This is a genomic window from Dyadobacter ginsengisoli DSM 21015, from assembly GCF_059568735.1.
Genome location: NZ_JCANTY010000001.1, coordinates 374,331 through 432,001 on the forward strand (window position 1 = coordinate 374,331; position 57,671 = coordinate 432,001).

At 51.5% G+C, this 57,671-nt stretch carries 37 protein-coding genes (2 of these 37 cut by a window edge); 22 read left to right on the forward strand and 15 right to left on the reverse strand.

All coding sequences use genetic code 11. The features are described 5' to 3' along the window. The 4 genes from BP71_RS01210 to BP71_RS01225 all read left to right on the forward strand — a co-directional run. Window positions 1-277: the final stretch of a TonB-dependent receptor gene (locus BP71_RS01210; RefSeq protein ID WP_496375742.1), read on the forward strand. It extends 3,122 nt beyond the left edge of the window; only the last 277 of its 3,399 coding nucleotides appear in the window; its start codon lies off the left edge, out of view; its stop codon occupies window positions 275-277. A gap of 54 nt (window positions 278-331) precedes the next feature. Further along, complete coding sequence (locus BP71_RS01215) at window positions 332-2,044, forward strand: RagB/SusD family nutrient uptake outer membrane protein (RefSeq protein WP_496375744.1); 1,713 nt, start codon at window positions 332-334, stop codon at window positions 2,042-2,044. Between the two features lie 66 nt (window positions 2,045-2,110). After that, window positions 2,111-4,666, forward strand: a complete 2,556-nt coding sequence (locus tag BP71_RS01220) for an alpha-galactosidase (RefSeq protein ID WP_496375746.1) — start codon at window positions 2,111-2,113, stop codon at window positions 4,664-4,666. A gap of 105 nt (window positions 4,667-4,771) precedes the next feature. Next, a complete protein-coding gene (locus BP71_RS01225) occupies window positions 4,772-6,916 on the forward strand; it encodes an alpha-galactosidase (protein WP_496375748.1) in 2,145 nt (714 codons plus the stop codon). A 101-nt stretch (window positions 6,917-7,017) separates the two neighbouring features. Here the strand turns inward: BP71_RS01225 and BP71_RS01230 are convergent, their stop codons facing one another. Then, on the reverse strand, window positions 7,018-7,281 hold the full coding sequence (locus BP71_RS01230; RefSeq protein ID WP_496375750.1) for a hypothetical protein: 264 nt from the start codon (window positions 7,279-7,281) through the stop codon (window positions 7,018-7,020). A gap of 54 nt (window positions 7,282-7,335) precedes the next feature. Between BP71_RS01230 and BP71_RS01235 the strand changes: the two genes are divergently transcribed. Continuing rightward, window positions 7,336-7,566, forward strand: coding sequence for a thioredoxin family protein (locus BP71_RS01235; protein WP_496375752.1), 231 nt, complete (start codon window positions 7,336-7,338; stop codon window positions 7,564-7,566). 77 nt (window positions 7,567-7,643) lie between these two features. Here the strand turns inward: BP71_RS01235 and BP71_RS01240 are convergent, their stop codons facing one another. Both BP71_RS01240 and BP71_RS01245 read right to left on the reverse strand, forming a co-directional pair. Beyond that, entirely contained in the window at window positions 7,644-8,972 is a 1,329-nt protein-coding gene (locus BP71_RS01240; RefSeq protein ID WP_496375754.1) for a rhamnogalacturonidase, read from the reverse strand. 158 nt (window positions 8,973-9,130) lie between these two features. Then, window positions 9,131-9,730: a sigma-70 family RNA polymerase sigma factor gene (locus BP71_RS01245; RefSeq protein WP_496375756.1), complete on the reverse strand. Its 600-nt coding sequence runs from the start codon at window positions 9,728-9,730 to the stop codon at window positions 9,131-9,133. 145 nt (window positions 9,731-9,875) lie between these two features. On the opposite strand from BP71_RS01245, the gene BP71_RS01250 reads away from it, so the two are divergent. The 4 genes from BP71_RS01250 (at window position 9,876) to BP71_RS01265 (ending at window position 19,257) form a co-directional block, all read left to right on the forward strand. Continuing rightward, window positions 9,876-10,871, forward strand: coding sequence for a FecR family protein (locus BP71_RS01250; protein ID WP_496375758.1), 996 nt, complete (start codon window positions 9,876-9,878; stop codon window positions 10,869-10,871). Window positions 10,872-11,118: 247 nt separating this feature from the next. Then, on the forward strand, window positions 11,119-14,532 hold the full coding sequence (locus BP71_RS01255) for a SusC/RagA family TonB-linked outer membrane protein (protein ID WP_496375760.1): 3,414 nt from the start codon (window positions 11,119-11,121) through the stop codon (window positions 14,530-14,532). Window positions 14,533-14,544: 12 nt separating this feature from the next. Continuing rightward, window positions 14,545-16,203, forward strand: coding sequence for a RagB/SusD family nutrient uptake outer membrane protein (locus BP71_RS01260; protein WP_496375762.1), 1,659 nt, complete (start codon window positions 14,545-14,547; stop codon window positions 16,201-16,203). 42 nt (window positions 16,204-16,245) lie between these two features. Next, window positions 16,246-19,257: a T9SS type A sorting domain-containing protein gene (locus BP71_RS01265; protein ID WP_496375764.1), complete on the forward strand. Its 3,012-nt coding sequence runs from the start codon at window positions 16,246-16,248 to the stop codon at window positions 19,255-19,257. 83 nt (window positions 19,258-19,340) lie between these two features. On the opposite strand, the gene BP71_RS01270 is transcribed toward BP71_RS01265, so the two are convergent. After that, window positions 19,341-20,375, reverse strand: a complete 1,035-nt coding sequence (locus BP71_RS01270) for an esterase-like activity of phytase family protein (protein ID WP_496375766.1) — start codon at window positions 20,373-20,375, stop codon at window positions 19,341-19,343. Window positions 20,376-20,683: 308 nt separating this feature from the next. On the opposite strand from BP71_RS01270, the gene BP71_RS01275 reads away from it, so the two are divergent. Both BP71_RS01275 and BP71_RS01280 read left to right on the forward strand, forming a co-directional pair. After that, entirely contained in the window at window positions 20,684-23,701 is a 3,018-nt protein-coding gene (locus BP71_RS01275; RefSeq protein ID WP_496375768.1) for a hypothetical protein, read from the forward strand. Next, the gene (locus BP71_RS01280) at window positions 23,701-25,071 is read left to right on the forward strand and encodes a trypsin-like serine peptidase (RefSeq protein ID WP_496375770.1); all 1,371 of its coding nucleotides are present in this window, start codon (window positions 23,701-23,703) and stop codon (window positions 25,069-25,071) included. Before BP71_RS01275 ends, BP71_RS01280 begins: the two co-directional genes overlap by 1 nt. A gap of 72 nt (window positions 25,072-25,143) precedes the next feature. Here the strand turns inward: BP71_RS01280 and BP71_RS01285 are convergent, their stop codons facing one another. Beyond that, window positions 25,144-26,340, reverse strand: a complete 1,197-nt coding sequence (locus tag BP71_RS01285; protein ID WP_496375772.1) for an outer membrane protein assembly factor BamB family protein — start codon at window positions 26,338-26,340, stop codon at window positions 25,144-25,146. 136 nt (window positions 26,341-26,476) lie between these two features. Between BP71_RS01285 and BP71_RS01290 the strand changes: the two genes are divergently transcribed. Continuing rightward, window positions 26,477-27,586 (forward strand): helix-turn-helix domain-containing protein, encoded by a 1,110-nt coding sequence (locus BP71_RS01290; RefSeq protein WP_496375774.1) that lies wholly within the window; start codon window positions 26,477-26,479, stop codon window positions 27,584-27,586. 114 nt (window positions 27,587-27,700) lie between these two features. Continuing rightward, window positions 27,701-28,855: a DUF4932 domain-containing protein gene (locus BP71_RS01295; protein ID WP_496375776.1), complete on the forward strand. Its 1,155-nt coding sequence runs from the start codon at window positions 27,701-27,703 to the stop codon at window positions 28,853-28,855. On the opposite strand, the gene BP71_RS01300 is transcribed toward BP71_RS01295, so the two are convergent. After that, entirely contained in the window at window positions 28,845-29,018 is a 174-nt protein-coding gene (locus BP71_RS01300; protein WP_496375778.1) for a hypothetical protein, read from the reverse strand. The genes BP71_RS01295 and BP71_RS01300 overlap by 11 nt on opposite strands. 187 nt (window positions 29,019-29,205) lie before the next feature. Here BP71_RS01300 and adhP point away from each other — a divergent pair, with 187 nt between their 5' ends. Beyond that, on the forward strand, window positions 29,206-30,234 hold the full coding sequence (gene adhP, locus BP71_RS01305; protein WP_496375780.1) for an alcohol dehydrogenase AdhP: 1,029 nt from the start codon (window positions 29,206-29,208) through the stop codon (window positions 30,232-30,234). Between the two features lie 4 nt (window positions 30,235-30,238). Further along, the gene (locus tag BP71_RS01310) at window positions 30,239-31,069 is read left to right on the forward strand and encodes a universal stress protein (protein WP_496375782.1); all 831 of its coding nucleotides are present in this window, start codon (window positions 30,239-30,241) and stop codon (window positions 31,067-31,069) included. An 80-nt stretch (window positions 31,070-31,149) separates the two neighbouring features. Here BP71_RS01310 and BP71_RS01315 read toward each other — a convergent pair whose 3' ends face one another. The 3 genes from BP71_RS01315 to BP71_RS01325 all read right to left on the reverse strand — a co-directional run bounded on the left by BP71_RS01315 (window position 31,150) and on the right by BP71_RS01325 (window position 34,286). Next, window positions 31,150-32,043: an ATP-grasp domain-containing protein gene (locus BP71_RS01315; protein ID WP_496375784.1), complete on the reverse strand. Its 894-nt coding sequence runs from the start codon at window positions 32,041-32,043 to the stop codon at window positions 31,150-31,152. A 108-nt stretch (window positions 32,044-32,151) separates the two neighbouring features. Then, window positions 32,152-33,498: a DUF6055 domain-containing protein gene (locus BP71_RS01320; RefSeq protein WP_496375786.1), complete on the reverse strand. Its 1,347-nt coding sequence runs from the start codon at window positions 33,496-33,498 to the stop codon at window positions 32,152-32,154. A gap of 257 nt (window positions 33,499-33,755) precedes the next feature. After that, window positions 33,756-34,286: a hypothetical protein gene (locus BP71_RS01325; RefSeq protein WP_496375788.1), complete on the reverse strand. Its 531-nt coding sequence runs from the start codon at window positions 34,284-34,286 to the stop codon at window positions 33,756-33,758. A gap of 369 nt (window positions 34,287-34,655) precedes the next feature. On the opposite strand from BP71_RS01325, the gene BP71_RS01330 reads away from it, so the two are divergent. From BP71_RS01330 to BP71_RS01345, 4 genes are all read left to right on the forward strand, one after another. After that, the gene (locus BP71_RS01330) at window positions 34,656-35,231 is read left to right on the forward strand and encodes an RNA polymerase sigma-70 factor (protein WP_496375790.1); all 576 of its coding nucleotides are present in this window, start codon (window positions 34,656-34,658) and stop codon (window positions 35,229-35,231) included. A gap of 68 nt (window positions 35,232-35,299) precedes the next feature. After that, window positions 35,300-36,334: a FecR family protein gene (locus BP71_RS01335; RefSeq protein WP_496375792.1), complete on the forward strand. Its 1,035-nt coding sequence runs from the start codon at window positions 35,300-35,302 to the stop codon at window positions 36,332-36,334. A 49-nt stretch (window positions 36,335-36,383) separates the two neighbouring features. Further along, complete coding sequence (locus tag BP71_RS01340; protein WP_496375794.1) at window positions 36,384-39,965, forward strand: SusC/RagA family TonB-linked outer membrane protein; 3,582 nt, start codon at window positions 36,384-36,386, stop codon at window positions 39,963-39,965. Between the two features lie 11 nt (window positions 39,966-39,976). Then, window positions 39,977-41,728 (forward strand): SusD/RagB family nutrient-binding outer membrane lipoprotein, encoded by a 1,752-nt coding sequence (locus BP71_RS01345; RefSeq protein WP_496375796.1) that lies wholly within the window; start codon window positions 39,977-39,979, stop codon window positions 41,726-41,728. Between the two features lie 64 nt (window positions 41,729-41,792). Here the strand turns inward: BP71_RS01345 and BP71_RS01350 are convergent, their stop codons facing one another. Further along, on the reverse strand, window positions 41,793-42,986 hold the full coding sequence (locus BP71_RS01350; RefSeq protein ID WP_496375798.1) for an MFS transporter: 1,194 nt from the start codon (window positions 42,984-42,986) through the stop codon (window positions 41,793-41,795). Window positions 42,987-43,254: 268 nt separating this feature from the next. Between BP71_RS01350 and BP71_RS01355 the strand changes: the two genes are divergently transcribed. After that, entirely contained in the window at window positions 43,255-43,635 is a 381-nt protein-coding gene (locus tag BP71_RS01355; RefSeq protein ID WP_496375800.1) for a hypothetical protein, read from the forward strand. Window positions 43,636-43,882: 247 nt separating this feature from the next. Here the strand turns inward: BP71_RS01355 and BP71_RS01360 are convergent, their stop codons facing one another. Next, a complete protein-coding gene (locus tag BP71_RS01360) occupies window positions 43,883-44,587 on the reverse strand; it encodes a DKNYY domain-containing protein (protein WP_496375802.1) in 705 nt (234 codons plus the stop codon). A 349-nt stretch (window positions 44,588-44,936) separates the two neighbouring features. Between BP71_RS01360 and BP71_RS01365 the strand changes: the two genes are divergently transcribed. Next, a complete protein-coding gene (locus BP71_RS01365) occupies window positions 44,937-48,527 on the forward strand; it encodes a histidine kinase (RefSeq protein ID WP_496375804.1) in 3,591 nt (1,196 codons plus the stop codon). Between the two features lie 3 nt (window positions 48,528-48,530). Next, on the forward strand, window positions 48,531-49,295 hold the full coding sequence (locus tag BP71_RS01370; protein WP_496375806.1) for a LytR/AlgR family response regulator transcription factor: 765 nt from the start codon (window positions 48,531-48,533) through the stop codon (window positions 49,293-49,295). Between the two features lie 525 nt (window positions 49,296-49,820). Here BP71_RS01370 and BP71_RS01375 read toward each other — a convergent pair. The 4 genes in view from BP71_RS01375 to BP71_RS01390 are tightly spaced (at most 21 nt apart) and all read right to left on the reverse strand, a layout consistent with a single transcriptional unit that may run on beyond the window. Beyond that, window positions 49,821-51,512, reverse strand: a complete 1,692-nt coding sequence (locus BP71_RS01375; RefSeq protein WP_496375808.1) for a glycoside hydrolase family 43 protein — start codon at window positions 51,510-51,512, stop codon at window positions 49,821-49,823. Beyond that, window positions 51,499-53,211 (reverse strand): glycoside hydrolase family 28 protein, encoded by a 1,713-nt coding sequence (locus BP71_RS01380; RefSeq protein WP_496375810.1) that lies wholly within the window; start codon window positions 53,209-53,211, stop codon window positions 51,499-51,501. The genes BP71_RS01375 and BP71_RS01380 overlap by 14 nt, the downstream gene beginning before the upstream one ends. A gap of 10 nt (window positions 53,212-53,221) precedes the next feature. Further along, window positions 53,222-54,868: a RagB/SusD family nutrient uptake outer membrane protein gene (locus BP71_RS01385; protein WP_496375812.1), complete on the reverse strand. Its 1,647-nt coding sequence runs from the start codon at window positions 54,866-54,868 to the stop codon at window positions 53,222-53,224. A 21-nt stretch (window positions 54,869-54,889) separates the two neighbouring features. Then, window positions 54,890-57,671, reverse strand: partial view of a TonB-dependent receptor gene (locus BP71_RS01390; RefSeq protein ID WP_496375814.1) — the 3' portion only. The gene runs 518 nt beyond the window's last position; 2,782 of the gene's 3,300 nt are visible here — the last part of the coding sequence; its start codon lies off the right edge, out of view — the gene reads right to left on this strand; it ends in the stop codon at window positions 54,890-54,892.

Here is a 57,671-nt window from a genome sequence, read left to right on the forward strand (position 1 = left end):
AGCGAGCAGCTATGGTGCGAGCAGGGAGCCTTCCTCATTCTGGCTCATGAACGGCAATTACATCCGGTTGAAAAACATCGAGATCGGGTATTCATTGCCTAAGGTTTTGACCAACAAACTGGGGATCGGCGCATTACGTATATATGTGTCCGGTGCTAACTTAATTACGCTGGATAAAATTAAGGTCTCAGATCCCGAGGCGATAGAAGGAGTGAACGGGGTATACCAGTATCCGATCATGAAAAGCTACAATGCAGGATTGTCACTCAGGTTCTGATCCTGCCGAAAGGTTTGGAAAACAATGGTTTCAGTTGATCAAAGCATAGAAAAAATGAGAAGCAAAACATATAAATACCTGTGCGCCATGATGCTGGCGTGTTCACTGGGGCTGATGTCCTGCGAGGATGTGCTGGACAAAAAGAATTTGTCGGCCATCACAGAAAAAGATGTCTGGACCGACCCCGCGCTTGCAACGGCTTTTGTGAACAACATTTATCTGTCCGTGCCGTCGTGGGACGTGACAGTAGCCGACGCGACCGATGAGGCTTCGCGAAGTAATAGCTGGATTTCGGGTACGACGACCATCGACAACGTCATCGAAGGTGGCAGACCAGGCTATTGGCCCTATGCCGATATCCGCAAAATGAACTTGTTTCTGCAAGAGATCGATAAGCCGGCCAGTACCGTTGATCAGGCCACAAAAACGGCTCTCAAAGGTCAGGTACGGTTTATCCGGGCTTTTGTTTACTTCGAGATGGTCAAAAGATATGGTGGCGTGCCGCTGGTAACAGCCCCGCAGGAAAGGGAGGACGATCTGCTGGTGTCGCGTAATCCGACCAAGGAATGCTTCGAGTTTATCGTTTCGGAGCTGAATACAGCGGCAAATGAATTACCTGAATCGTACGCTGCCGCGGACCTGGGGAGGGTAACCAAGGGCGCTGCATTAGCCATGAAGGGCAGGGTGCTGCTCTTTCGTGCCAGCCCGCAGTTCAATCCGTCGAACAATGCCGCTGCATGGCAGGCTGCTTACGATGCAAACAAGGAGGCTGTTACTTACCTGAACGGGCGTGGCGCCGGCTTGGTGGATACTTACAGCAATGCCGCATTGTTCCTGTCGGAAATGAACAAAGAGGTGGTGTTCGCGATCCGTTACCTGAATCCTGGCGGACGCACCCAGAACAGGGACGCGGCGGTCAGGCCGATCGATTTCACCGCCAATGCTACCGGCGGTTGCCATCCTACCCAGGAACTCGTGGATGCATTTCCCCTGAAAAACGGCAAAAAGACGACCTGGAACGACGCGCAGTATGCAGGCGACGTGACCAAAAGCTGGCAAAACCGCGATAACCGTTTCTACGCCACGGTCGTGTACAATGGTGCGTCCTATCTGGGCAGAACGATGGAGCTGAATGCGGATGCATCTGGAAACGGCTATTCTTATGGGAAGCAGAACGGGACACTGACTGGATACTATTCCAGAAAAGCGATTGACGAAGCGCTTGATATCACCAATTCGCAGATTTCGGGAACGGACTACATCGATATGCGGTATGCCGAGGTGCTGATGAACTATGCTGAGGCGGCCATGGAACTGAATAAGTTGGCGGAAGCATTTGACGTCCTGAAACAGATCCGTAAGCGCGCAGGCATTAACGAAACTACGCCGGGAGATCCCGCACTGGCGGGCAAACTATATGGGCTGAACCCTTCCATGAGCCAGGCTGAAATGCGTCAGGCCATTCAGGATGAGCGATATGTGGAATTTGCATTTGAGCAGAAACGGCTGTGGGATTTGCGGAGATGGAGATTAATGCATACCAAAATGACGGGCAAGGACAAACGTCACGCGATGATCCTGAATAAAGATGCTTCGAAGCCCGGGGGTTTTACATATACGCTCTACGACAGGGATAACTCGCCGATGATTTACAATGAAAACATGTACTTTCTGCCGTTAAGTACAGCCACTATCCAGGGGAATGCGAAGTTGAAGCAAACCAAAGGTTGGGGGGATGGTACTTTCGATCCGCTGGAAGGCATGTAAACCACTGCGGTGTTTCGTCCGTTACGGAGCACCGCACCCTTTTTATCATCCATTTTTGACAGAATTATGAGAGGATTTTTTGCAGGGATTCTCCTTTGCATTGCCACCACCGCATTGGCACAGGAGATTGTCATTCAGAACGACCAGATCCGACGCATCCTTTCCTACGATGGGCAGGTATGGAGAACCACGCGGTTTGCGGATGCCTCCGGCCGTATCGAACTGGCTACCCAAAGCGAAGAGTTTCATATTTTACCGCTTGACGCAAGAGAGGGGTTCTCGGTTTCCGACTTCATCGCCGATGGGAAGCCGGTCAGTTCCCGTTCTGCGGACACCAGTTTTTTGAAAATAACCTATCGCCCTAAACCAGCGGTGAGCGGGAAACCGGCCGTGCCCCGGAAATTGGAAGTCATCTATTTCGCTGTGAAAGGACAGCAGCACATCCGTAAAGGGTTGTCGCTGGAATTTCAGACAGCCGCGACGATTGATCGTCTGGAAGTGGAGCGTTTTACCGTGGGCAAGCCAGCCTCGGGGGGAGGCAGGGGAGAGCCCGTAATGATCGACAACCGGTGGTTTACAGGGCTGGAATACCCGGCCGGTTATAGCCGCCATACCAACGGAAATACGCCTGCTGACTATGCGCGGCATTATGAGAAAGTAGGCAATTACAGTTTTATCGACCTGGACGGAAGAGATATCGAACCCGCCGGAACGAAGGGGATGATCAGGCTCATGCATTTTCCGGGCTATGCGGCTCCGGCAGATTCGGGACGATTCACAGTACGCAGCAAGACAGCCGTTTGCGGCTTTGCCAGGGCTGGATCTTCGGCAAACCGGGCATTCATGGAATATCTGGCAACGGTCTGGAAGGCCCCCAGGTCATTTCTGCATTACAATAACTGGTTCGAACCCAAAGCGAAAGATCTCAGCGGCAATGCCCTGGTCGATATCTATAGGGAGTTCACGGCAGCAACCGAACCATATGGCGTAAAACTCGATGCAATGGTGGTGGACAATGGCTGGCAGGATACGAAATCGGTTTGGCGGCCGCTGCCGAAGTTTTTTCCCAATGGCTGGACGGACGTCAAGGCGCTCACCAAGAAACTTAAAAATGAAGGTACCGACTTCGGGTTCTGGCTGTCGCTCAACGGTTACGTCAATGATATTAGCTGGGGAGTCAAAAACGGCTATCGCGAAGCCATTCCTAACCCATATTTCAAGCAGTTTGGTCGTTATTACAGCCTGTCATCCCCAAAGTACAAGCAGGAACTGCTGCGCCAGGTACCTTTTATCGTGAAGGAAACAGGAGCTGTTTATTACAAGCACGATTTCAACCAGCTGAGTGATACCGGCGAAGACAATGGACATCCTGCCACGGACCGGCACGGGCATGAGGCAAACCTGGATGCGGCGATCGAGGTACTGCTCGCAACCAGAAAGGTGAAACCGGATATTTTGCAAAATCTCACGAACTGGGTCTGGTTCTCGCCATGGTGGCTCATGTACAGCGACTATCTGTGGATGCTTGCCGGCGATGACGGGACCAACGGAAACTGGCCCGAGATTTCGACGCGCGCCATGGGCTCGACCGACCGTGATACGTTCATATGGCGTATGTGGGGAAATCCGGCGGACCGGCCGCTGGTTCCGATTTCCCGTTTAATGACCCACGGAATTATCAAAAGCTCTAATGGAAGAATGGAAAGCCGCGAAGATGATTTGCAGGACTGGCTGGAATATGTGTTGATGCATTACGGTCGGGGTACTTTGCCTAAAGAGTGGTACATCACACCTTCTGCGTTGAAACCCGACGAATGGAAAGCGCTTTGCACGGTTGATAACTGGGCGAAAGAAAACCGGGCGATGCTCAATAATACGGTTTACGTCGGCGGACGGCCCGACGAAGGCAATGCGTACGGCTATATCGGATGGCACCAGGAAAATGGCATACTGGTGGCCCGTAATCCGGGTGCCGATGCACAAAAGCTCGTGATCCCTTTCGATGAGCAGACCGGCTTTGTGCAGAAAGCCGGGGAAAGCTATTCGGCCCTGGTTCTTTTTCCCTATCGCGATGCCTACCCGGCTACTTTCAGATCGGGTGGAAAAATAGAAATCGAACTACCCGGTTATGCCACGATGGCCTTCTCATTCCAAAAGGGAAAACCGGGGCCGTCAGTAAAACCGGCCGGTAAAATTTTATGGAACAGTCTGGCGACATCAACGAACAAGGCGCAAACCATGCTGACAGTGCCCGGTGATACCGGTGGACGTTGTGATCTGTTGCTGATTGGTTATCCAAAGATTCCGGCGATTCAAATAGATGGAGCACCGGCTTTACCGCGGCGGGTTGCGAAGGCCAGTCTCAACAAATTTGCGAGTTATGCCAAAGCGGGGATGGTGAGCGAGAAGGCCCGGGATTGGAATATGCAGGCATTTGACCTGAGCCCCTATAAAGGCAGACGTATTACCATTTCCTATGATCAAAAGGAAGGTTTCGAAAGCCATATACTGGTCGAACGGACGGTTAAGCTGGCGCCTTCCCGCCCGACGGGCAAAAATTTGCTTTGGCCCATTACCAATGACACACGGAGGGAAACCGTGCGGCTTTATGGTGTCAAGTGACTATTATTGAATGTATTAGCAGATATATCAGTCCATTATTCCTAAACACCTTATCTTGTTTCGTCCGCAGGGACACGAATAGCTCATTACCAATCTGATTTAAATATGAAGTACCTTTTTTTAGCAGTCAGCCTGATCAGTTCTATTGCCCGGAGCCAAACCACCGCCGACTGGCTCGTCAAACCGGAATCCGCGAAAGCGCGCATCGGGCATTCTCAGGATGGCAGGGACATTGTGATGTCCAACGGCCTCGTGAAGAGAGTGTTCCGGCTCAAACCTGACCTAGCCTGTATCGAGTACAAAAACCTGACTACCGGACAACAGCTCCTGCGTGCCGTAAAACCGGAGGCCAGAGTGGTGCTCAACGGCACGGCCTACAATGTGGGAGGTTTGTACGGACAAACCGAAAACGCCTATTTGCTGCCGCAATGGCTTGATAAGATGAAAGTATCGGACAGCGCGTTTCACTACATAGATTTCAAAATCACTCCGATTGAACCTTATCTGAATTGGAAAACGGAGATGTGGGCCGGAACCAAAAAGAATGCTTCCGGTAATGAAGTTACTTTTCGGTTCCGGTCGTCGCTTCCTGCGCTCTCGGGCCTCGAAGTAGCAGTACATTATGCCATTTTTGATGGTATTCCGCTGATCTCCAAATGGGTAACGATCGGGAATCAGGGCAAGGCGGACGTGGTGGTGGACCAGGTAGTGAATGAAATCCTGGCCGTGACCGAAGAAGAGAGTGCCGTAGTGGGAAAGCCGGAAGAAATGGCCAAACCCAATGGCTTATACGTTGAAAACAATTTTGCATTCAACAATGCGATGCGCTACCCGCTGAGTAACCAGGCGACGCATTGGAAGGTTGATAAAAGCTATACGTCACAGGTGAATTATGATTACCAGACTCCCTGCCTCCTGGAAGTTCATCCGAAGATCAACATGGGCTTCCGTTTGAAAGCGGGCGCAAACCTGGAATCGATCCGGACCTACGAGCTTCTGATGGATAGCTATGACCGCGAGCGAAAAGGAATGACGATCCGGAAAATGTACCGGACCATCGCCCCCTGGACAACGGTCAACCCGATCTTCATGCATTTGGTAAGCAAAAATGACGAGCAGGTCCGTACAGCCATTGATCAATGCGCGGCAACGGGCTATGAGGCGTTGATCCTGAGTTTCGGCAGCCACTGCAATATGGAAGACATCAGCCCCGAAAACCTTTCGAAATGGAAACAGCTGGCTGATTATGCGCATAGCAAAAAGGTGCTGATCGGCAGCTACTCGCTTTTCAGTTCCAGGAAGATCAGTGATGAAGATGATGTGATCAATCCCAAAACAGGGAGGCCCGGCGGAGCTTTTTTTGGCAATGCGCCATGTTTGGGCAGTAAATGGGGGTTGGCGTATCTTGAAAAACTGAAAAAATTCATGACCTACACCGGGTTTAACATTTTTGAGAACGACGGGCCTTATCCGGGAGATGTCTGCGCATCGACATCGCATCCCGGCCACGAAGGACTGGCCGATTCGCAGTGGAGACAAATGGCGCTGCAAAAAGACCTGTATCACTGGTGCAATGAAAACGGAGTTTATGTAAACGCGCCCGACTGGTATTTCCTGGATGGAACCAATAAGATCGCCCTGGGTTACCGGGAAGTTAATTTTTCGCTCCCGCGCGAGCAGCAGAAAATACTGAACAGACAAAACATTTACGATGCCACCTGGAATGAAACGCCTGCTATGGTCTGGGGATTTGTACCGCTGACCAAGTACCAGGGTGGTGGGCCGGAAGCCGTTCTGGAACCATTGTCGGAGCATCTGGACGCTTACGAACAACTGATGATGCAATACTATGGAGCCGGCGTGCAGGCATGCTACCGCGGGCCGCGGTTGTACGACACCGAGGAGACCAGGCTCGCCGTCAGCCGGGTGATCAGCTGGTATAAGAAATACAGGGACATCCTTAACTCCGATATCATCCATTTGCGCCGTGCCGATGGGCGGGATTGGGACGGGATCATGCACGTGAACCCGGCGTTGCCCCAGAAAGGACTGGTCATGCTTTACAATCCGACCAGCGAAAATGTGGTCAGGAACATTAAACTGCCACTTTATTATACGGGAAATCATCAGTCTGTAAAGATCAGAGTGAAAGAAGGCGCTGCCCGGACATGCAAGGTCGACCGGAACTATGAGGTCGACTATCAGGTAGAGATTCCGGCGGAAGGATACACGTGGCTCGTGGTGGAATAAAGCGTAACTGGGAAGCGGGCAGGTGAGGAGGCCGCATTAGCGGAGCGAGACCTGCCCGCTTCAGAGTATAAATGTTCCGGGAGTATACTTCCATGTTGTGATCACGTAAAATCTATGTCGGCCAGACTTCCGTGGAAGTTTTTATCGACAACGGTTTGTACCCCTGCTCCATGGAAAGAAAGCCGGTTGCGAACTCCCGGGAAGACCTCCTTTTCTGGGGTAATCGCATTGAAGTCAGCAATCAGGAGCTGTATACGGCAAAGTCCGTCTGGAAATGATCCGCGGGTCCCGCTTTGTAAGCGCGCGAGATAAGAAACACCTGGACTACTTTCTTTTGTGAAAACTGCACCATGTAGCTGGTCCAAGTTGGCAATAATTTCGCTTTGCGATATCGCAAAAGATCATTAGAAACCAATATCATGAAAAAGGCGGTTTTTTATCATGCAGGATGTCCTGTTTGTATCAGTGCGGAACAAGACGTGCTGAATCTGATCCCCGGGGAACTGGTAGAAGTGGTGCATTTGGGTGAAGCGCATGCAAGGCTTGCCGACGCTGAAAAGGCGGGGGTGAAATCGGTACCTGCGCTCGTAACACCCAACGGAAATGTGTTACATATCAATTTCGGTGCTTCGATCGAAGACCTGAAATAAGCGATTCGGCAAGCCCGGATACCGGGCTTGCCGAATATCATGCGAGTGGTATAGCAGGAGGAGGCACATGCCGGACTTTACCGGATCAATTTCCCGTTGACCTGCACTTTCGAAAGCGTAAAGCCATCGACGACAGCTTTGTCAAATGCCGCATTTTTTGCATTGATATCCAGGTTTTCGAATGAGAACCTGGATAATTTATCATATTTGCCCGGGCTGACATCAAAGAAGACCTCGCATTTCAACCGGATATTTTTGAGCGTGATATGGTCGCAATAGGAAAGCGGCACATCCTTTCTGCCTTTCAGATCGAAAAACTGTGTCCAGGGTTTCACATAAATCAAACTATACGCGTTACCATCCACATTTTCAACACTGACGAACTCGTATTTCTGAGGTGTATCCGGTCGCATTTTCAGCCAGAGCACCCTCATGGCGTTTTCAATATGGCAGTCGCGCATCACGATGTTACGGTTATGGATGGCCTCGCTTCCGCAGGTGAGCGCAGCATGGCAGAACCCGAAGACGCAATCTTCGATGATGACATTGGTATTACCGCCATTACCGGGATCGGTATCGGCGTAGGGCCCTTTACCTCCTTTCAATGCAATGGCATCGTCGTTTACCGCGAGGTAGCAGCCTTTGATCAGCACGTTGCTGCACACGTCCAGGTCGATGGCGTCTGTGCTCGGTGCCTTGACCGGCTCATGCGGAGCGGTGATCCTGACATTCAGAATCTTAATATTATTGCACTGATAATAGTGGCTCGTCCAGAAACCCGAGTTCTGTAGGCGCACGTCCTGGACCTGCACATGGTTGCTTTTCCAGATGAATACCAGTCGGGGGCGGGACACTTCGAGGTTGGTGCAATTGGGGTTTTCCTTTCTTCTCTGCCAGAACGCCTTCCAATAATTCAGTCCATTGCCGTCAATGGTCCCTTCGCCTGAAATGGTAAAGCCGTTTACACCATATGCATTCACCAATGCAGGAAAATAATCGAGAGTTTGCCCTTCCATGCGGGACGGCATGATCGGGTAATCGGCAATGTTGTCAGATCCCTTCAGTACCGCACCTTTGGACATATACAAATGGGTATTGGGTTTGAAAAACAAAGCACCGCTCAGAAATGTACCTTTTGGAATCACGATAACCCCGCCGCCCTGCGCGTGCGCCTCATCGATGATTTTTTGAATAGCGGCTGTTTGTACCACGCTGCTGTCCGTCGACGCACCGTGACTGGTGATCACGAATTGCTTTCCCAAACTGGATATATTGACTTTTGAACTGTCTGAAAACCAGTCTGGTATTTTTGTCCCGTCCGGGAAGTCAACTGATTTACCCTCCTGGGCAAGCGCAGCAAAAGAAAGACAGACGAAATACAGCAGCAGCAGGCAGGATTTAGGCATGGCAAAAAAGACCGTTGATTAATGCGGCGACAATTTGCAACTATTTTTAATTTAATGCGCATTGAAAAAACCTGCAAGATCGTCGTGGCAGATTTTCAGCTGTAACCTGCCGGTAACAAATAGCCGTGTACGTAACGGGCTGCCCGGAGGCGGGGCATTCAGATTGCGTTGGCCAAAACCCAAACCAGTACGTTGACGACATAACCGAATTTGGCACGCAGCACCCGCAGGCATTTGCTGATGTGGAATTCGACGGTCTTTTCGGAAAGATCGAGCATTTGGGCGATTTCGCGGTTGGGGACGCCGCTCCGGCTCAATTCAAAAACGTGCTTGCTCTTTTCGGGAAGGCTGGCGAGCTCACGGGTGTAAATTTCCTGAACTTCTTTCACCGACAGCCATTCCTGCACCAGATTTGCCGACTGCGAGGTGAGTGTTTCCACATCGAGCTCATGCAGCGGGATAGTGTGCCGGCCGAGTTGTTTCCGGTAATAGGAAATAATGCGGTTTTTGAGCCCTGTAAAAAGGTAAAGATTGAACGCCTTCTCAATGTGGATGGCAGCTCTTTGCAGCCATAGATGTACAAAAAGGTCTTGAACCAGATCTTCCGATATTTCGCTGTTTCCGGTTTTTCTGAGGGCCAATGCGTAGAGCTTTGGCGCAAAGCGGCGATGCAGCTCCGCAAAGGCCAATGCGTCGTCGGAAACCCTCGTAAGCCGCCATAATTCCAGATCTTCGCTATCCCGGTAAGCTTTGTCCATGTAGTCCCCGCATCAACTTTGTTCAAAATTAAGAAGGATTCGCATAGTATTAGTCATAAAATTTCTTCAAAATTCACTAGGGATGTTCCGCTGCCGTGCGTCTTGTAGTTAAGGAATTGACTAAAAAGGTTATCACAAACAGGCAATGGGTAATAAAAACATCTCACCGGAACTGTTGAAGCGTTACGTAGAGGGCAATTGCACCCCCGAAGAGATTTTTCTGGTAGACGAGTGGTATGCTTCCCTGGGCGCCGGTGAAGCGACAGAGGAGGTATTCGACCAGCCCCGCCATTTGAAAAAGGTTAGGGAGCAGATCCGGTTGACTTCGGATGAGGTGATAGAAGAACGGGCTCTCCGGCCGTCACTCACCCGTATTTTCCTGCGTTATGCCGCTGCGGCTATATTTTTGCTGGTAGCCGGATTGGGCACGTACTATTATGTATCCCGGAAGCAAACGGGTTTCACTGCCGGCCCGGGCCGGATTGCCGTCCGGAACCAGACTTTGCAGGTAGAGAAGCACGTTTTTCCGGACGGCAGCATGGCCTGGCTGAATCCGGGAGCGGAAATCGCTTACAGCAAAGGCGACTTTAAGGCCGATTCCAGAGAGGTGACCTTACATGGCGAGGCGTTTTTTGAAGTCACGCACGATGCGTCCAGGCCATTTTTCGTCCATAGCGAAAGTGTGCTAGTGAAAGTACTCGGGACGAGCTTCAATGTGAGAGCGAACCGTGGAGCTGCGCAGTACGAAGTAGCGGTCGTGACGGGCAAGGTTTCCGTTACAGCCGAAGAGGGCCGTGAAGTAACGCTGCTTCCGCAGCAGCAGGCTATTTACAAAGTAGCGTCCCGTGAGCTCACCAGCGAAGCAGCACCGGTATTGTCCGATAAGGCTCCTTTGTGGCAGCCCGTTTCGCTCACATTCAAAGATGCAAAGCTTGGGGAGGTAGTAGAACGCCTGGAAGAAAAATTCGATGTGAAAATCAGTCTTGCTAACCCGGATCTTGCCAATTGCCGGGTCAAAGCGACATTCGATCAGAACCGGCTTGCCGAAATACTGGAAATGACGATGCAGATCGTCGAAGCGGATTACAAAATGGAAGATGACGCGATCGTGATCAGCGGGCCCGGATGTGCGGCGGAATGAGCCCGGCCCGGAAGAGCGTATGCAATACCCAGATTAACTACTTAATCCATTTCTTTATGATGACACGCAGACACCAGAATTAACCTTTTCCTTCAAAAAAAATCAGGAGTGATGGAAGCACTCCTGACGCTGAACGAAGTCTTGATGTGAACATCACTTGCCGGTGATGAAAGGCTTCTTATTGTTCATACTTAACTATTTCAAACTTATGTGTTTTTTTCTAAAAAGCAAGACGGCATACCATATTATGCGGTTATCGATTTTACAACTCTTTCTGATCGGAATGGTAGCTGCGGCGGGCTATGCGCGTAGCTCCAACGCCCAGGATCTGCTTGCCCGGAACGTAAGCATCCAGGTGGAAAATATTTCGCTCGGGAGCGCATTGGATAGGCTGGAAGACCTGGCGAGGGTACGATTCGCTTACAGCCGCAGTATTATACCGATACGGACCAGGGTGAGCCTCACAGCCTCCAACGAGCCGCTTTCCGTGGTGCTGGACCGGCTATTGTCACCACTGCTGATTGATTATCAGGCCGGCGACGGCCAGATCATACTCAAACGAAGTCGAAAGGTTTCTTTTTCCGGCGACCCCCTCACACCTGGTTCGGCGCGCCCGACGACCGTGGCCGAACCGACGGATATTACCCTGTCGGGGACGGTGACGGACGACAAAGGCGAGAAGCTCCCGGGCGTGAGCGTCGTGCTGAAAGGTTCCCAGCGCGGCACGGTGACCAACGAAGAAGGCAGTTTTACACTCGATATTCCCGAGCAAAATGCTCCGTCGGGTGCAGCCGTGCTGACATTTTCATTCGTCGGATACCTGTCACAGGAAGTGACTGTGGGAAATCAGGCGGTACTTAACGTCTCGCTCAAAGTGGATTCGAAATCGCTGGACGAAGTTGTGGTGGTGGGATACGGCACGCAGTCCAGGAAAAATGTAACGGGCTCCGTGGCGACAGTACAGGGTTCGGAAATTGCCCGCAGCCCGCAGCCTAATGTTTCCAATTCATTTGCAGGTCGTCTGCCGGGCCTGATCGCCAACAACCGCTCAGGAGAGCCGGGGTCGGATGGGTCGAGCATTCTCATCCGGGGACGTGCCACCACCGGTAACAGCAGCCCGCTGATCGTGATCGACGGCATCGCCAATGCCATCGGCGGTCTCGATCGCCTCAATCCGAACGATATCGAAAGTGTATCCGTGCTCAAAGATGCCTCAGCCGCCATTTACGGGGCACAGGCAGCGAACGGCGTTATCCTGATCACCACCAGAAAGGGGCTTTCGGGAAAGGCAAAGTTTGAATATTCTTTCAACCAGGGATTTGTACAGCCTACCAGGCTGCCGCAGTTTGTGGATGCGCCTACGTACGCGGGTATCCTCAATACGATCGATTACTACCGCAATCCCGGCAGCGGTATGAACCAGCGGTATAGCAATGAGGAAATAGAAAAATTCAGGAACGGGTCCGATCCGGTCAACTACCCCAATACCAACTGGGTGAAAGAATTGATGAAGCCGGTAGCGCCTCAAAATCAGCACAATCTGTCGGTTTCCGGCGGCACCGACAAGATCAACTATTTCGTGTCGGCCGGGACGCTCTATCAGGATGGGCTATACCGCGACGGCGTCAATAAATACCGGCAATACAGCATCCGGTCGAATGTAAATGTGACCGTCAACGACAAACTAAGCTTTGGCGTACAGCTGGCTACGCGAAGGGAAAACCGCAGTTATATCGCAGGATTCGGTGCCAGCAACGTATTTGAGTTTTTGTACAGAACCTACCCAACCCTGCCTGCACGCTATCCCGATGGGCGCCTGGGTGCAGGGGTGGAGCAGGGCAAGAACCCTATTGCGATGGCGACGCTTGCCGGCACAAACAACAGTCCGACGACCGTCTCCAATGGTATTCTGAGGGCCAGCTACAAACTGCCGGTCGAAGGCCTGTCAGTGGACGGGTTCTTCTCGGCGGACCAGAGCTTCGCCTTTACCAAGGAAATGAAGACCAACTGGATTGTTTATCAATACAATAAAACATCTCAGCAATACACCTCGGTGCTCGGTGGCCCGGCAGCCGCGCAAATGTATGAGAGCCAGACCAACCGGGCATTGCTGACGGGTAATGTCAAGCTGAACTACGTGAAGAATTTTGGCGATCATGCATTTTCATCTTTCATTGCCTACGAGCAAAGCCGGGAAACGCAGGAGTTTTTCAGCGCCTCAAGGAACAATTTCATCACTACTCAATTACCCGACCTCAGCCAGGGCGGTGCACAACCGGTGGACTACGGAAATAGCGGCAGCAGTTACAGGACTTCGCGCCGAAACGTTTTCGGACGGTTGAACTACAATTACCTGGGCAGATACCTGGCCGAGGTCCAGTTGCGTTACGACGGGTCGTCGGTATTCCCGCCGGGCAAACGCTACGGTTTTTTCCCCGGAGTGTCATTAGGATGGCGGGTATCCCAGGAGCCCTGGTTCCAGACCGGTAATGTGATCAACGACTTGAAGCTAAGGGTTTCTTATGGTGAGCTCGGTAATGACCGCGTCAATCCCAACCAGTTCCGGGATAACTTCCAGGTCAGGAACGGTGCGTTTTCCACGGGTAACAATGCCACCAATGTGCCGTTGATCCAATATTCCCTGCTGGCCAACCCCGGCATTACCTGGGAGGTGGCTAAAAAATACAATGCGGGTATCAACTCGACTTTCTTCAAGAAGCTCACTTTTGACCTGGACCTGTTTTTCGAAAACAGGACGAATATTCTCGCCAGCCGCAACGTAAGCATCCCGGCTGTGACCGGCATCAGCAGCGCACAGATTCCCAAAGAGAATATCGCGGAGGTGCACAACAGGGGTGTTGAAACCCAGATCCAATACACAGGCAGCCACAACGGCCTCACCTATTCCATGGGCGGTAACTTTGCATTTGCCAAAAGCAAGGTCGTGTTTGTAGACGAGGCACTCAATACGCTGGACTACCAGCGCGCAACAGGGATGCCGCTCGGATCCGACCTCGGAAATCCCAATGCCGACCTGATGTACCGGGCGATGGATGTTTTCAAATCGCAACAGGAAGTGGATGGCTACCCGCACGTATCGGGCGCACAGCCGGGAGATCTTAAATACGAGGATTACAACGGAGATGGAAAGATCGACGCAGCGGATCGAATCCGGTCGGAGTTCAGCAATGTACCGCAGGTGACCTATGGTGTGAACCTGGGTGGAGGCTGGAAAAACCTCAGTCTGAATATCCTGTTGCAGGGACAGGCGCGGGTAGCACAATATGTGGTGGTGGAAGCCGGGGAGTTCAGCAGCGTGATGCAGTCGAGAGCGGAAGATGCGTGGAGCCCGACCAATCTGAACGGTTCTTCACCAAGGATCGATTCCCGCACGGGTACAGGCGTGAACGGCAGCTACAAAAACACTTTCTGGTTTCAGAATACCGCGTTTTTGCGCCTGAAAAATGTAGAGCTCGCCTATAATGTACCGGCGCGCCTGGTTTCCAGGATCGGGCTGGGTGGCCTGCGGATCTACACCAACGGGTTCAATCTCCTGACATTTACTAAAGTGAAGGATTTCGATCCGGAAGGGGATAATGGCAATGCTTTCTTTTATCCGCAGCAGAAAATCTACAACCTGGGCCTGAACGTGACATTTTAAACTGAAAATAACATGAGATTTCATAAACTGACTATACTTTTTTTTACAGGGCTTTCGGCAATCTTCAGTGCCTGCGACGATGCGTTCCTGGATACCAAACCGACCGACATTATTTCCGACCAGGCTATCTGGGCCGACTCCGCACTTGCCGATGCGTATGTGGTAGGCCGTTATGTGGGCGTGCAGCTCTCGACGGAGAGCGATAAACCCGGTTTCGGGCGGGGATTTGAAGATGCCTGGATGAGCTCGGTGACGGACGAGTCGATCTGTAACTTTGATAATGACACCTACTTTGTACAGCAGGGTAATGCTGCGCCGGACCGTACCGGCTGGATTTCCAACACCTGGACGAGAAGTTACCGAAGCATCCGTGAGTGCAATTATGGCCTTGCTAACCTCGACAAGGTGCCGATGAGCGAATCGGGCAAGCGCAGGCTCAAAGCCGAACTGCGGTTCATCCGGGCTTACCGCTATCACGACCTGATCCGTAACTTCGGAGGCATTCCGGTAATAGGCGACAAAGTTTACACTTTGGAAGACCGCGACTACACAGAACTGTACCAGCGGAGATCGATTGATGAGAGTCTGGCCTATGCCGTCGCCGAGCTGGACGCGGCGGCAGCTGGCCTGGCCGGAACGACCGTGGTGCCGGGACGAGGCTCAGAGTATGCCGCATTGGCTTTGAAAGCGCGCTTGTTGCTCTATGCGGCCAGCCCGTTGTACAGTAACGACCAGAACGATCCCGCCAAATGGCAGAAGGCTGCCGACGCGGCCAAAGTAGTGATGGACAAAAATGTATTCTCGCTCTACGCCGACTATCGCAAGCTTTTTATCACGAACAATACGCAGGAAGACATCTTTATCCGCCTGTACTCACCCACGAATGAGCACACGAACCTGGAACTCGTGAACGGCCCGAATGGCTACGGCGGCTGGGCAGGGAATACGCCGATGCAGAACCTCGTGGACGATTATGAAATGATGGATGGCACGAAGATCACCGATCCGGCATCGGGTTATAATCCTAAGGATCCTTACAAAAACCGCGATCCGCGCCTGACGATGAGCATTCTCTACAATGGCGCGTCCTACCGGGAGCGGAAGGTGGAAACGTTTGTACCCGGAGGTCAGGACAGTAAAGACGGGAACGAAAACTGGAATACCACCAAGACAGGTTATTATGTATACAAATTCATTAATGACCAAAGCCCGATCCGTAATGCCAATCAGACGGCTACTCAGCCCTGGAAATACATCCGCTATGGCGAAATCCTGCTAAACTACGCCGAAGCCCGGAATGAAGCTGCCGGCCCGGATGCATCCGTATACGAGGCCGTGAATACGCTCCGCAAGCGTGCCGGAATGCCCGATCTTCCCAAGGGTTTAACACAAACCGCGATGCGCGACCGCATACGCAACGAGCGCCGGGTGGAGCTGGCTTTTGAGGAACACCGTTTCTTCGACGTCCGTCGCTGGAAAATCGCCAATGTGACCGAAAACATCCCTGCTTATGGTGTCAGGCCGGAAAAGAAACCGGACGGCTCCATCGAGTACGTCAGGATCGTCGCTTTGGACGGCCGCAAATTTCAGGAGAAAAACTACTGGCAGCCCATTCCGCAAAGCGAGATCCAGGCATCGGGCGGCGCATTGCAACAAAACAAGGGTTATTGATCCCGGATTTAAAAACAAAAAATTAACCTGTAATCACTGCTTATGAAAAAGATATTATCAGGGCGGCAACGTGCGGGCCGCGTATGGACCTTATTGAGTTTTTTCTTGTTTCTATTGGGACAAAACAATGCCTGGGCACAGAGTTACGAGGCGGAAGCCGGTGTGCTTTCCAACGGGGCCGATATTCAGGGGTGTGGTGGTTGCTCGGGTGGCAGCCAGGTTGGTAATCTGGGCAACGGCGCAGTGGTGATCCCCGTGACGGTAGCTACGGCAGGAACCTACAATCTGACGATTTCTTATAGTACCGGCGATCCGCGGACGATCAATGTGACCCCGAACGGCGGTAATTACATCGCTGTTTCCTGCCCCGCATCAGGCGGCTGGTCGACTGTCGCTACCACTACCGCCAGCATTGTGCTGAATGCGGGCAGCAACAGCATCCGGCTGGATAACCCCAATGGCTACGGGCCGAATATCGACAAGATCGCCTTTGATCCCGCCAATACGCCGAATGTTCAGACGATTGGTTTTGGCACCAACAGCCGCATCGAGTATGATCTGAATAACGGCCATTACACGGTTTACTTCAACAATAGCAAGGTTATTGGCGAAGCTTCCGCAACAGCCCATTCCGACCAGGTGTACAACAGCAAGCAGGGGTACACCAGCCGCACGTATGCATCGTCGCCGGTTACGGACGGCTTCGGTTCGGGGACCAGACACGTGATTACGATGTCGGGGAGCGGGTTGCTGGGCATGCAGCAGGTATTTTACACCTACCCGGGGAAAGATTATTTCTTTACAGAGCTCGTTCTCACAGGCAATGGCTCCAACTGTTACAAAATGACGCCGCTGGTGTCGAATGACGTGGATATCCATTCCAATACCGACCGGCGCGCATTGTTCGTACCATTCGACAACGATGCTTGGATCCGCTATGATGCCAAGGAAATCCGCCATGCCAATTTTTTTAGTTCAGAAACAGCTGCTATTTACGATAATGCAACCCGGAAAGGGCTGGTGATCGGCTCGGTGGAGCATTCCGTATGGAAAACAGGAGTGAACCTTGTGGGTGAGGGAAGGGGAGCTACTTCTTACCTCGCCGTCGTGGCCGGGTGGACGCAGGAAGGCGTTACCCGCGATAAACGGGGCCATGGGTGGGTGTCGGTTGGACAAACGAACTGCCGCTCACCGAAGATCATGGTGGGCTACGGTACCGACTGGCGTAACAATTTTGACGAGTATGGTAAAGCCAACGCCATTGCCGAACCGCGCTATATTTTTAACTGGACGGCGGGCACGCCATTGGGCTGGAACAGCTGGGGCGCAATCCAGTCGGCGATCAATCTCCCGAAAGCCAAATCGGTTGTCGATTTCTTTTCCACGGGCGTACCGGATTTCAGGAACAGCGACAGTACTTTGTACATCGATCTGGATTCCTATTGGGATAATATGTCGGGGGGAGGCCTTAACGGAAACTTCAATGAGCTGACCGAATTCGCCAACTATTGCAAAAGCAAGGGCTTTAAACCCGGCATTTACTGGGCACCTTTTGTAGACTGGGGCAAGTTTGACAGGCAAATGGAAGGCAGCAGTTATAATTACCAGGACGCCTGGACCAAAGCCAATGGCAGCCCGGTAGAACTGGACGGGGCCTATGCGCTTGATCCCACGCACCCGGGTACGAAGGCCAGGCTTCAGATGGTGATCGGGAAATTTATCGCCTGCGGGTTTGAAATGATCAAGATTGATTTTCTTGGCCATGCGGCCCTGGAAGCCGACAGCTATTACGACAACACCATCCACACCGGCATGGAGGCTTACCGCAAGGGAATGGAGTACCTGACCGATCAGCTGGACGGAAAAATGCTCGTTTATGCCGCCATTTCGCCCAGCCTTGCTACCGGGCGTTATGCCCACATGCGCAGGATCGCGTGCGATGCCTACAAGGATATCAGCGAAACGGCCTACACATTGAACAGCACCAGTTATGGCTGGTGGCAACAGCACATTTACAATTACCTGGATGGCGACCACCTCGTTTTCGGTGCCGAAACTGCCGGTGAAAACCGCGCGAGACTTGCCTCGGGCATTGTGACGGGGACATGGATTACCGGGGACGATTTTTCGACGGCCGGCGCATGGACGACCACTTCGCAAACGCTCCTTCAAAATGAGGACTTGCTGACGCTGGCTGTCGAAGGTAAAGTATTCATACCCGTCGAGGGAAATACCGGTAATCAGGCCAATGAGGTCTTTGTCAAAAACATAGGGAATAAATACTATCTGGCCATTTTCAATTACGGCGGGTCTGCCAAAAACTTCGCCGTCGACCTGGCACGCGCCGGCCTGAGCGGAACGGATGTTTATGCTACCAAAGAATTGTTCAGCGGAGCCCAGAACCTCCGGCAAATGGCCGCGAATGCGCAGGGCACCTTTTCCATCACCGTCCCTGCATCGGATGCCGTTATTGTGGAATTCAATAATACGACCTTACCCGTGACGCTGATCAGCTTCACTGCCGGAAAATCCAATACCGGCACATTGCTGCAATGGAACACCGCTGACGAAAGCGATAACAAGGAGTTTGTCATCGAGCGGAGCACCGATGGGCGCGTATTCAAACCCATTGGTAAAGTAGACGGGGCAGGCGATTCGGCCAGGGAAAGATCGTATTCCTTTCACGATCTCAATCCGGTATACCAGGCGGTGAACTACTACCGACTGAAACAGGTGGATTTTGACGGCAAGTCGGAAAATTCACGCATCAGGCAGGTCGACTACCGGAAGGCCGACGACAGCAAATCGAAGATCAATATTTACCCCAATCCCGGAACCGATGAACTGCACATCGAACTCGGGGAAAACTTGCGCGGAAAGGTTATGGTGCGGCTGGTGGATATGAATGGCAAATGCATGCTGTCCGGAAGTTATGCCAATCCGTCGGAAGTGATTTCTGTTCCCGGCATTCGCCCGCTGCGTGCCGGTACCTATGTGGTGGAAGTCGAATCCGCGGGTGGAGTAATTTCGGGTGCGAAGTTTAACAAGTATTAAAAAGGGAGGGGCTTGAAACGGTTTGCACAAAACCTGTATTCAAGCCCTTCTGCATTGCCCAATCAGTGAGTTGACGTTCTGAATTAAAGTCCTCCGATGACTTTCAATACGACCCATTGCGTTTTTTGGGCTCCAAGAAAATTGTTATCGGAAACCGCTACCAGTGTTTGCCTGCCGGGTCCCCACGTCATCGCTTCCAGATTGTCTACGGTGAGTTCTTTGATTGAATTGAAATTGAAAACTTCCTGTTTCGGGAGCGGTCGGAATGGTTCTGATTTTTCCAGATGCTTGAAAGTCAAACCCCGAATGTCGGTGGCCTGAGACGTAATGCGGGTCTCGTAAAGCGTAACATAGCCCGTGTGTCCATCATAACAGCGTTCCAGAATCAAGAACCTGCCGTTGTTGATATAGAGCATTTCAGAGATGCCATTGCCAATGGATTCGCCGAGTTTTTGACCTTGGTCCGCACAGGAATTGATGTCTAGCTCATAGGCATACTCGCCGATTGTTTGGCAAACCCCATCCGGGCAGGACATCAGTGTCAGCCTGGCATACCTTCCGTCCTGACGGAATGGCCATTCGCTTATGGTGCACACAGTGTCCTTTCCTGCCAAAGCGATGGCTTCATATCCACGGTTGCTAAACAGCGATGCATATCGGAACGATCGGGGCTCTTCGGGCGACCAGTTTTGATCCGAAAGCCGGGTGATGTAACCTTTTTCGAAAATGCCGTCGGACTGGGCGGCTGGTTCTGCATCTTCCTCGGTGCAGAACCAAAATTGTTTCCCGTCAAACCGGATCGCTTCTGCCTGTGTGACTCCGCCCAGGGTATGTCGTTGCAGATTGTCTTTCGTGCTCCATTGCGGGAGAGAATCGGCCCCGGAACCCGTCATTTCAAACAGGTAGCTTTGGCGCGAAGGTTTTTTGCCGTCGGTCAGAAAGTACCATTTGTTTCTTAGCGGAACGTATTCCAAACCGGATATTCCCCCAAAAGTCTGATCCGGAAGCGAAATGTTAAGATGCTCCTTAAGACGTGCCGAATCATTTTCCAGCACGATCGATTGGGCGAGGGCATTGTTCGCCACAGCGAGCAGGAGCAATAGGAAGGATTTTCGCATAGAGGAGTTATGTTTAGAAAGCCAGGGAAAAAATGCGGCTGCAGATTTGACTGTACTGTCAATGTAGGACCTTATTGCAAATGTGATGTCGTTTTTGCCGGGAACTTATTGAGCGGAAGGGCTGGGTTAATGCGAATGACCTTACGATGAGACTGGCATGGTCGGGAATAGAGTGCGTATAAGCAGTGCCGTTATTGGATTGTTGCCGAAAAAACCGGAAACTAAATTTTTCAGAGCCCTCACCAAAAACTTGATAAATTAGATCAACCCCAAGGGAGTTTATTTACCACCTCTATCTCAACATCCGGATGATGAAATGTCTACCTGTTTTCTTATTACTACTCCTATTATGCTTTACAAGTGCCTCTGCTCAGAAAGATGCACCTGTTGCCGGCCATTCCGCTACGCTCGTTGACTTACTCAAAAAAGACTACAATACGATCGATCCCGAACTCCGGGGTGACGAGATCATTAAAGATCGCGCGTTGGTGATCGCTATTTTTAAGACCTACCTGACAGATCAGGAAAAAAGCAAAATAAAGCATGACAGCCTTGGCATTTTATCCAAAGAAGCGGCCGTGAGAATGGCGGCATTAGACATCTGTAAGAAGAAACTTGCATCCATTGCATCCGTGACCTCAGGTTCGATGACTGTAAAATTCCTTGACAGTCTGACCATGTTAACGGAGAATCTTAATGCAGAAATAGACGCGGCAAAAATCAAGTATCTGGAATCAAAGTTGAAGCTGGACCTGAGAGAACTAAAGGTGATTGAAGATTCAATTGGAAAAGAGAACGTATTTTTGAAATACGCAATCGCTTCGTACGCCAGGAAATACTATGAAATTGCCGATCAGGGCGTTGACCCTTTCAGCGCATCGAGTAACACTTCCAGCATTCAGAAAAGTATCCCGTTCATCGGAGGCGATCTGGCCTTTGAGACTGTGATTGACGGGCTCGGTCGTTTTCTCGCCAAGCGTATTAAAGAGGAGTTGACGACCTACGTGATCGAACGGGTAAAGGTATGGCTAGAAAACCCGAGAGAGGATGACCCGTTTGCGGAATTCAAGGTGTTGCTGCCGCGGACGACGCAATACCTGCTCGGTTTTCACGCAGAGAAAATAACGAGCTTTCCTGATGAAATTAAACAATACATTGAGGACGATCTGAACCATCTTCTTGAGAATGCGGGAGCCCTTAACAACACCCCGAGAATAAGACGGCTGATTGACAAAAATCCGGACATTGATTTTGCCTTTGAAGCACTGACGCTCATTCCCGACCTTTCTAAGTTGAGAAATCCGGTTGATTTTTTCAAGACGATTGAAAATAGCAGAAACTTAAACAGATGGAAGCAGGAACCAGGTAATCCCGTCAAGTTCAATATTGCGAACCTCGTTCAACTCAGCTCGATGATCGGGCAAAGTATGACAATAGTTGAAAATGGAGACGTTCGGTTTGCCGGAAAGGACTTTTTTGGAACATATGCAGCGGAGCAACACTTTTACTTGCTTTACATGGGTTTTCTCAACCAGCAGCATAAAAAGTATTATGATATTCACTTCACGATCAAGGGAAAAACCAAGACTGGAGAATCTGCTTGCAATTACAGTATGGGAGCGGCTCTCAGCTCGGTTGTTGGTAGGGAACCGGGAAAAAAAGACCTGTTTAGAGAAAGGAAATTCTTTACTTTCTTATTGAGCGAGCTGGGTGAAAATGCCGAAAAGGTTATTGTAAGCGCAACGGAAATCAGGAAAGCGAATAAAGCTGGTGTGAAAATCGGTGCGGATACGGTTTATCATTTCGTCGATAGTATGATAGAGCTGTCTGAGAAGGTAATTGAAGCTAGCGATACACTGGTCAATTATCTGATTACCGCATTTCCTCCGAGCGAAGCGTATGCGTATCCGCTCAGGGAGCTTTCGTTTGAAAGTTTTAAGTTGCTTGAACTTAGGAAATTAGCGAAGCCGTATTTCGTTGTTGCCCGGACAGCCAATGATGTTGCTCTGGATCTGCAGAAGAAGAAATATGCCAATGCGTTAACGAAAGCACTGGAACTTGGTGCCAGCCTTACGCCCCAATCAGCCGTGTCGGAGGTGAGGTCGAATGTTTTCAAACTCGGGTTTATGAATCAGTTCGAAAAGTTTAAATACTGGAACAAGATCACAGACAGTGTCTTGCAAAACCAGGAAGCGGGAGCATTCAAGGTAAATGAGAGCATGATAAAGTCTGCCGGGGTAGTTTTGGAGGAGCTGTACCGGATACGGTTGTTTTACAAGGCCAATTTTGACACAACCCCTCAGATGAGTTCCCTCGATGTATTGGAGGGATTTGTGGACAATATCACGAAAACGAGCGTCAACAGAACATTTACAAATGCAGACTTCAATGCAGTCGCCACTACCTTGGGAGGATCTGATTTTGCCTGTCTGTTGGTAGCCTATTACGTGAACGTCCCTGTTTCCACATTGGTCGACCATGTGGTAAGCGAAATGAGAGCAGCTCAGTTCAAACTAAAATCAGGAACCGAGAATAAGTTGTTCGGGGAGAAGGAAATTCTTCAGATGAAAACGAGCATCGGTGATTATGCTTTTGCGATATACGACAATTATGTATTGAAAGGGTACAAAAATGAAGGAAATGAGTTGCTGGCTGCCCGAAAGCAGCTGACCACTCGCCTCAACAACTATCTCGCCCTATTGCCGAGCAGAGCCAACATCGCCATCGACCCCAGGGTTACTTCGCTGCTTCATTTTGTAAATGACATGGCCGCGGCAGAGGATGCTGAGGATGTTGAAAAAGCGATCGAAGCATTTGCGTTGCCGGCAGGAAGTTATACGATCAAACGGACAGCCCTCTTTAATTTTTCAGTTAATAGTTATCCCGGGATAATGCCCGGGGGAGAGCGTTCCTGGAAAAACGAGTCTACGGAGACAAAAAGTATCAGTAATGCATTTACGGTAGGTTTTACAGCACCCGTTGGCCTGAGCGCATCCAGAGGCCTTCTCAAGGGCAATTCTATCGGTGTATTCATCCCGATTATCGATATCGGAGCAGTGACCCGGCTGAGATTGGATAATAATTCGGCGACCAGTGCCTTACCTGAATTCAAGCTTAAAAACTTCTTTTCGCCAGGCCTGTTCTTTCATTATGGTTTCAGAAATACGCCATTGGCGATCAATGTTGGAGGTCAGTTTGGGCCTGAGGTAAAGCGTATTAAGGTGAATGAGGAACCGACATTCTTCGAGTCGGTGCGTTTTGGGGCTGCGTTGGTAATTGATATCCCGTTATTCAATTTATACACCAAACCTCGTTTCGACGATTGATGAAAGCATTGTTATTACCACTATTGATAACAGGTTTGGGGCAGGTCTACGCCCAGACGGACCCTGCGGCACCAGCACCGGCAAGGACAGCACCGGTTCCCGCGCCCACAGTGGCTGGTCCGGGCGCTTCTGTTCCCGTTCAGGCTAAGGTTCCGATACCGGGGCAAGTGGTGAGCGATGAGCAAAAGAACAGCAGTTACAACCAGAATCAGACCAATAAGGAAGTTTACCAGCAATCCCAAATACAAGCTATCACCGACAAGCCGGTTGTGCCATCCACGCCAGTTACGGAACAGGCTGCGACACCAGCTGCGGAAACACCGCAACCACAGCTAACACCTCCGTCACCCGCGAGCCAGGAATTGGTGAAGGTGCCGGTGGAGGGAACCGTGCTCACCGCGACGTCCACCGGTGAGGTCATTTCCGCGCCGCTTACCCTTGCTATTACCAGGGAACAAAGTGAATCGCCGGACTTTCCGCTAAATGTGGTGCCAGAGCCGGTGCGGCCGGTTTTAGTACGGGCTCCCAGGGTTTATCCCGTGCCTAGGTTTGAACGTGGACCCGCGAGCTATGAAAAACGTACGGAGCTCAGATCCCTTACCCCGGCGATCCCATGGCAAAAGCAGATCCTGGATAATGCCAGGGCCGTGGCCATAGTGATTGAAAAGAACAAACTGCACGCGGTTACGGACAGTATCTACCAGCTCGACGTAGGCATTACGCTCGGGCAACGGTTCAAACTTTGTCCGGGAACGCCGTTTATCGATCAGCCCGTTATCGGCCTTGGCACTGCTTTTATTCTGGCCAGACAAACCATGGTGACGGCCGGCCATGTCCTTGAGGAAGACCTGAGCCGTTATGTAGTCGTATTTGGTTTTGAGATGGTTAATAAAACGGGTGCATATGAAGGATTGATTTCTTTAAAAGACATTTATTATCCTACCCGCATCGTCCAGAGCTCGGAAACGCTGGACGTTACGGTGTTCGAAGTTTCGCGCCCCCTGGACAGACCCGTGTTGAAGTACGCAAAGGAACAGTTGCCAGCTGTCCTTACCCCCATTTATATGATCGGTCATCCTTATGGATTACCCAAGAAAGTCGCATTGAATGCCAGCGTACAGTCAAACGGAAATGCTGAGTTTTTTTACACTTCGTTGTTTGCGGCCCAGGGTAATTCGGGTTCGCCTGTGTTTGATTTTCGTACCAATGAAGTTGTGGGTGTGCTGGTTTCAGGAGAGGTGGATTATGACTGGAATGGAGGTTGTAATGCGCCTAAAATCTGTGGACTACCGTACTGCAAGGGTGAGAAAGTAGTCAGTATCACCGCCATTCCTCACATCCAAAGTCTCATCACGGGCGAGGCCGATTAAGTCCGTTAACACAAGGGCAACAGTGGGGTGAAGCTTTTTTCTTGTTCAGCTGCTCCGGTAGCCCGATCCGCATTAGGGTTTGTCAAAAACCGGCATTTTCAAAGCATAAAAATACCCGTTCGCATCGCCGAAGTACAACATGCCGCCCTCTGCCACCGGGCCTGAGAGAATCGAGCCGAGGGACAGGATCTGACTTTCAGCCCTTAGGTAGTTGTCACCGTACATATCAAAGTCTTTGCGGATATGGTCGGTAGAGTCATACACCAGGGCATAGTTTTGCTTACTCTGCCCGGTTTGAAAGGTACTCCTGATTTTTCCGGACCCGGGGTCCACGAAATAGACTTTACCGTTGAAACAGCCAAACACAAGGGTATTGCCCATCACCAGTGCGGTCGCGTATACGCGCATGTTCAGAGGCAAGGCCCAGTTGATTTTTCCGGTTTTGGCATTCATGGAATAAAACTGGTGGGTATCCGATGTTCCGACATAAAGGTTTTTCTGATGCACCGTTGGCGTAGCGATCACCCAGCTTCCCTTTTCTTTCATATTCCATTGGACAGCGCCTGTTTGGGCATTCAGCGCATAAATGTAAAAGTCCCGGCTTCCGAAAATAACGGTTTCGTCATCTACCCAGGCCGCCCGCTGTATCTCTCCTTTCGGAAATGCGGGATCACCAAGGGTTTTGAATTTCCATACCAGGCTTCCGGTTTTGGCATCGAGCGTATAGAAATATCCGTCGTAGCTTCCTATAAAAACCTTGCCGTTCCTGACTACCGGTGCGGCATGAACGACACCGCCGGTTTTGAATCGCCAGGTCATTTGGCCGGAATCGGCATTGATGGCGTACACCGAGCTGTCCCCGCTTCCGGCATAGATCATGTTTTCGTGCGCGACCGGGGACGAAAGATAGTAATCCCAGGTATCATAGGTCTGTTCACCATTCGTCCTGAATGTCCATAACAGTTTGCCGTTACCTTTTTCAACGGCATAAATATTCCCGTCCGCGCTTAGAAAAACAACTTTGTTGCCTGTAATCGCCGGCGCCGACTTAATGGCACCGCCGGACCGGAATTTCCAGACGGGTTTGCCTGAGGTTTTATCCACGGCGTACAAATGCATATCATTACTTCCGAAGTAAACTGCCTGGTCGCTAAGCGTCGCTGCACCGTGTATGCCGCCACCGACAGACATTTTCCAAAGTACGGGGTCCTGGGCACGACCCGCGCGGGGAAATAAAAAGAGAATCAGCAGAAGGGCAGTTTGTTTCATGTTGAAAGGGGTAGGAAGCGGGTAAAAAAATAAAAGTAGGAGAATTGGTCGATAAAACCAGCCAGGTGTGCGGTGGGTGACAAACCTGCCGATTGCATATCTTTGTAAACAGAGCATATTGATAGTCAGCAAACCCATGGATAACTGGAAAGCGATCTTGTACCTTCTTGCTTTCGGGCAAGGTATGATATTGAGCCTCGCGTTGATTGTGAGGGGAATAAGTGGCCGGAGGGCCAGCTTGTTCCTTGGCCTGATCGTGTACGTACTCGCGCTGGAATTGCTGAATGCCTGGGGGATGCAGGTGCGGTACCATAGCCGGCCCGGTATGTTCCCGTTCTGGAATTTTCAGAGCTATCTGATCATTCCGCTTTCACTCTGGTTTTTTATGGAATTCTCAACCCGGCCCACCTACACATTCAGGGCGCGTTACTGGTTTCTTTTTCTTCCGGTTGCGTTGGAAATCGCCATTAGCTGCACCTGGCGGTTCTTTTGGCATCATAGCCATGGACGGGTTTCGCCTTTGCTTCAAAATCCAGTCTGGTTTTTCGTAACGGAGCTGTTGCCGATTATCGGGATGTTTGCCGTGCTGACGGTGTATGGGGCACGTTTGATCCGGTTACAAAGCGCTTTTCGCCGTCAGCGCGTCAGGTGGAGCGGCAGTCAGTTTCTCAAATGCTATGGTGTCTTCGGCTTCCTTTCGGTTCTGACAGTACTTTGGGCGGCAGGGGTGGTACTAAGTTGGCCGGTTTTCTCGGAAATTGAATTGCTCCTGACGGCATGCCTGTTCGTACTGGGATATGCCGGCTACCTCAATCCTGATTTTTTCCAATTGCCCATGCTGCCCTTGACGAAAATCACTGAAAAGCCGGATTTTGGAATGTATGATGACGGAGCCGAGCTGGGGCGGTTGAGAGCTGCCTTTGAACAGGGAGCGCTGCATACGCAGTCCAAACTCACGATCGACGATGTGGCCGCGCGGCTTCGCTTGCCATCGCGTTACATTTCGCATCTGGTGAATACCCACTGCGGCTGCAATTTCAATACGTTTGTCAATAACTTCCGTGTTTCGGATGTGATCCGGAAGCTGGGCGATCCCAAAGAGCAACACAAGACCATCCTGGCCCTGGCGCTGGAAGCAGGTTTTAGCTCAAAATCCACTTTCAACCAGGTGTTCAAACAGCACACGGGGAAGTCGCCGTCCCAATACCTGCCCTCGGAAAACCAGTCCCAAACGCAGGCTTTCTGAGCATTACCAGTCCGGAATCGCGATTCCGGACGTCTGAAATCGCGTGTCCGGGCGCATGATAAGCGGGTTAATGCTTGTTTTGATTTTCATTATTCAAATCAAAACGGCGATTGTATGCTCAAACACCTTTTCCTTTCCGCTGCCTGCCTATTATTTTCCTGTGCGTGGGGTAATGCACCCTGCGTAGCCCGGCATAGTCCTTCTGTGGACCCGATTCAAATCCGGATCAATGTCAATGTCGAGCTTTTGGGCTTTGTTTACTTTTTGGGCTATGAAGGCCGGGAATCGGAAACTAATCCTGATTATGCGGCTAAGAACCGCGCGCGCTATGCCTACGGGCTTGACCTGTACCGGCGTTATAAAGCCTATGAGAACAGCAGACACCTGGCCGTCGTCATCGGGTTTGCCGAAAACATCTGGCTGGATTACCTGATCAACCTGCTTTTGCAGCTGAAAAACTTTCCCGATGCCTCGCTGGACAGCCGCATCGGTATTGGCTACTACGAGCGCTTTTCAGCCACCAAAGACCCTGTCGAAGCGCGCAAAAACGCGGCCATTTTCGTCGAAGCTATGAACGCCCTCTACCGGGAAGTCGATTTTGGGGCTTATTTAGAGAAAAGCAGTCGATTGTATCAAAACGCGGTCTATCAGGTAAAAGCAGGGTTGCCGGACAGCACATTTATTCCCGCGATGGAGGCATTCTACCAAGGCCATTTCGATTCCTACACCCTTGTGCCAAGCCTTACGATTCCCGCTCAAATGGGCTTCGGGGCCATGTATAGCCAGAACAATCAGTCGCATGCGTCACATGTATTCGGCGCGTTCGCACCACCACAGTTCGCAGACACGTCGAACCTGGATATGGGTTTTGATGATAAAAACCATTTACTCGAACTGAGCACACATGAGTTTGGCCACTCCTTCGTGAATCCGGCGGTCGACCAGCTTCCCGAAAAACGGATTACTAATGCGCAAAAGCTTTTTAGCCCGATCGCGGAAGCGATGGCCGATCAGGGATATACGAGCTGGAAAGCCTGTTTGTATGAGCATTTTGTCCGTGCCGGAGAAGTGGTCATCGGACGTAATCTGGGCCGGAAGCAGGAGGCGGAACATTTGATGGATCACTATTTCAAAGACAGGAAGTTTGTGTACCTGCCGGTCATCGTCGAAGAGCTTGAAAAGTACGATACGAATCAAAACATATCTTATGCCAGTGCGGTAGCGCATGCCATGCGACGATTAGAAAATGAGAATAGTATCAAACCGTAATACGAATGATCGATTGTTCCGCTGACCGAAAAAGTGCTTCTGTTTCACCATTGCTCCGCCTTACGACTGCCCGGCCGTCCTCACCGATCCGGAACTCGTCACCCGGTTCCAGCCGGACCTGGACGGCATTGTCGATTTGCTTGCCGTTTGGCTGGTTAGTCATGACCGCACATTGTTAATGTAATTTGATACAATAATAATCAAATAAATGATACTGTAAAAATCAAAATAGCCTGCAAATTCGGCATGGCGGTGAAAAGGAAAGTCATCCAATAAGATGACTTTCGTCATAATCGGCCGCCGGTTTTGTGCTGATCTTTGGCGGTATTCATTCATTAATAATTACTTGTATGCTCCCAGAAACGATGAAGGCAGCGGTAGTCCGTGAATTTGGCAAGCCGTTACAGATAGAAGAAATGGCAGTGAAACGCCCCGGGCCCCATCAGCTATTGGTTAAAGTGGTCGCCAGCGGTGTATGCCATACCGACCTGCATGCTACCGACGGCGATTGGCCGGTCAAACCTAAACTTCCGCTGGTGCCGGGGCATGAAGGGATTGGCTACGTTGCCGCGATTGGGGCGGAAGTGACCGGGATCCGCGAAGGAGACATCGTGGGTGTTCCCTGGCTTTACAGTGCCTGCGGCTGCTGCGAATTTTGCATTACCGGTTGGGAAACCCTGTGCGACGCGCAGCAGAATGGTGGATACAGTGTGGACGGCAGCTATGCGGAATACGTTCTGGCTGATGCCAGGTACGTCGCTCACCTGCCTGCCAACACCGACATGGTGGGGATGGCACCGATCCTTTGTGCCGGGGTTACCGTTTATAAAGGCCTGAAGGAGACCGAAACCCGGGCAGGGGAGTGGGTGGCTGTTTCCGGCATTGGCGGACTGGGTCACCTGGCCGTGCAATATGCCAAAGCAATGGGTATGCATGTGGCGGCGATCGATGTGAGCGCAGATAAACTGGAACTGGCGTCGAGGCTGGGCGCGGACCTGACCGTGAATGCACTGGAGGAAGACCCGGGCGCATTTTTGAAAAAGGAAACAGGAGGCATGCACGGTGTACTGGTAACGGCTGTGTCACCGACGGCATTCAGGCAGGGAATTTCCATGCTCCGGCGGAAAGGCACCATGGCGCTCACAGGCCTGCCTCCTGGCAGCTTCGACCTGCCGATCTTCGATACCGTGCTGAACCGCCATACGATCCGAGGCTCCATCGTGGGTACGCGGAAAGATATGCAGGAGGCTGTCGGTTTTGCATTGGAAGGCAAAGTGAAGGCCATCGTTCATACGGCTCGGCTGGATGATATCAATACAATTTTTGAAGATATGAAAGCAGGACGGATCGAAGGGCGTGTCGTGATGAAAATGAGCTGACAGAATGGATTTAGAAAACTTTAACCAACGAATTCTCATTCCGTGTGACTTTTCACCGCCGTCGTTGCATGCCCTGCGCTTCGCCTCGCGGCTTTGCCGCGACAGGAATTGCGAACTGGTCGTGTTGACGGTGTCCGATGCCGGTGAAGTCCCGGTGATTCCGGACGAGGGCCCTGCCGCTTCCCGCATGTTGGAGGAGGCAATCCGCGAACTGGCGATCATAACGCCTGTTCGGCACATCGTACGTCAGGGGCGTTTTGTAAATACCGTACTTGAAGTAATCGGAGAGGAGACGATCAGCATGGTCCTGTTGGGAACCAGGGGATCGCGGGGCTGGGACGGACTTTTCATGGGTTCGCATGCCGAAAAAATCGTCCGGACTTCGCCGGTGCCGGTGGTGACCATACGGGAGCAGGCTTATAGCGGACAGATCCGTAACGTGGTGATCCCCGTCGACCTTCGGGAGGACCCGGCGGCCATGGCTGCCAGCATGGAGCCCCTGCTCAGCGCTGTTCAAGCCCAGTGGCATTTGCTGCATGTGGTTACCGGGCACAGCTCAGGTGGCGACCAGGTGATGGCGCACCTTCGTGAGTTTGGCAGGGAACTCGGGTTACGTCATTTTACGGTGGCAGAGGAACGGGCTGAAGATGAAGCGGACGGGATACTTCGCTATGCGGGAATGGCGGGTGCAGACCTGATCGCGATCTGTACGCATGGTGAAAAAGATCCCGGACAAATGTATGGCCATAGCATCGCTGCGGACGTCGTGAACCACAGTCGTGTATCTGTATGGACCTCCACCATCCGGGAGTTGCCGGTAGCCCGGACGCATTGACTTCACTCCGCAATTACCATTACGTCGATCGGCGACAGAGAGCTATTCCTGAGATGCGCTGCGGTTTCGCTCGTCAAATATCAGCCCCCCAGGGCAAGGGCGAGTTGTTCCGTCAATGCATCGGAGTAGCGGTCTACGGCCCCGGCGTCGTAGGAAAGGTAAAGAAATGGCTCTATGAGTTCCAGCTCCATCAGTACAAATCTGCCATCCACCATGAGGCCATCTACGCGTGCGTAGAGTGTATCCTGCGCAAATTTTGAAACATAGCTCGCCGCAAGTTCAATCTGCTCCTGATCAGGGGAAACAGTTTCGATACTGCCGCCGAAAATTTGCTGTACCCGGAAGTCGCCGGACCTCGGTTTCTTGACGACCGTGTGGCTATAACTGCCATTGAAGAAAATAAACGACCATTCTCCCTCGCGGATTTGCGGCATCAATGGCTGAACAATAAAGTCTCCGCGGGAAATGAGGTCGTGTACGCGATCCCTGTCCACGGTCGCCTGGGTGCTTTTGAGCGCCAGAGTATCCCGTGAGCCGCCGCTGACACATGGCTTGATGATCAGCTCATCGGAATCTAACTTTTCAAACCAGGTCTGCAAATCCCCTGTCCAGCCCCGGTGAATGAAAAGGGAGGGGATGATGTCAAAACCGGCATTGGCTATATCGGACAAATAGTGCTTATCCATATTCCACCGGACGGTCCCAAGGTCATTCAGGAGCTTGATGCCCAGCGATTCGATTTTGTCAAGCCATCGCTTGAACTCTTCGTACTTCTCGTGATAATCCCAGGGCGTTTTCAGCAGGGCGATATCGTACTGTTCCCAATTTACATTCGGGTCGTCCCAGATCTCCGCGGCAATGTCGAGTCCCTTGTTTTGCAGAAATGGCAGTAAGTCGGTGGTTTCGTTAAAATTATTGGCGGAGCTGTATTTAAGTGTCCCGCCGTAGGTAATGTAGGCAATCCTGAACTGCATGCGTCACTGTAATGGTTTGTTCATTGTAATTACAGTAATTTGAAAACAATCGTTTCCCCTGGGTCTGAAAAAACGGGACGGGAAACGCAGTTTAGCGGCGGTGATGGCTCAGCGTGCGACGAGGGATGTGCCTGTCAACTTGATCTGATACGGCCATTGTTCCTCCCGTATGGTCGTATTCTGTCTCCCGAACGGCACGGGCCAATGCGTGGCCGGCGCTCCGGCGACAACCAGCCAGAGGTTTCTGGTACCTGCGGGAACCTTGATTCTCGCCTTGCCATTCGGCTCGCGTGACACCTTCCCGTAAATGCGCTTCCCCTCCTGATCGTAAGCGACAAAACCGTACCGCCATCCGGCCTGATCCGTCTTGACGGCACTATAACCTTTCTCCCCCGCAATGCCCTTGAAATCTACCGTAACCTCCTTTCCGGCTTTCGGCACAGTCAATGGTATTCCGTTATAGCCATAGTTTTGCGGACAGTTAACGGAGTCGATCCGATACCAGCCGTTTTCCGTGGCATTCAGCTTGGCCGAATGCTGATTCGCATACCGGGCAGCTACTTTTTCGATCCTTTTCAGATCCCAGGTGATCTGCCTGGCGGCCGCATCGAACATTTCGTCATTGAATGCGTCCTGGCTAAGCCCATTGAGCCTTTTGTAGGTCATGACAGGATCTTCCCCCTCCTGCGTGGCCCGGCACAGGTTACCGAAAAACTCCTTTCCATGCTTTTCAGACCAGTATTCCAGCACATAAGGCGAATGGTACATGTTCTGTGGATGCAAAAAGGCGTAATGCGTCTTTTTCAGGTAGCTCACCAAATGGTAGTTTTCAAAGGTCATCCATTCAGGATACACCTGCCATAGCATGTATTGTGCCGACATTTCCATGATCGGGCCGCGCGGACCGGCTTTGCTGTCGGATCGCGACATGTACTGGAACGCGTGGCCCAGCTCATGCGCCAGTGCACCGTAGGGAGCCTTGCTCATACGCACAGCGGGCGTCCAGAGAATACCTATTTTATTCTCCACACCACCACCAAATGCAGTCTGTTCCTTGCCGCCGATCACGTACAGGATCATTTTATAACGATCTGTCAGCGAGCTTCCTTTTTGAACAATCTTTAAATCATTGACATAATAATCATAAAATCGCTCACACTCTTTCAGCGCGGCGTGGACGTCAAATCGTTTGGTAGTGTCGCTGTTCTGCATCGGATCGGCGCCAAATTCCTTGTGCCAGAAAATCGCGATATTCGGCGATTGCATCATCCGTTTGTAGCTGAACTCGCTTTCCTCATTGTTGTAGTCGTTGCCGTCGGGCACACGCATGGCCTTGGCCGGGATATACAATTCCTTTTCGTCCGCGGAGGCGGCCTGCGCATGTACATCGCGGCATGAGGGAGAAATAGAGAGTAATGTCAGCAGAAAGAATGGAAGGGGTAGGTAGCCTTTCATAAACTGAATGCGTTAACAGGTTAGGATTGATCATGCAAAATATACCCTTTTGAATATCCTTTTTACATCCTTGAACCGACCTGTTAAAATTGGTCACGAAATGGTTAACATCCACCAAACGTCTGCGCCGATCCATCCTCCGGTTAAGAATACTAAGCTTTCACCGCACAGATTTTGGAAAAATACCTTCCTGAATTGCGATCCGCAGCCACCGGGTCAACGATTTAAAACACCAGGAAAATGGATCAGATCGCTTGTCACATCGGTGAAAAAAGTCTGATCGCGATTAAAATACCGAAACTGAGTAATCCAACTCCCCAGTACCAATGGTTCAGGGTGAGCACATAGCCCAGCGTTGGTCCTTTTGTTCCCAGAAGTTTTTGTTCGTAAACATCGAAATAGCTGCGGAGCTTGTTGGCCGGGTTGGAATGGGAATGAATCCGGATCGATTGCAAGGGCACAGAGGCAAGTATCCAGGCGCTGCAATAGAGGGCAAAGCCGATGCAGACGAAAGCCAAAATCGCGAAAAAGCATTGGTAACATCCTTCAAGGGTTATCCTTCGGCCATCATCCGTGACAAGCCAGGCGAGGCCTGCAATGGTCAGAGTTTGTATCCCTGAAATCCATTTCGCCCATTCCTGGATATGGACAAGTGCTTCCTTGGCACCTTCCAGTGACGTCTGGTAGAGTCGTGGCTTATGCACGAGCTTTGTAATGACAAATATCGCCAGGAGAACAAAGGTTAGGCTTGCGGTCACGATGTGAGCGGGGGAGAGGAGTTGAGTCATTTTGCGAAGAGGAATTGGATTGTATTGTCTGAAAATCAGTTTATTATATCAAAATTCGGGCACTTGAGAAGGATTTTTTCGCATGTTCCTGAGAGGTATTTATTAAACGGTGTCACTTCTCTGGCAATCTGAATGCCACCCGTTGGCGGTTTTGGCCCTGAGTCCCGAAAAAGCTGTTCCAACAAAATGTTATGTTCAAAGGCGTACAAATCTGTTTTTTTGCCGTAATAGAATGTCGGAATGTGGTGGAGGGGCAGAGTTTCGGCCTGAAGTGAAGTGTCTTAACACGACCATAACGGCGGATTAATAAATTGATAATACTGACCATCTAATTTTACGATCTTGTCTTAGCGTATCCCCACCGACTTCATGAGCCCTTTTCAGGATAATGACACAGAACTGGTTTTGGCCATTGCGCGCGGCGACAGGGCTGCATTCAAGACATTATATGATCGTTATCAGGAAGAAATGTACCGGCTCGCCGTCCGGAAACTGCACGACCGCGATATTGCCGAGGAAGTTGTCCAGGACATTTTTGTAGGATTGTGGGAGAACAGGGGGCGTCTCGCTATCGGGCAGGTGAGGAATTACCTGTTGCGGTCGGTACGTAATCACGTGCTGGACCATATCCGGGCGCAGGTTGTCCGGCAAAACTATGCCCGCCAGTTTGCCGGTAGTGGCGAAGCTTATGGTAATGTGACCGAAGAATGGATGGCGCTACATGAGCTTAATGAAGCAATACAGGCCGGAATAGCCGAAATGCCCGACAAAACAAAGGAGATTTTCAGGCTCAACCGGGTGGACTTTCTGTCGGCCGACGAAATATCCGGTATCCTTCAACTTCCCAAACGGACGGTCGAATATCACATCACCGTAGCGCTGCGGACGATGCGAAAGTGCCTGAAAGATTTTCTGCCGCTTTGGCTCCTGTTTCATTCTTTTTAAAAAAAATACTTCACCATTTGCGGTGATTTTCCGCTGAAACGTCCTGTCATTAAACCGCCCCCTTCAACATGGCATTCAATCCTACCGATGGTTTCCTGAAAATACTGGCCCGGTTCCGGAACGGGCAGTCCGGCGACACCGAACAGGAAGCAATGGAAACGTGGTATGAATCCCTTGACGATCCAGACGTGGATCCCGGGAGGGAAGCGGGGGCCGGCGAGAAGGTCTGGAACAAAATAAATGCACGTACCGGTGGAGGAAGCAGGGGGCAGCAAGCAATTGCCGGGTGGAACTACCGCTACATTTATGGTATCGCCGCTACGCTCTTTCTGGTATGTGGCTTTCTGGGTTACCATTTCCTGATGCGTGATATGCAGGCGTCCGGGGAGGCATCGCGCAGCGCTGTCACCAGAGAAAACAATACCGTTACCGAAATGCCGGTACTGTTGCCCGACAGCAGTAAAATCGTTCTGGAACCTGGCGCACGTATTTCTTATGGCGCCGATTTTAATGTGGCTACGAGGACGGTGAGTCTGAAAGGAGATGCATTCTTTTCGGTTACCAAAAACAAAATGGTCCCGTTCATTGTGAACGCCAGCGGCATACAGACCAAAGTGCTCGGTACTGAATTCACTGTCAGCCAAACCTCGGGTACCACGCAGGTGGAGGTTATTTCCGGCAGAGTTCAGGTGCATTTACTAAACAGTGGTGCGCATATCCGACCGGGAACTGATCAGGTTGTCCTGACGGCGAACCTGAAAGCGACCTACCAGGCTGGTCAGCAGGCTCTGGTGGTAGGTCTTGTCAATGAGCCGCAAAAAACCGCCGAACCTGTGGCCGCAAGTACATTTATATTTAGCGACAGGCCGCTGAAAGAGGTCATCGCGTTCCTGGAAAAGGAATATGCCGTGCAGATCCGCACGGTGCGATCCGAATTGCTGAATTGTCCGGTCACCGCGGATCTGTCGGGAGAATCATTGTCCAACCAGCTCGAAATCATTACCAGTGCCCTGAATGCGCGGTTTACGGTAGATCAGCATGGCGTCCTGATCCACGGCGGAGGCTGCGCGCCATTGTCCGGCGCCGCACCGCCCCATCTATAACTTCCGGAAAAGTCCGGGATTAGCCCATTAACCTAAAACATTAAAATGTATGAAAACAAGAAGACGGCGCATGTCTTTCGGAAGGCTCGCGTATGCCCTGATGTTGCTGCCCTTGCTGGCCTTGAGGCCGCCCGGTGAGGGCCATGGACAGGCACAGGACCTGCTTTATGCCAAAGTCAATGTACAGATGAAGCAGGCCCGCATTAAGGCGATCCTGGACAGGCTGGAAGCCGAGGCAAAAGTAAGCTTCGTATATAGCTCCCGTTCTATTCCCGTACATCGCAGGGCAACGGTCAGTTCGGTAGACAAGACACTCGCGCAAATCCTCGATGAGCTCTTTTTCCCGGATCGTGTCAGTTACAAGAGTGTGGGCAGGCGGATTATCCTGAGTGTTCCGGTCTCGTCTGCACCAGCGGATAGTGCCCGGTCCGTCTTGCAACAGGCGGATGCCGATCGCCGCATCACCGGCAGGGTGACAGACGATCTCGCACAACCATTGCCCGGCGTCAGCATCCTGATCAAAGGCATGCAGCGGGGGACGACTACCGATGAACACGGGCGGTTTCAGCTCGAAATCCCGGATGGAGAGGTAATTCTGGTCTTCTCTTTTGTCGGATATCTTTCCCACGAAATGGCGGTTACCAACGAAAGCGAGGTTGCGGTAAGCCTGGTACAGGACAACAAATCGCTAGACGAGGTGGTCGTGACTGCCCTGGGTTTGCAGCGCAGCAAAAAGGCTTTGGGATATGCAGTCGGGGAGATCAAAAGCGAGGAACTGACGAGGGTCCCGCAGGATAATGTAGTGAATGGGCTCACCGGAAAGGTTTCCGGTGTAAGGGTCATCAACACGACTCCCGATCTCAACAGCGATCCCATCGTGCTGATCCGCGGGTTTACTTCGCTGTCGGGTAACAACTCACCGCTGATCGTCGTGGATGGGTTGCCTACCGGTACGGATGTAAGCGTGCTCTCGGACCTGAGTGCCGACAACATCGAGAGCGTCAACATTCTGAAAGGGCCCAGTGCAGCGGCATTATACGGCTCTCGCGCAGGAAGCGGTGTGCTGCTGATCACGACGAAAAGTGGTAACAAGGGCAGAAAGGGTTTGGGACTCAGTGTAAACTCTGCGTATACCGCCAGCATTCCCTATCAGTATGTGCCTATCCAGCAGCGGTTTGCTACCGGGTCCAATGGGGCATTCAACCAGGCCAGCAATCTCTGGTGGGGGCCGGAAATGGGCACATCCGTCGCAAGGTTTGGTACCAATGGGCAGGCGACGCCGTTAACGGCCCATCCCGACAATGTAAAGGACTTTGTAACGGTGGGAAACAGTTTTGTCAACGACATAACGCTTTCGAACACCAACGAAAAACTCAGCTTTTCGCTGTCTCTTTCCGATACGCGTGTAAAAGGCGTTTATCCTGAAAGCAACCTGCGAAAAGATGCCATTGCGCTTTCTGCTTCCTACAATTTTACCAACCGGCTGAGTGTTGCGGCAAGTTTCAATTATCTCAATTCCGGATCCGACAATTTCCGGGGCTTGTCTTATGACAATTATCCTTATGAAGATCTTTATTTTACACCAAACTGGCTGGATATCAATGATCTGAAAAGCTATTGGGCTGATAAAGACGCGAAGCAGAACGTTTGGGCAAATGGTTTCAATAATCCCTGGTTTACAGTTAATGAAAATATCAATACATTTAGAAAGGTAAGGCCATATGGGAACATCAGGCTTAATTACAATATTACCGATGACCTGAGTCTGATGACGCGTATCGGCGGGTTCAACGAGGCCTACCAGACTGAGAACCGCACGGCGTTGTCGGAAAAAGCGCTTCCCAAAGGTGGCTATTCTCATATTTCCAGGAACTTCCAGGAGATCAACACCGATTTCCTCCTGAACTATAAGAAATCGGCCCAATCCTTTTCGTTCGATGCGTCGGCAGGAGGAAACTTGTTTTTTCAGAACAATTCATTCTCCACGATTACCGGGCAGGCTTATGTGCTGCCAGGGCTGTACACCGCTTCGAACATCGACAGGGCGTCTGTGAACTACACAGCAACCCGGATCAACAAGCGGATTAACAGCCTGTACGCCACGGCGTCATTGGGTTTCAGGGATGCCGTTTTCCTGGAATTGTCGGGAAGAAACGACTGGTCGAGTACACTGCCGGTCGACAACCGGTCGTATTTTTATCCTTCGGCGTCATTGAGCGTGATTGTCTCGGACCTGGTGAAAATGCCGGAGTACGTGTCCATGATCAAAGCGCGCGGGGGATGGGCTAAGGTGGGAAAGGATACCGACCCTTACAAATTGGCGATGACGTTGAACCGGTCGACCTGGGGGGAGCATACCACTTACTCGCTACCCTCGACGACACCAACCAGTAATTTGTTGCCCCAGAGTATTATTTCGAGTGAAGTGGGGTTAGATGTGGCTTTTTTCAAAAAAAGACTGGGCCTGAATGCGACCTACTACAATGTGCGCAACGAAAAGCAGATCACCGGTATTTCAGTTTCCGGCTCGACCGGGTTTACTGCGGCTAACGTGAACGCCGGAATTGTCCGGAACCGGGGCGTGGAGTTGTCTTTGCAGGTAACACCGTTACAGCAGAAGGATCTGTCCTGGAATTTTGCATTCAATTTCACAAAGGAAAAGAGCAAGCTGACTGCGTTGCCGGAAGGGGTGAGCAATTTTCAGTTCTGGTCGCGGAACAACATATACAGCCAAACCGTCCTGGGTGGAACCGTGGGCGACCTGTGGGGGCCCGACGTGGTCCGCGTCACCGAAGGCGAGTATGCCGGCTGGCCGCTGCTCAACAACAATGGCTATGTGCAGCAGGGTTTGAAAAACATTAAACTGGGTAACGTCATGCCCGATTTTACCCTCGGGTTTCAAAGCACATTCACCTACAAGCGGTTCACGCTTTCGACGAGCATTGATTGGCGGCAGGGCGGTGAATATTACTCTGAAAGTATGAAGCGCCTGACCCGTGACGGACGGCAGGACGGCTGGTATAAGGGAGACGGATCGAGCACATTCACCGGCATTCTGAGCAATAATTCTTTTAACGGTGATAACCAGAAACTGGCAGCAGAGATCAAAGGCAACCCGGGCAGGTACAATGCGATGGATGGGCTTACGTACGTGGGCGGGCGTAATGCCGAGCTTGGCGGCTTTGAGTACGGCGGTACCGTCGCGAACGGCGCATTCTTCCCGGGCGTGATCGCGGGTGCAAACGGGGAATACGTAGAAAATTTCGGCGGGCCCGGCACCAAATACTTCCGCAGCGACCTCATTGCGGATCCCGGATCGGGTTATTGGAGCCGGGGCGTTCAGTCGTGGATCTATGATGCCTCGTTTATAAAACTGCGGGAGCTGGCTGTTGCCTACAAACTACCCGATGCCCTGGCACGTCCCATTGCCTCAGGCGGTATTACCCTGTCCGTTTTTGCACGCAATATCATGCTTTGGACCAAGGCCAAAAACCATTTGGACCCGGAGACAACCATGATGAATACCAACGACCAGTTCGCGACCACTTCCAATTATCTGATCGGTTTTGATCGCGCCTCGTTCTATCCGACCACCATGTCCGTGGGACTTAAGTTAAATGTTCAATTCTAATGCAGGCGATCATGACCACTCTATACAGACTTCGCGTTTCGGGTTTTGCCGGTTTGCTGGCACTGCTTCTGCCGGGTTGCCAGGACCTGACCGAGATCAACCAGAACCCCAATGAACTGACCGACGACAAGGTCAATCCGGCATATTTACTCACCTCCGTGCTTTCCGGCACTGCTTCCGAGCTCGGTGATGTAGCGTTTGCCGGCAATGTGACTCAGCGGGTAATTCCGGAAGCCATGCAATACACCCAGCGCGATTTTTTGGAATACTCCATTACCAATCAGTTTGCCTGGTCATCGCTGTCTTTCGACTACCGCAACCTCCATCAGCCACTGGCCAATGCGGCCTACCTCGAAACCCGGGCAGCCGGCAACGTCGACTCCCTTTTTATCAGGGGAACGGCAAAGGTGATGCAGGCTTTCTGGTTTGGCCTGCAGACCTCGATGTGGGGTGACGTGCCTTATTCGGAGGCTTTTAAAGGGATTTCCAATCTGCAACCCGCATTCGATACTCAGAAAGACGTTTTTGCAGGCCTGCTTAAAGACCTCGAAGCGTCCAATGCGGCATTGCAGAAAGCCGGGAGTGTCAGTTCGGCGGTGATGAAAAAGGCTGATATTCTTTACGGCGGCGATCTGTTGAAATGGCGGAAATTTGCCAATTCGCTGCGCTTGCGCTACCTCATGCGGTTGTCTGAAAAAGCGGCTGATATGAGTACGGCTGGTGTGAATGTCAGTGCGGATTTTGCGAAGATTGTCGCAGACCCGGCCACATACCCATTGATGACAGGATCGGCGGACGATGCGTCCGTTGGTTTTCCCGGCACGAATGTGAACGATTCCTGGACACAGGGCCCGCTCGTCACGACGACAGAGTCGGAGTTTTATCGTGTCAAAGCCGGAGCCACCATGGTCGATTACCTGAAAACACGGCTGGATCCGAGATTAACAGTATGGTTCCGTCCGGTGGAAGTACAAACGCTTGTACGTGACAAAGGAGCCGACGTTGTGATTGCCAAAGATGCCGCTGGCGTGATCAAGCGATATCTGAAATCCTATCAGTCAGGCATCGATACTTCACTGTATGTCGGTTTGAAAATCGCATTGACGGATCCGGATGGTTATAATAGTAATACTGCGGCGCATCGCACCCAGGCGGTTGCACTCAATGCGGCGATCTATAATAGTGGTGCTGCCAACCCGTTTGCCTCTTATCTGGGCACGATGTACCGGACCAATACCCATCCGTTGGTCAAATCCGTGATGATTTCGGCGGCGGAAGTCAATTTCCTTCTGGCGGAGGCTGCACTGAAAGGCTGGATAGCCGGTGACGGGTGGGCGTTTGCTGCGGCGGGTATTCAGGCTTCGCTGATACAATACGGCATTGCCAATGGCGACCTGAAAGTGTATAATCCCGTAACCCATGCAACGCAGGCTTTTGACCAGACTGCCTTCATCCAGCGAATGCAAACGGAATTCAAAACAACGGCGAACCCGCTTGAATTTATAATGCAGCAAAAGTGGCTGTCCGCATTCGCGACAATTGAAGCCTGGTTCGACTGGCGGCGTACCGGCTTTCCGGACCTTGGCAAGAACATTATCAACGCAGCGATGGGAAGCAAGATCCCGGTACGATACAGCTACGGCGAAAGCGAACTGAACTACAATCCGGCCAATACCAGCCAGGCGATCTCACGGCTGAGTCCGGCCGCCAATGACCAATGGTCCAAAATGTGGTTATTACAGGGAACATCCAAGCCCTGGTAATACCGGCGAGGCCATTTGTTGAACCAAATGGCCTCGTTTTTTATCTTCCGGCTATGAGCAGGCCTTAGGACTTCCCACGGCTGCCGGCAACGCGACGGTCACCGAAGACCAGTAACGTCGCGCCAACACCAATCGCAAAGTAACTGACGACCAGTGGAAAGACACTATCGCCCAGCAATGCGCTGATCACAGAACCGAGCGAAGCCCCAACGAAAAAGAAAGCAGTTCCGTAAACCGCAGAAGCCATACCGGCCATCTTTCCCATCGGTTCCAGAGCCAGTGCGCTACTATTGGGTTCAATGGCCAGGTTAATGGCCATGAGGGTGGCTACACCCAGAAAAAACGGAAGCATGGAAGGCGGATCACCAACGATCCAGGTGAATAGCAGGAGAATGCCCCCGATAGTGGTATAAGCGCCCAGTAGCCATTTGATTGCAATTCTGGCCCCGATCCGGGAAGAAAGACGTGAATTGAATAATGCACAGAGAGACATCAGCAGACCCATGCCTGCAAATATCCAGGCAAAGAGTTCGGGCTTACCATAAATTTCGCCAACAATATGTTCGGAGCTGGCCACATAGGAGCTCAGTCCTGTAAAAAGAAGTGTAGTAACGATGGTGTAGCGGAGAAAAGTCCTATTCCTGACCACCTGCATGATGGACTGGCCGAACGTAGCGCGATCCAATGCCACGCGCTGGTCGGCAGGCAGGGATTCTTCCAGGCGGAGCGACCAAACGAACACAGCGACAGCGAACAACGGCGGTGTAGAGAATACCATCTGCCAGGATGAAACTTTCAGGATCGCCATTCCCAAAAACGGTGCCACCACTGGCGTAAAAAGGAATATCGTGAAGATCAGCGACATGATCCGGGCCATTTCGTCACCAACAAACCGGTCGCGGACGCCTGCAATGGTCGTCATAAATACCGCGGATGCGCCCATTCCGGCCACAAATCGGGCGGCAAGCATAAGTTCAAGGGTGGAAGACAGGGCAGCGACGATGCCACCAGCAATATAAAGCGGGAAGCCTGCCCGCAAAATCGCAACCCGTCCGAAACGATCGGAAAGTGCGCCGAAGCCGATTTGAGCAACCTGGCCCATGAAAAAGAAGGAGATGATTTGAGCGGTAGCGGTCGAGTCTGCGCTAAGCCCGAAATGCCGGCGCAATTCCCCGAAAGCCGGAAGCATGATATCGATGCCGAGGGCAGTGAGCGTCATGGTGCAGGCCGACAGTGTGATAAATTCGGCCGTTTTCATTTTCATGGCTTTTGGGGTATCGTTTACAGTTTTCAAAGTTAACATCGTGGTGTATAGCCTGTGGCGGGCAAAATAGACTTTGTAAGGGGGCAGACCGGACAAATAGTGTTAGTTTGTGTTGTATTCAGCTACTAAATAATTGTAAAAAAATTATTGTCTAATTAATAGACAATAAAAACATTTCTTCTTTACCTTTGCTTCCGAAGCCGTGCCAGAGGGTTTTGTGTAAATGCCAGGGGCGGTATTGTTCACTTTTATCATCATAACTATGCAAAGGATTAATTCTATTATCGTGATCTTCCTGATGCTGGGCGTTGCGTTCAGTACCGTCGCTCAGACGAGCGCCCCTGCGGAATTCTTCGCCGGAAAGTGGGAAATCACCGTTATGGGCACGCCAAATGGCGATTCCAAACTGTTGGCCGAGCTGACCAGGACCGATGGCAAACTCAGTGGCCAGCTGGCTAATGCAGCTGATCCGGGCGCTGAAAAAATCGCTATTACCAGTATTGAAGAAAACGGGGACAAGATCATGATCGGCTTTTCGGCTCAGGGATATGACGTCACACTCGACCTCTCGAAAGTTGATGACGATAACCTCAAAGGAAACATGATGAATATGTTCGATGCGACTGCCAAACGGGTGAAGTAGGACAGGTAGTTCAGGTCGTTAATGTAACTGTGTTAAACGTAACAAGGCGGTGAGCAATCACCGCCTTGTTACGTTATGACCTGGGCCATCCGATTTTTTTCGGAGCCACCGCTTTAAACTCTTGCTTCGTTCATTGAACGCTTTTCTTGTGCGTCCTAAATCATCATTTCGTTAGCATTAACGATTTTCAAATAGTTTGCGGAGACGACAAACTCTGAATGGGGAAGTAGCGGCCTCAATAGCCCTTTCACGCCAGTACAGGCTCTAAATGCGTCATGAACTTTAATCCCGATCGCTGCGGAATTGTCTGAAAGTCATTGCCATTGAACCGGTAGGTTTGGTGGAGATCTGAAAAAAGGTTGTTACCTGCGTAATCGAAGGTGTCGATGTCCGCGACGCGATAACCTTTTCCGTTGACAAATACCCTGGTACGGTCCTTGTAGATGCAGGTTTTCTGCCACTTACATACAAATCTGAAATTGTTTGCGTCTTCGGAAATCACTCTGTCGTCGAAAAAGACGCGGTGGCTGTCTTTACTCAGCCGGGCATCCAGGCATTTAAAATTCTTTACGTCGCCGGAGAGCAGCCGACACGCCTTGAATACATTCTGGTCATCCCGTCCGAGGTCGGGCCCAAGGACCTGGAAATGGACAGGATTGGCCCCTTCAATGCTTTTTCCTTCATAATATACATGCTGAAAGTCCCTGGCATAGGGAGAACAAGCCAAAGCTCGGCCATACCCGGCGGCAAGGACCTGAAATGTTTTCGCGTGAGCCTCTTCCACAGGACTTAACCGGCCATAGATTCCTGCGAAATAAACCTGTTTGTTTTCAATGTGGTAACCTTCCGCGGAAGGAGCGGGAGCGGCCGTTTCAGAAGATGGCAGTAATAAGCAGAGGTTTGCAAACACGATCACCAGAATGACACTGGCTATCATTAGTAATATCAGCATGACTAAATAGGATGAGGTTGTGAATAGTGGCACCGGGAAGGAAATCCGGCGTATCAGAGTACGCGTCGGATTCCCCTTTGGTTTTTATTTTTCATGGCGTTGGATTGGTGCAACAAAAGTGCAGACCGTGATGAGTAACCACCATATTTAATGAGGTAACGGTTATTTTAGACTATTTACCGGTAAATTCGTTTGTTTGACCGTGTCCAGGCCGCGGATTCTGCCTTTGTTACGATTTTTCGCCGAATTGCACCGATAAATAAGTCATATAGTACGATTGTACAGAATTGACGTATTTGGCCTACTTATAGCGCATCTTAGCACGAATCATCAAAGAATATAGCGAGCTGTGATATTGTTCCTACGAAGAATTGTATGGGCCATTTCCATTATCTGCCTCTGGTTTTCGGATGGCAGTTTGAGCGCACAGACACTGTTTCAGAATATACGCTGGCAGGATGGACTGAGTGCCAAACAGGTGAGATGTCTTTATAAGGATCCGGCCGGATTTCTCTGGATCGGTACTGCTAATGGTCTCGACCGGTATGACGGCGCCGTCGTGCGGCGTTTTCTTGATCCCCAGATCGCGCAGCGATATTACGTCAATGCAATTCATCCCATTGGAACGGGCGATACGCTATTACTCGGTTTGCGTAAAGGAGTTGTCCTTTTTGATAAAAAATCAGGAAAATTCAGCAGAGACCCGCGCTTCGCGAGCCTTTCGGAGCAGGATATTGTGACGGTAAAGGCTGACAGGCAAAACAGGACCTGGATCGGGACTTCCAGTGCGATTTACATCTTTGATGGTCAAAAAGTAGTTCCACTAACGGATGCATTCCCAGCGGCCAGGGCATTTCCTTTCAAGGATTTTCACCTATCGGCCATGGTTTTTGACGCATCGAGAAATGGCTTTTGGATAGCAGGTAACACACCCATGTTCATTGACTGCCTGACGAACCGGATCTATTACAATGCCCGTAATCCCTTGCACATCCCGCTCCTGGATTCGCAGAACGTCAATGCGATCGCTGTGGACAAACAAGGCAATCTCTGGTATGGATGTGATGCGCAACCCTCCCTGAACTACTGGAACTCCCGAACTGGAAAGCTGGATACCTACCATCAACTTGACGGCAAACAGATTGGCGAAGGTTGTAATTACCTGTTCGTCGACCGCCAAGACCGTCTTTGGGTTTCAACATGGGTTTATGCCGCTTTCTTAAAGGAACCCGGTCAGCCGTTTCGCAAAATAGAATACAGCCAGGATCAGGCCTACACCATTGCGTACGGGCATTTCCGTGATGCGATTTCGGATACGCAGGGTAATGTATGGCTGGCTACGATCAATGGGGTCAGCAAGACTCCTCCGAAAAACCCGATCGAGGCAATTTACAAGTTGCCCAGCTTTCCATTTTTCCTCGAAACCGGATTTGCGCATACCAATTCGATTACCGTGGAAGGAAAGGTGATTGTTGCCTGCAAAGAAGACGGCGTGGTGTTTTACGATACCGACGATCGTACTTACAAGCGATTTACCGCCTCAGACAAGATACTCCGAAACAATCGGTTTGTGATGGCGGCAAAAGCCGGCGACACCTGGTGGTTCGCCGGTTATGACGGTATTTATTCCCTAGGGCCTTCCAAGAAAGCTCTGGAACGTTTCGAGCAAATCAAACCGGGTAGTCCGTCGCGCCAGGCTGGTTTTGTCTTCACGGACAGGAAAGGCAATATTTGGTTCCAGATCAAGGACGACGCCATTTACCGCTACGATGTTGAGCGTAACATCTGCACACGCTTCGACGGGACAGATCCGGCATATGGCCGGTTTGATTTTACAGAAGCGGGAGCATTTTATACGCTTTCCAACGGAGATATTCTTTTCGCCATGGAAGGGAGGGGGCTCTTGCGCTATGAGCATGCCCGGGAGCATTTTTCGCTGGCGCTCGCGCCCGAGCTGGCAGGGGAATATATTTATGAAATACGGCAGAGCAAAGTTGGAGACATCTGGGTCGCGGCCGGAAGCAGGGGTATTCTCAAGATTGATAGCCGGGGAACTGTTATCCGAAGCGTGAATGCTGCCAACGGGTTGCCTTACGGGCAGATTGCGTCGATGGATATCGATGACAATGGGGTGTTATGGGGCGCCAGTCGGGAGGGATTGGTTGCTTACGACCCCGTGAGCAATGCCGTCAGCAAAGTGGAGATCGATCTTGGGAAAACCATGCAGGACTATTGGAACTATGTTACCGTAGCCGCTGGGAAAATCTATGCGGTGATGCTGGACCATGTGGTGGTGATCAATCCGAAACACTTCGCTTCGGTGCCGGTTCAACGACCTCCTGCCATTACCTCAGTCAAGATTTTTGGGCAGGAAAAGTTGAGTGAATTAAAAGGCAATGTGTTGGAAGTCAATCCGAATGAATCCTTTGTGACTTTTCAATATGCTTCGCTGAGCCACCGCGATATCCCTTCACTTCAATATAGTTATCAGCTGGAAGGACTGGACGATGACTGGGTAATGGCCGGGCGGTCCATTACAGCTTCGTATACCAATCTGCTCCCCGGGACCTATGTTTTTAAAGTGCGCAGCACGGATGAAAACGGGCGCTGGATGAAACGTGCCGGAGGACTGACGCTTCGGGTGCTGCCGCACTGGTGGCAAACCTGGTGGTTTTTTGTTTTCTGTGCGATGGCATTGGTCGCCGGATTGTTCTGGATTTACAAGTTATACACCCAGCGGCTACGTAAAAAAGATCTGGATGAGACCATTGAGTATTTTGCCAACAGCGTTTATGGTGACAATTCGGTCAACGAGATATGCTGGGACATTGCGCGGAATTGTATTTCCAAACTGCATTTTGAAGATTGTGTGGTATATCTGTTGGACAAAGAGACCGGGACGCTGATCCAGAAGGCAGCTTACGGCCCGAAAAGCCCGAAGGAATACGAAATCCTGAACCCGATTGAAATTCCGGTGGGGCAGGGGATCGTCGGCGCTGCGGCAGCTACCGGCGTACCGCAACTGATCGGTGATACCAGCAAAGATCCCCGGTATATTGTCGATGACCAGGCAAGGTCCTCGGAGCTGGCCGTGCCGATTCTGCACGAAGGACACGTCATCGGGGTGATCGATTCGGAACATCCGCGTAAGCATTTTTACAATAACGACCACATCAGGGCTATTTCGACGATTGCGGCGATCAGTGCGAACAAAATTACCGAGGCCATGGCGCGGGCGCAGGCCGAGCGCCAGGAGATCATGTTGCTGCGGATCAATACCATGCTGGCCGAGAGTCAACTCATGGCCCTTCGTGCACAAATGAACCCGCATTTCATATTCAACTGCCTCAACAGCATCCAGGAATGTATCGTCACACGCAAATACAATGAAGCCAGCAAGTATTTGAATAAATTCGCTAAGCTTTTCAGGCTGGTCCTGAATAACTCAGGACGGAACCTGGTCACCATTGCGGAGGAAAAAGATGTGCTCGAACTGTACCTTGAACTGGAATTAATGCGGTTTGGGCAGGGATTTACCTATTCCCTTGACATTGATCCCGAGTTGGAAGAGGATTATGTGCGGCTTCCTTCGATGCTGCTGCAGCCTTTTGTGGAAAATGGCCTCTGGCACGGTTTGATGCATAAAAAAGGAGACAAGCATCTGAGGATCAGTTTTGTGCCGATTGGGGCTGAGCAGTTTGCCTGTGAAATCGAAGACAATGGGATAGGAAGAAAAAAATCTGCTGAAATGAAACAAAATTCCTCACGTACACGGGAACATGAATCGCGTGGGTTGCGTATTTGCGAGGATAGGATCGATGTTTTGGCACGCCAGGGCAATCATGCCCGGCTGGAAATAATAGACCGTTATGATGCTGACGGGAATCCCGCAGGAACGCTGGTCAGAATAGAATTGTCCACCTATTTATATCAACCTTAGACAATGATCAAAGCGCTAATTGTAGACGATGAACCCAAATCCAGGAATGTCCTGGCCTATTACATTGACACTTATATTGATGAGATCAAGGAGGTGCGGCAGGCCGAATCGGTGGACGACGCGCTCGAAAGATTAAAAACCTTCCGGCCCGATATCGTTTTCCTGGATGTGGAGATGCCTGGAAAAAACGGATTTGATTTTTTGCGCGCATTGAAGGAACCTGCCTTCGAGGTGATTTTTACAACAGCCTATAATCAGTATGCGGTACAGGCGATCCGATTCAGCGCGCTGGACTACCTCCTAAAACCGGTAGACCCCGATGAACTTCGTGCGGCGGTGGATCGCTTTCTGAAAAAGCAGAATGTCCATCAAAATCCGATGCTTTTTGACAACCTGGTCAGAAATGTCGCCCACAAGCGCGCGAGTGAATTCCGGCTGGCCGTTCCCTATCAGGATGGCGTTTCTTTTTTCACCCTCGACCAGATTATCCGCCTGCAGGGAGAGGGAAATTACAGCAATATCTTTATCAAAAACCGAAAGCCCGTGCTGGCAAGCAAGACCCTGAAGTATTACGAGGAAATGCTGACGGAGTTCGGTTTTATACGTACCCACAAGTCTCATTTGGTCAATCCCAAGTTCATTGCCAAGCTCATGGCTGACCACGATCTGGTGGAATTGCTGGACGGCAGCAAGGTAGAAATATCCCGCAGGAAAAAGGAGGAAGTCCTCTTACAATTACCCCTCGGAAATCAGCCACTAGATAAGTGAAAGTGTCCGTTAAATCACTATTGTCGTAAGTTGGTACATTGCTGGTTTTCTTTGGAGCTACGGACTTTTATTAGCTATGGAGATATTGGCATTACAAACCGGACAAACTCTCGTCATTCTGTTGCTGGCACTTTTGTTACTTATCGCAGTGCTGCTGCTGGTGAGATTGCGGAGGCCCCGGTGGTACACTCTGAATCGTTATCTTAAGAATAGCCACATAGCCGACGCTATTGTATTACTGTCGGAAGAACAGCCCGGTTCATACCTTCACGGAAACACTTTCTATAAACTTCAGGTCCACGTAAAGCCGATGCGCGGGCGCAATTTTGTCACAGAAATCAATGTACCCCGGGAGGATCTTAAATCGGTTCCTCAATCCGGAGATAAAGTTTCTGTCCGGTACAGCTATACGGGTCGAAAGCGGATGGTCATGCTGAATCCGGATAGTCATTGAAGTTAAAAAATACCTGGCCGCCCGCTGCTGAACGAACGCGCAACCGGGCATGTGAGGCAGGGTAAGCCCGACTAACGTGTTACCCTGAACCAATCGTAGTCCGCATAACCTGCGTCATTGGTTTGCGTATCACGGATGCAGAATAAGCCCGCTTTTGCACCGATCCATCGCCCTGGTTCCGCCTGGAAATGCGCTCCGGTCGAGTGATATTCCGTTCCGTTCAGGCTGTAAGCAAATGCGCAGCGGCCTCCCTTGCTGATCTGGACCCGGAGGAATACATCGCTGCCTGGTTTGATCTCTGTCAATACCTCCTCACGCTCAGCATTGCCTTCAAACGCTTTGGTACACGAAGCGTAGACCAGCTCGATTTTGTTCTTGGCGCTCCTGAGGAAAATTCCGGCATAGCTTTGACCCATCACAACCAGGCCGGTTTTTTCGCCTGTGAGGTTTGAATTCGGCGTGAACTTCAGTTTGGTAGTCATCATGAACTCCTCCGCCGGGAATTTTTGGAGCAGCAGGTTAGGGACATCCCAAAGGTTCCTGGCACCTTCGGGAGTGTGGTGTGCATAAAGCCGCAGACTTCCCGAAGCGGCCATGGCCCATGTTCCTTGCGGATTAGCTTGCCATTGCCATTGATTTCCGAATGTGATGCCGTCGAACTCGTCGGTTTCGGATGGTGTATTCACCGGATAACGGCGAGCGGTCCGTGGCTTGCGATAAGTGATCACGGGATCGCCGACGCCGTCGCCATCCGGGTCGGTACCGATGACCGGCCAGTCATTCACCCATTTCATTGGCTGCAAATGCACGACGCGACCGTACTCGTTTTTGTCCTGGAAATGCAGGAACCAGTCTTCCGACTTGCCATTCACGGGGCTGGTCGTCACCCACGCGCCTTGGTGCGGGCCATTAATCCCCGATTTTCCCTCCGCCATCACCACTTTTCGCTCATAAGGCCCATACACATTTTTAGACCTCAGCACAATCTGCCATCCTGTGGCGACGCCACCAGCCGGGGCGAAAATGTAGTAGTAGCCGTTCCGTTTGTAAAATTTAGGCCCTTCTACCGTCGGGTCTATCTTGTGGCCGTCGTACACCAGCACACCGGCGTCTGTCACCTGCGTGCCTTCCGCATTCATTTTCTTGACGGTAATCACACTTTTAATACCCGCCCGGCTACCTGCCCACCCGTGCACGAGGTACACACGCCCGTCGTCGTCCCAGAGCGGGCAGGGGTCGATGAGCCCTTTCCCGCCCTCCACGAGCACCGGTTCCGACCACGGCCCGGCGGCATTTTTGGCTTTAATCACATAAATACCAAAGTCGGGATCCGGATAATAAATATAGAACTCGCCTTTGTGAAAGCGGATCGCCGGGGCCCATACACCGTTGCCATGCTGCGTTTTTTCGAAATGCGCGATGGGTACCTGCCGGGGCAATGCATGGCCGATCAACGTCCAGTTGACGAGGTCTTTGGAATGCAAAATGGGCAGGCCCGGAACGGCATCGAAACTGGATGCGGTCATGTAGTAATCCTCGCCCACGCGACAAGCGTCCGGGTCGGAGTAATCGGCATGGAGGACGGGATTTTTATAACGACCATCCTGCAAATCGGCGACCCAGGTTTCCGAAACGGGCGTTGCCGGAATGGACGTCTGCGAAACCGGAGTTGGCCGGGATGGCTTCAATACAGTGCTTTTCTGTGCAAACGTGGTGGTCGCCAGCAGTACGCCGGCGACCCAATAGTAATTATTTCCCTTCATGAATAACCAGGCTCTTCTCCTGTGCTCCCTTTGAAAATTCCTTCACTTTTTGTGCTTTAGAAGCGTCGGTACGCGCGATGCTGATGTTCTGGCTGCGTTCGCCGTTGACCGAAATGAGCGTTTCGCTGTGGTCGTTGTATTGCAGGTTGTCAAATGTGATATTGGTGGCATTATCGATGAAAATGACCGGTTTGGAATGCTTTGTGATCAGTTTTACATTCTTGAAACTAATCTTATCTGCATCGGTGAGCTCCACGCCGGTCTCGGCCGAAAGCACCATATTCTCCATAACGATATTCCGGACCGGCATTTCGGGCAAGCCGCGTACGAAAACGCCTTTGGTAGCGCCATTGCACACGATGTTTTCAAAATGCATATCCTTGAAAACAGGCGTGCCTTCATTCACCACCGGCCGCATATCGCGCTCACCGTCGGTAGCGAACTTCACAAAGTAATAGAGATCGAAGAAGATTGCTTCCTGGCGAATGTCCTTCATACTGATGTTTCTCACATAAATTTTCTCCACTACACCGCCGCGCCCGCGCACCGATTTGAAACGAAGACCTTTATCGGTTCCCATAAATGTGCATTGCTCCACGAAAATATTCCGGGCGCCCCCGCTCATTTCGCTTCCTACCACAAACCCGCCATGGCCCTGATACACGATATTATTGCGGATAACGCCGTTTTCGGTTGGTATGCCGCGTTTGCGGCCTTCTTCATCCTTCCCGGATTTGATACAGATCGCATCGTCGCCCACATCGAGCACGCAGCCTTCGATAAGGAAGTTTTTGCAGGATTCGATGTCCATACCGTCGCCGTTATGCGCATAATCCGGGTTTTTGACGCGTACATTCCGGATCGTCAGGTCCTGGACCATGAGGGGATGCAGGCACCAGGCAGCCGAATTCTGGAACGTCACGCCTTCCAGCAACACTTTCTTGCAGTTGTTTAAAACCACCAGATTTGGCCGGAGGAAATCCTTGATATCGGCAAAATCCGCGGGCTTTTTACCTGCCGTCAGCAGCATGCTTTTACTTTCGACGCTAGCTTTTTTGAACTGCTCGCTCGGATACCAGGTTTTGCCATCGTCTTTGAGCACCCCGCCCGATGCGACTTTTTCCTTCCATTGCGGCTCGGCAAGCTGGGTTTTATGCACCGCGCGCCACACATCGCCATTGCCGTCCACAATTCCCCGGCCGGTAATAGCCACATTTTCAAGGTCTTTTCCGGAAATAGGGGACTCGTTCCGCGCGGCGGCCTTTCCTTCATAAAAGCCCTCGGTAAGGGCGTATTGCGACTTGTCGGTCGTGAAAAGCAGCGTCGCGGCTTCGTTCAGGTGCAGGTTTACATTGCTTTTGAGCACGACAGGCCCTGTTATCCAAAGCCCGGCCGGTACCAGCACCACGCCCCCACCTTTTTTGCTGCAACTTTCAATGGCCTGGTTAATGGCTTTGGTGTTGAGGGTGTGGCCGTCGGGCATGGCGCCGAATGCCGTAATGCGCACAGTATCCTTGCGAAAAACCGGCTGCTGGATCTTCGGCAGGTTCGACCAGCTGTATTCAGGGGCGGCGTTCTGGGCGGATGCTATCTGTGTGGCCGTGGTGCAATAGCCGAGCGCTGCGAGGGCAAATGCTGCAATTCGTGTTTTGTAAGTCATAACAAAAGCGTCTCCCTGCTTTTCAAGGCAGGAAGACATTTAAAATGGATTATTGGTAACCGGCATTCTGTTTGAACTCATTTTTATTCACCACGGCGTCCAGCTGCGTTTGCGGAATGGGGCGAACGGTGTGGTGCTCCTGGATATTGACCGCATTGTCGGGCGCATACTTCTGGATCCGCTCCACCAGCTTGCCGGTGCGTTTCAGGTCGAACCACCGGAGTTGCTCACCCGCAAGCTCGCGGGCGCGTTCGTCGAGGATAAAATCCAAAGTAATATCCGACGATTTTACCTGCATTGCGGCGGTTTTACCCGGCTTGGCGGCCCTCGTGCGTACCACATTCACATATGCGGCCGCTCCGGCAAGGTCGCCGAGCTGCATCGCCGCTTCCGCCGCGATCAGGTACACTTCCGCCAGCCGGATCACAAACACGTCACGTGCGCTCTGCGCCTCGTTCAGGCTCGCGCGGGTGGGGTCCATGAACTTGGCAAGGGTAGGGTAGCGCAGGTTGTCCTTCACGATTCCGTCGGCTAGGTAAATGTCGCTGCGGTCGTAAGTCTGATACTTTTTCGAAGCCTCCACGGCATCCGGGATTGCCAGTTTTGTGCAATAAACAGCTGTGTCCCCCTTGGCGATGCCGGTCGGCAATGTATTTGAATTGGCATACCATGTTTCCATGAAACTGCCCTCGTAACGCGAGTCGTCGGCGGAGAAAAGGTCGAGCAGGAAGCGTGTGGGCATGTACCGGTTGAACGGCCGGCCATTGTTAATGTCGCGGATCATGCCCGGGCGGTCGTCGTATTTCATCAGGAAAAGCAAATGCGCATTGTTGCTCCCGCGGCCATGCCCGTACGGGTTGAATGTCGAGTTGGCGAGGTCGTTCAGGGCCAGGTTGGTCGAGTAATCCACGGTGTAGATCACCTCTTTGGATTTCAGGTTACTCATTTTCCAGAGATCCGCATAGCTGGCTTCTAGTTTGTACCCATAATTGCCGTCAATAACAGATTTGGCCATTTCCAGTGCCTCCTTGTTCATACCCCGTGTGAGGTACATTCTGGCCAGGAACGCCTGCGCGGCCCCTTTGGTAACGCGGCCGTATTGCGGCTGGGTCGCCGGCAGGTTGTTAACGGCAATTTTCAGGTCTTCGAAGATCTGGTTATAGAATGTCTCCACCGGCGTCTTGTTGGCAGTAGTCACAATGCCGTTGGTTTCGGTGGTGGTAAAATGCACCCCGCCCCAGGTTTCGACAATATGCCAGTAATAAAATGCCCGCAAAAAGCGCAGCTCGCCCTCGCGTACGGGACGCAATGCGGCCGAAAGGCCGGCCTGTTCGATACGGTTGATACCGCCGTTGCAGAGGTTAATGGCCGCATAAAATTCCCGCCATTCGTTGCTAAGGGCCACATTACTGCCTTGCAGGTTGAGATATTGGGTCAAATCGCGGTATACCTCGCCTGCGCCGCTGGTCCAGATGTCGGTGCCCGTTTCGGCGATGTTGTAGCCTTCTTCCTTGCCATACCACCAGCGCTGGTAGGAGTAGGCGGCATTGACGAGCGTTTCAAAACCTTCGGGCGTGGTGTAAACATTCTCGGAGGTAAGGCCCGAGGGGTTATATTCTTCCAGAACATTCTCACAGGAAAACAGCCCCAGAAGGGAAACCGCTATAAACCCTGTTTTCAATAGTTGTGATCTCATTGTTTTGACTGGTTTAAAGGGTTACAGGTTCACATTCAGACCAAAAATGAAGAGTTTGGTCATCGGGAAGTTCTCCGATCCGCCGCGCTCGGGGTCATAATCGAGCCTGGTGAATGTGGCCAGGTTTTTGGCAGTCGCATACACGCGCAGGCCGCGGATGATCTTCCAGTTGAACTTGTCGACCGGAAGGTTGTACGCGAGCGTCACGTTACGGATACGTGCGTACGAGGCGTCGCGGTAACCCAATGTCGAGAGGTATTTAAGCCCCGCATTCTTGTTAGGCCGCGGATAATCGTTGGTCGGGTTCTCCGGGGTCCAGTAATCGAGGCCGGCGGTGCTGTTGCCCACACCCTGCTGATCGAAACGTGCATAGCGATCGGAGTTAATCATTGAACCGACCCTTGCGTAGATCATAAAATTCAGGTCGAACCCTTTGTATTTAATGGTATTATCCAACCCGCCGCTCCATTTCGGGCGTGGCGTGCCGAGGATCACCCGGTCGTTCACGGCGTCGATCTTGCCGTCGCCATTCTGGTCTTTTACCTTGATTTCCCCTGGTAACTGCGTAGGCGACATGGCTTTGGCCGCCTCTGCTTCCGAAGTTTGCCAGATACCCAGTTTCTCGTAATCGTAGAACACGCTGATCGGGTTGCCGATAAACCAGCCGTTACCGATGTCGTTACCCTCGGTGACGAGTTCGGTGATCTCCTCCTTGTTTCGGGTGAATGTGAGGCTAGAATTCCAGGTCAGGTTTTGGGTGCGGATGTTGGTACTTCCCAGCACTACCTCGAAGCCGCGGTTGCGGGTTTTACCGATGTTCTGCTTCACAGTGGTGACGCCCGTCGTAGGAGGCAGTCCGCGGTCGAGGAGCAGGTCGGAGGTGCGGGTGTCGTAGTAGTCGATCGAGCCATTAAGGCGCCCGTCGAACAGTCCGAAATCGAGGCCGAGGTTTTGCGTAGCCGAAAGCTCCCAGCCCAATGCCGCATTACCCACATTACGCGAGAAGGTGTAGGCCGGATAAGCCACTTCGTCGAAACCAAATGCAATGCGCGTCAGTGTGGTCTGCGTTGCGTAAGGGCCGGAAGGGTCGTTACCGGCAATACCGTAGCTCACACGCAGTTTCAGGTCGCTGAGCTTTTTGATATTCTTCATGAAACCCTCGTCAATGATCCGCCAGGCGAATGCAGCCGACGGGAAAAACGTCCATTTGTTACCTGGTGCAAGTTTGGAAGAACCGTCCTTGCGGGCAGTCAAAGTCAGCAAATAGCGCTCTTTAAAGCCATAGTTCACACGGGCAGCGAATGATACCAGGTTGTTTTTGGAATAAGCCGAATTGATTTTGATTTCCTCCGTAGCGCTGCCCAGTGAGTAAAACAACTGTGCGGGAATCAGCTGGTTCACGCCGGATGCCGAAGCATTGTCCGAAACCGTTGCCAGTGAGCTCCCGATACCTGTGAATGTGAAACTGTGCTGTTCAAAAGCCTTTTGATAGGTGACCACATTCTCCCAGTTGATCGTCCGGCCATTGGAGACATTGTAAGTAGCGAGCGATTTGCCGGTCAGCGAGCGGTCGATGGATTTCGGGGAAGAATAGGCCCCGTTGCGCGAATTGGAAAGGTTCGCACCCAGCGTACTGCGGAATGTCAACCCTTTGATCGGGGTGATTTCGACGTAACCGTTTGTGAGCGTCCGCGTTGTGAGGATATTGTTATTGAAAACGCCGGGCTGCTCGTCGGATAGCGGGTTAGCAGTCTGCCCGTCGAGCATCAGGAAGTTGAAATTTCCATTCTCATCGTACAAGGAGCCGAGCGGGCTGATCTTGTTGGCCTGGTTCAAAGGATCGCGGCGGACGCTTTGGTTGTAATACGTCAGCTGGCTTTGCAAACCGATCTTCATCCAGTCGGTAAGCGTGTAATCCACGTTCAGACGGGCCGTGTAGCGTTTCATTTCATCCAGTTTTAGGATGCCTTTTTCATTAAAATAATCCACTGAAACGTAGGATTTCAACTTTTCAGAACCGCCACGAAAGCCGAGCTGGTAATTTTGCTGGAAACCGGGATGAATGAGTTCTTTCTGGTAATCAGTCCAAATGCCTTTTTGCAAGGCATCGTACTCGGCCACGTTGGTAAAGATCGACGGATCGTCGGCAGGCGTATTCCACACGCCGGCTGCACGCCAGGCTTCCCGTTTGAAATCTCGGAACTCGTTGATATCCATTGCTCTGGGGTACATCGTCACTTGCGAAATACCCGCGTAGGAGTTGAAAGAAATATCAGGACGGCCGCTTTTTCCCTTTTTAGTGGTAATCAAAATAACACCATTGGCACCGCGGGAGCCGTATATCGCGATCGACGAAGCGTCTTTCAAAACTTCCATCGATTCGATGTCGTTGGAATTGATATCGGCGAGGTCGCCGTATTGTACACCGTCGACGATAATGAGCGGGGAGTTGTTACCACCAATCGAACGGTTACCGCGGATGGTAATGTTCACGCCCGCTCCTGCCTGACCGCTGCTGCGTGTAATGTCCGCGCCCGCGATCTTGCCCTGCACGGCGTCGAGCACGTTATTGGAAGGCACCTGTTTCAGTTGCTCGCTTTTAAGTTGCACCACCGAGCCGGTAAGGTCGCGCTTGCGTACGGCCCCGTACCCGATCACGACCACCTCGTCCAATGCGCCGACATCAGGTTTCAAAGAGATATTGAATGCCGTTTGCGCCCCGAGCACCACATCCTGGCTCTGGTAACCTACAAACGAGAACGTCAGCACGGCGTCGGCATCGTCGGGCACGAGCAGGCTGAAT

Excerpts from the sequence above, each read along its gene's own strand:
- BP71_RS01215 (WP_496375744.1), top strand. The coding sequence starts at position 332 with ATGAGAAGCAAAACATATAAATACCTGTGCGCCATGATGCTGGCGTGT.
- BP71_RS01220 (WP_496375746.1), top strand. The coding sequence starts at position 2,111 with ATGAGAGGATTTTTTGCAGGGATTCTCCTTTGCATTGCCACCACCGCA.
- BP71_RS01225 (WP_496375748.1), top strand. The coding sequence starts at position 4,772 with ATGAAGTACCTTTTTTTAGCAGTCAGCCTGATCAGTTCTATTGCCCGG.
- BP71_RS01235 (WP_496375752.1), top strand. The coding sequence starts at position 7,336 with ATGAAAAAGGCGGTTTTTTATCATGCAGGATGTCCTGTTTGTATCAGT.
- BP71_RS01240 (WP_496375754.1), bottom strand. The coding sequence starts at position 8,972 with ATGCCTAAATCCTGCCTGCTGCTGCTGTATTTCGTCTGTCTTTCTTTT.
- BP71_RS01245 (WP_496375756.1), bottom strand. The coding sequence starts at position 9,730 with ATGGACAAAGCTTACCGGGATAGCGAAGATCTGGAATTATGGCGGCTT.
- BP71_RS01250 (WP_496375758.1), top strand. The coding sequence starts at position 9,876 with ATGGGTAATAAAAACATCTCACCGGAACTGTTGAAGCGTTACGTAGAG.
- BP71_RS01255 (WP_496375760.1), top strand. The coding sequence starts at position 11,119 with ATGCGGTTATCGATTTTACAACTCTTTCTGATCGGAATGGTAGCTGCG.
- BP71_RS01260 (WP_496375762.1), top strand. The coding sequence starts at position 14,545 with ATGAGATTTCATAAACTGACTATACTTTTTTTTACAGGGCTTTCGGCA.
- BP71_RS01265 (WP_496375764.1), top strand. The coding sequence starts at position 16,246 with ATGAAAAAGATATTATCAGGGCGGCAACGTGCGGGCCGCGTATGGACC.
- BP71_RS01270 (WP_496375766.1), bottom strand. The coding sequence starts at position 20,375 with ATGCGAAAATCCTTCCTATTGCTCCTGCTCGCTGTGGCGAACAATGCC.
- BP71_RS01275 (WP_496375768.1), top strand. The coding sequence starts at position 20,684 with ATGATGAAATGTCTACCTGTTTTCTTATTACTACTCCTATTATGCTTT.
- BP71_RS01280 (WP_496375770.1), top strand. The coding sequence starts at position 23,701 with ATGAAAGCATTGTTATTACCACTATTGATAACAGGTTTGGGGCAGGTC.
- BP71_RS01285 (WP_496375772.1), bottom strand. The coding sequence starts at position 26,340 with ATGAAACAAACTGCCCTTCTGCTGATTCTCTTTTTATTTCCCCGCGCG.
- BP71_RS01290 (WP_496375774.1), top strand. The coding sequence starts at position 26,477 with ATGGATAACTGGAAAGCGATCTTGTACCTTCTTGCTTTCGGGCAAGGT.
- BP71_RS01295 (WP_496375776.1), top strand. The coding sequence starts at position 27,701 with ATGCTCAAACACCTTTTCCTTTCCGCTGCCTGCCTATTATTTTCCTGT.
- BP71_RS01300 (WP_496375778.1), bottom strand. The coding sequence starts at position 29,018 with ATGACTAACCAGCCAAACGGCAAGCAAATCGACAATGCCGTCCAGGTC.
- adhP (WP_496375780.1), top strand. The coding sequence starts at position 29,206 with ATGCTCCCAGAAACGATGAAGGCAGCGGTAGTCCGTGAATTTGGCAAG.
- BP71_RS01310 (WP_496375782.1), top strand. The coding sequence starts at position 30,239 with ATGGATTTAGAAAACTTTAACCAACGAATTCTCATTCCGTGTGACTTT.
- BP71_RS01315 (WP_496375784.1), bottom strand. The coding sequence starts at position 32,043 with ATGCAGTTCAGGATTGCCTACATTACCTACGGCGGGACACTTAAATAC.
- BP71_RS01320 (WP_496375786.1), bottom strand. The coding sequence starts at position 33,498 with ATGAAAGGCTACCTACCCCTTCCATTCTTTCTGCTGACATTACTCTCT.
- BP71_RS01325 (WP_496375788.1), bottom strand. The coding sequence starts at position 34,286 with ATGACTCAACTCCTCTCCCCCGCTCACATCGTGACCGCAAGCCTAACC.
- BP71_RS01330 (WP_496375790.1), top strand. The coding sequence starts at position 34,656 with ATGAGCCCTTTTCAGGATAATGACACAGAACTGGTTTTGGCCATTGCG.
- BP71_RS01335 (WP_496375792.1), top strand. The coding sequence starts at position 35,300 with ATGGCATTCAATCCTACCGATGGTTTCCTGAAAATACTGGCCCGGTTC.
- BP71_RS01340 (WP_496375794.1), top strand. The coding sequence starts at position 36,384 with ATGAAAACAAGAAGACGGCGCATGTCTTTCGGAAGGCTCGCGTATGCC.
- BP71_RS01345 (WP_496375796.1), top strand. The coding sequence starts at position 39,977 with ATGACCACTCTATACAGACTTCGCGTTTCGGGTTTTGCCGGTTTGCTG.
- BP71_RS01350 (WP_496375798.1), bottom strand. The coding sequence starts at position 42,986 with ATGAAAACGGCCGAATTTATCACACTGTCGGCCTGCACCATGACGCTC.
- BP71_RS01355 (WP_496375800.1), top strand. The coding sequence starts at position 43,255 with ATGCAAAGGATTAATTCTATTATCGTGATCTTCCTGATGCTGGGCGTT.
- BP71_RS01360 (WP_496375802.1), bottom strand. The coding sequence starts at position 44,587 with ATGCTGATATTACTAATGATAGCCAGTGTCATTCTGGTGATCGTGTTT.
- BP71_RS01370 (WP_496375806.1), top strand. The coding sequence starts at position 48,531 with ATGATCAAAGCGCTAATTGTAGACGATGAACCCAAATCCAGGAATGTC.
- BP71_RS01375 (WP_496375808.1), bottom strand. The coding sequence starts at position 51,512 with ATGAAGGGAAATAATTACTATTGGGTCGCCGGCGTACTGCTGGCGACC.
- BP71_RS01380 (WP_496375810.1), bottom strand. The coding sequence starts at position 53,211 with ATGTCTTCCTGCCTTGAAAAGCAGGGAGACGCTTTTGTTATGACTTAC.
- BP71_RS01385 (WP_496375812.1), bottom strand. The coding sequence starts at position 54,868 with ATGAGATCACAACTATTGAAAACAGGGTTTATAGCGGTTTCCCTTCTG.